Raw genomic sequence first — 54,481 nt, forward strand, 5'->3', positions numbered from 1 at the left:
ACAAGGAACCGCTGTTTCCCGGCATCCGCGAAATGATCGATGCACTGACTGGCCGAGAAGACCTGCTGATCGGCGCGGTGACGGGCAAATCCAGGCGCGGGCTCAAGCTGGTGATGGAGACGCATGGTTTCGACAAGCATTTCATCGTCGCGCGCACCGCCGACGATTGCCCCTCCAAGCCGCATCCGGCCATGGTGACCGAATGCTGCGATGAAACCGGCATGAATGCTGTCGACACCATTGTCATCGGCGATGCGGTTTACGATATGCAGATGGCCAAGGCTGCCGGCGCCAAGGCGATCGGCGTTGCCTGGGGCTATGCCAGCGTGGATGAGCTGATCGCCAACGGCGCTGATGCGATCGCCTACCATCCGAACGAGATATTGCGTCATTTTTCCTGAGGTGAGCCCATGCGCGATCTGCTGAACGACCTTTCCGAAGGCCTGAGCCATCCCGATCCCATCCGCCGCGCGCAGATCCAGATGAAGAAGCCGCTGCCGAAGCGTTTCTATACCGATGTCTCCATAGCCGAGCACGAGGGTGGTTTTGCGATCACGCTCGACGGCAAGATGGTGCGCACGCCGGCGCGCCAAGTTCTCGCCGTGCCGACTGAGGCGCTCGCGCGGCTTGTCGCCGCCGAATGGCAGGCGCAGGGCGAAGAGATCAATCCCGTGAGCATGCCGGTGACCCGGCTCGTCAACACCGCACTCGACGGCGTTGCCGCCAACGCGCAGGCGATCTTCGAGGATATATTGCGTTTTTCATCCAGCGACCTCATCTGCTACCGCGCCGAGGAGCCGGAACTGCTGGTCGAGCGCCAGGCTGAACGCTGGGATCCCGTGATCGACTGGGCGGCGACCGATCTCGGCGCCCGCTTCATCCTCGTCGAAGGAGTGATGCCGCATGAACAGCCGCGCGAGGCGATTGCCGCCTTCGCCGTCACGCTCGCGAGATATGATAGCCCGATGGCGCTTGCCGCCCTCCACACAGTCACCACGCTGACCGGCTCGGCGATCCTGGCGCTCGCCTTCGCCGAGGGCCGGGTGACGGTGGAGGAGGCCTGGTCGCTTGCCCATCTCGACGAGGATTGGACGATCGAGCATTGGGGCAGCGACGAGGAAGCCGAGGAGCGGCGGGCCAAGCGCTTTGCTGAGTTCAAAGCCGCAGCGGATGTTTTTTTCGCCCTAAGCGCCTGAAACATATTGCCTTCCAATGCATTATGACGAAGTCTGCGACTCCAACGGGGTGGTGCGGGATTTTGCAATGAATTGGCTGAGGTCGTGTTTTTGCCGGGCGACACTCGTCTGTGTCGCGCTCACGGCCTGCGGCAGCCTCTCGGCCACCAAGCCGGCGGCGCCGGTCTATGATGTGCGCAGCGCCGTCGTTCTCTCCGGCCCGAACATGCCGGCCGAGCTGCTTTCCGGCATCAACGATCGCGTCAACGCGGCAATCAACGCCACAGTGCGCGACACCGTGCTGCCGCGGGTGGTGCTGACGATCCGCGTGGTTTCCATCCAGAAGGGCCTCGGCTTCCAGAAAGACCGCAACGTCGCCAAGATCAGCATCGACGCAGCCTCGGTCGAGGACGGCTCGGTCATCGCCGTCAGCGCCCTCGACGTCACCAGCATCGCTGCCGATCCCAAGCTCGCCGATGAGATCCTGGCCGAGGACGTCGCGGCAAGGATACGCTCGGTTTTCTCACTGAGCGGGCGCGGCGCTAAATAATTGGAGCATGATGTTGTCCGAAAACCGCTCACACTTTTCGGCATCATGCTCTAACGCATAATCATCGCCGGATTGCCACCGGCAGCGGCGAGGGAGATCACATGAAGGAAATTCTCGAAGAACTGGAACGGCGCCGCGACGTCGCCCGCCTCGGCGGCGGCGAGGCGCGCATCGCCGCCCAGCACAAGCGCGGCAAGCTGACGGCGCGCGAGCGCATCGATCTCTTCCTTGACGAAGGCTCGTTCGAGGAGTTCGACATGTTCGTCGAACACCGCTCCACCGATTTCGGCATGGACAAGAGCCGGATTGCCGGCGACGGCGTCGTCACCGGCTGGGGCACGGTCAATGGCCGCACGGTGTTCGTCTTCGCCAAGGACTTCACCGTCTTCGGCGGCTCGCTGTCGGAAGCGCATGCCGAGAAGATCATGAAGGTGCAGGACATGGCGCTGAAGAACCGCGCGCCGATCGTCGGTATCTACGATGCGGGCGGCGCTCGTATCCAGGAGGGCGTGGCTGCTCTCGGCGGTTATGCCGAGGTATTCCAGCGCAATGTGCTCGCCTCCGGCGTCATTCCGCAGATCTCGGTGATCATGGGCCCCTGCGCCGGCGGCGACGTCTATTCGCCTGCTATGACCGATTTCATCTTCATGGTTCGTGATACTTCCTACATGTTCGTCACTGGGCCGGACGTGGTGAAAACCGTCACCAACGAGACGGTGACGGCAGAAGAACTCGGCGGCGCCGTGGTGCATACGGTGCGCTCGTCGATTGCCGACGGCGCCTACGAGAATGATGTCGAAACGCTGCTGCAGGTGCGCCGGCTGATCGATTTCCTGCCGCTTTCGAACACGGCGCCGTTACCGGAGATCGAATGTTACCAGTCGGTGACAGATGTCGATGCCTCGCTCGATACGCTGGTGCCGGCGAGTTCCAACAAACCTTACGACATCAAGGAACTGATCCGGAAGGTGGCGGACGAGGGGGATTTCTTCGAAATCCAGGCGAGCTTTGCCAAAAACATCGTCTGCGGCTTCGGCCGCGTCGAGGGCTCGACCGTCGGTTTTGTCGCCAACCAGCCGATGGTGCTGGCCGGCGTTCTCGACAGCGACGCCTCGCGCAAGGCGGCCCGCTTCGTGCGCTTCTGCGACTGCTTCAATATTCCCATCGTCACCTTCGTCGACGTGCCGGGTTTCCTGCCGGGTACGGCGCAGGAATATGGCGGCCTCATCAAGCACGGCGCCAAGCTGCTCTTCGCCTATGCCGAGGCGACGGTGCCGAAGCTTACCGTCATCACCCGCAAGGCCTTCGGCGGCGCCTATGACGTGATGGCGTCGAAGCATCTGCGCGGCGACCTCAACTATGCCTGGCCGACGGCGCAGATCGCCGTGATGGGCGCCAAGGGCGCCGTCGAGATCATCTTCCGCAAGGATATTGCCGATCCGGAGAAGATCGCCGCGCACACGAAAATGTACGAGGACCGGTTCCTCTCGCCCTTCGTCGCCGCCGAGCGCGGTTATGTCGACGAGGTGATCATGCCGCATTCGACCCGGCGGCGGCTGGCGCGCGGTTTGAAGATGCTGCGCAACAAGGATCTCGCCAATCCTTGGAAGAAGCATGACAACATTCCCCTCTGACCATTGGGCGGGCGAATAAGACCGTCCGTTCAGTAGGTTACCTCCTGTCGAAAAAGTGAACGGATGTCAGCAATCCGTGTGTTCAATCCTCGTCGAGGACAGGCTAACGCTCGGCTGTATCTTTTTAAAGAGGGGTTTAAATGTCGACTTTCGACCGTCTTTCCGCCTATCAGCCCTATGGACTGGCTGCTCTCAGGATCATCACCGCGCTGCTGTTCATCGAACACGGCACGATGAAGCTTTTCGCTTTCCCGGTTGCGCAGATGGAGGGCTCGCTGCCGCCGCTGATGCTGTTCGCCGCCCTGCTCGAGCTGATCGGCGGCATCCTCATTCTCGTCGGCCTGCTGACGCGCCCGGTTGCCTTCCTGCTGGCCGGTGAAATGGCAATCGCCTATTTCATGGCGCATGCCCCGAGCAGCTTCTTCCCGGCCGTCAATCAGGGCGACGCCGCGATCCTGTTCTGCTTCGTTTTCCTCTACCTGGTCTTCTCCGGTCCCGGCGCTTTTGCCGTCGATAACCGCAAGACAGTCTGAACGATAAACCGAGGGGCGTCGGCGGCGCCCCTCGATCTCATGTCAGGCGGTAAGCTTGAGGCCGGCGATGCCGGCGACGATCAGCGTGATGCAGGCAAGGCGGGAGACACTTGCCTCATCGCCAAGCAGCCAGATGCCGAGAAACACGGTGCCGACCGTGCCGATGCCGGTCCAGACCGCATAGGCAGTGCCGATCGGCAGATGCTTCACCGCCAGGCCGAGCAGCACGATGCTGATCACCATCGATATGACGGTGAGCGCCGTCGGCATCGGCCGTGTGAAACCCTCGGTATATTTAAGGCCGATCGCCCAGCCACATTCGAAAAGACCGGCGAGAAAAAGCAGAAACCAGGCCATGCGACTCTCCTTGTTCAAGAGCGAGGCCGTCCCCGCGACAGTTGCGTCCTGAGGAAGGACGCCGCAGTCGTCTGCGATAGGGCTTAAATGCGCGAGGGAACTGATATCTTCAAGGTAGGAATGGGCATGGCTGCCATGCCACCCGTTTCTTGCCGTTTTTGCAGGCGGAGCATCACGGCTGCCCACCGGCCTCGGCTGAAAGGCTTTTGGCGCGGCGGCAGAGGCGATCGAAGGTTTCGAGGAAGCGTGAGCGGTCCCTCGGGCTAAAGGCGGCGTTGTAGCCCTTGCTCTCGCCGGTTTCGCGCAAGTGCGCGCCGAGATCGCGCATGGCGCTCGCCATGCCGATATTGGTCTCGTCGAAGACGCGCCCTGTGGGGCCGCTGACGAAAGCGCCGGTCGCGACACAGCGCACGGCAAGCGGCACATCGGCGGTAACGACGACATCGCCCGCGCCGGCGCGTTCGGCGATCCAGTTGTCGGCGGCGTCGAAGGCGTTGGAGACGATGACGTTGTGGATCATCGGATCGCGCGAGGGGCGCAGGCCGGAATTGGCAACGAAGGTAACTTCGAGGCCGTGCCGTTCGGCCACCTTCAGGACTTCCGGCTTCACCGGGCAGGCATCGGCGTCGACATAGATCATGGCAATATCCTCATGCCGGTTGCGTGGCCTGCTGGCGGACCATATCGATATGGGGAATGCCGTCTTCCAGATATTCCTGTGACACCGCGATGAAACCGAAAGATTGGTAGAACCGGCGCAAATGGGCCTGTGCCGACAAGGCAATGGGATTTTCCGGATAAAGCCGTTCGCAAGCGGCAATCGCCTCGCTCATCAGTACATCGCCCAGCCGCTTGCCGCGATGATCAGGTGAGACGACGACGCGGCCGATCTTCGACGGATCCTGTGGCTCATACGGTTTCAGGATTCGGGCCGCGCCCAGGAGTTCGGCACCTTCCAGCAGCCGCAGATGCAAGGCATCGATATCCTTGCCGTCAAGTTCCGGGTAGGGGCAGTTCTGCTCGACGACGAAGACATCGACGCGCATTCTCAAGAGGTCGTAGAGCTCCCGCGTGGAAAGTTCATCGAGACTCCTGAGGTCTACCCTATAGGTGGCAGCAGCCCCCGTCGCCTTGACCTCCACCAGCACTTCGCCGGCCCCCGCCTCCTCCAGCTGCACGGTCGTCACTTCGAGCGGTTTTCCTGCCTGAACGGCAACGGCGTCGCGAACGTCCATTTGATATCTCCCTGCTGATTTTGTCGGTATCCGGCTGCTTGTCGGCCTGAGCTTGGCATGCTCGGCAAGCCGGGCTGACGTGAAGCCGGCCAGTTGGCTTGTCTCTCAGGCGAATTCCATGATCACGGCATCGACCGCCAGGCTTTCGCCGGCTGCGGCATTGATCTTCGAGACGACGAGATCGCGGTCGGCGCGCAGCACGTTTTCCATCTTCATCGCTTCAACGATCGCAAGCGTCTCACCGGCCTTGACCTCCTGGCCCTCGGCCACCGCGATGGCGACGACGAGGCCGGGCATCGGGCAGAGCAGGAGCTTGGAAGTATCGGGCGGCAGTTTCACCGGCATCAGCCTGTCGAGTTCGGCATGACGCGGCGAAAAGACCTTGGTCGTCACCGAAAGCCCCTGCCAGTCGATACGCAAGCCATTCAGAACGGGGCGAATCTGCGCGGTGATGTCGCGACCGCCGACCTTGCCGTTCCAGACAGGGTCGCCCGGTCTCCAATCGGTGACAACATTCTGGCTCCCGCCCTCGATCGCCCCATCGATCGCGATATCCATATCGAAGGGGATGGTGACGAGGCCGTCGAGCAATCTTGCTGCGACGTGGTTGTCGCCGATCTTGACCACCCAATCCTCGCGCAGCACGCCCGCTGCGGCGCGCAGGCGATCGGCGAAACGTTCGCGGCGGTTCGTCTCGATCAGCGAGGCGGAAAGCGCGATGCCGGCAAGCACGGCTTCTTGCGCCCGGTCCGGTTTCATCGGCGCGAAACCATCGGGATATTCCTCGGCGATGAAGCCTGTGGAAAGCCGGCCCTCGCGCCAGCGCGGATGTTTCATCAGCGCCGACAGAAAAGGAACATTGTGCTCGATGCCGTCGACGACGAAGCCGTCGAGCGCCTGACCCATGGCCTCGATCGCTTCCAGCCGCGTCGGCGCCCAGGTGCAGAGCTTGGCGATCATCGGATCGTAATACATCGAAATCTCCGCACCCTCGAAGACACCGGTATCGTTGCGGACGACGACATTGCCGGTCCGTCCTTCCGCCGGCGGCCGGTACCGCGTCAGGCGGCCGATCGAGGGCAGGAAGTTGCGATAGGGATCCTCGGCATAGAGCCGGCTCTCGACCGCCCAGCCGTCAAGCCTGATATCCTCTTGGGCAAAGGGAAGTGGCTCTCCGGCTGCGACACGGATCATCTGCTCGACGAGGTCGATACCGGTGATGAGTTCGGTCACGGGATGCTCGACCTGCAGGCGGGTGTTCATTTCGAGGAAATAGAATTTGCGGTCCCGGTCGACGATGAATTCGACGGTGCCGGCGCTCTGGTAATCGACGGCTCTCGCCAGCGCCACCGATTGTTCGCCCATCGCCTTGCGGGTCGCTTCATCGAGGAAGGGCGAGGGCGCCTCTTCCGCCACCTTCTGGTTCCGCCGCTGGATCGAGCATTCGCGCTCGCCGAGATAGACGACGTTGCCATGCGCATCTGCCAGGACCTGGATTTCGATATGGCGCGGCTCGACGACGAACTTTTCGATGAAGACGCGGTCGTCGCCGAACGAGCTTTTCGCCTCCGAGCGGGCGCGCTCGAAGCCGTCGCGCACTTCCGCCTCGTTCCAGGCAATGCGCATGCCCTTGCCGCCGCCGCCGGCCGAGGCCTTGATCATGACGGGATAACCGATCCCGCCCGATATCACTTCCGCATGGGCGGCATCCTCGATGATGCCGAGGTGGCCGGGCACGGTGGAGACACCGGCGGCATTGGCGAACTTCTTCGATTCGATCTTGTCGCCCATCGCCATGATGGCCTTCGGCTTCGGGCCGATGAAGACGATGCCCTGCTTTTCCAGCTCCGCGCAGAAAGAGGCGCGCTCGGACAGGAAGCCGTAACCGGGGTGCACCGCCTCGGCGCCGGTTGCCTTGCAGGCGGCAATGATCTTTTCGGCGACGAGATAACTCTCGGACGCCGCGGCCGGGCCGATATGCACGGCCTCGTCGGCCATCTCGACATGCAGCGCGTCCCGATCCGCATCCGAATAGACCGCGACGGTCAAAATGCCCATGCGGCGCGCAGTCTTGATCACGCGGCAGGCGATTTCGCCGCGATTCGCGATCAGGATTTTCTTGAACATCGAGACTCCACCCAGAAATGCATTCCGGAGTTTTACGCACAAAACACCGGAACGCACAATCAGGCTTGCGGAGCGTCAGGCGACGGCAGCTTCCGAAACGGTTTCCTCGTCGACGATGCGCAGCCAGCGGCTGCGCCGCGGCTCGGCATAGTCGCGCAGCTCGACGGCAGCCATAATCGCCGCCCAGTGAGGATGATTGGCGCCGCGCAGCGTTGCCTGCTCGATCTGCTGGAGAACGCCGTATTCGACCGACGAGACCGGGATGGTGCCGCCTTCGGCGACGCTTCTGAAGATGCGCATCGCATAGTCGATGTCCTGGCGGGTGATGCCCCGGCGATCGATGGCGCGCGACAGCTTGTAGCCACCGATATTGTCGGTGATTGCCAGGCGGAGCTGATCGAGGGCGAGCGCTCTCAACTCGACCGGGACATCGGCCGAAATCTCCATGACGTGGAGAATGAGCTCGAGCTCGAGCGCCGAGTTGACGACCCCATCGGTCGTGAACATGCGCATGATCCAGGCGACGTTGATTTCATCCAGCGAACCCTGCGGATAGGTGTAATGGACGATGAAACCGGCGAGCTGCTCCACGAAGAAAGCGTTCCAGTCGGCACATTTTTCAGGGCAGGAATTGTTAAGCGCCAACATCGCCACGACATCGTCGGATGTCCGGATACCCTCCGGAAAACTATGTTTGCGCAGCAGTACTATATCTTCGGCCGTCAGCCGATGCTTGCCGGCCACGACACAGGCCGGAAAAGCGAGACGAAATTCGCTCATGTTTTAACTCCAGGCTTCATCATGAAGCCGGAGACGATTTTACCGCCTGCGAATTGACGATCCCTCAAGAAGAGGAGTTAACCCGATATTCCCCGGGTCAGGAGGATTTTAACGATTGCGCCTGCAGCCGCTCACGCCAGATGATGAAGAGGCCTGACGCAACGATGATGAAGATGCCGATCCATTTGGAAAAGCTCGGGAAATCGTTGAAAAGCGCATAGCCGAGAACGGTCGCCGAGATGATCTCGAAGTACTGGAACGGCGCAAGCAGCGACAGCGGCGCGAGGCGGAAAGCCCGGACGACGAGCATATGCGCATATCCCGAGATCGAGCCAAGGGCGAGAAGCAGAACAAGGCCGAGGCTGGAGGAGGGCAGAGAGACGGCAAAATCGGCATTGCCGGAACTGTTGCCGAGGAAAAGGGCGGCCGCCATGAAGACCGTTCCGCCGATGCCGGCCATCGTCTGCATGGTCAGCGGCGAATCGGCCTCGCCGATGGCGCGGTTGAGGAAGAGATAGAGCGAGAACAGAAAGGCGCAGGCGACCGGCAGCAGCGCCTTCAGGCCGAAGATTTCGTAGCTCGGCTGAATGACGATCATCGCGCCGCCGAACCCGACGACGATTGCCAACCAGCGCCGCCAGCCGACCTTCTCTCCGAGAAACAGCGCCGACAGAGCGGCCAGCATGAAGGGCTCGACGAAATAGATAGCGAAGACATCGGCAAGCGGCATGTATTTGACGGCGACGAAGAAAAGCAGGCTGGCGGCACCGTGCAGCACACCGCGCAGCAGGTTCATCCATGGCCGCTTGGCCGAGAGCGCCTTCAGCCCGAAAAGGGCGAAAAGAATCGGCAGGGTGCAGGCGATCTGGAAGAAGAATCGGTAGAAGGTGACCTGACCCGGCGACATCGCCTCGAAGGTCGCCATATATTTGGCGATCGCATCCATGGTCGGCAGGATGAGCATGGCGCCGGACATGATGGCCATGCCCTGCAGGGAATTTTGATGGGACTCTGACATGGTTGCTGATTCTTGCGAGGATGACGCCATCAACCATGAGAAGGCCGGGCGTTCAAGCCGAGCAATCGCAAATGGCTTCGAGGTGAAAACGAAATCGTCGCTTAGAGAGCGTTTCCCTGAAGGGAAATGGTGCGGTCGAGAAGACTCGAACTTCCACGGGTTGCCCCACAGCGACCTCAACGCTGCGCGTCTACCAATTCCGCCACGACCGCATCGTGGTAGGTGCCGATTTGCGTCGGCGGGGCAGCATGTAGCAAAAGCATCTGGGGTGCACAAGGGCGATATGACAGTTTTTTTGAAAACCGCTCACAGCATTTGAATTGGCCCCGAAACGGGTCCATATAACTGTCCTGCCGCCCCTATTTCACAGGCATTTCGGGGAGAGCGGCAAGGAATGGCCATGCTTCGCACCGATCTCGAATTTTCCATGCTTCCCCAACTCGGCACCCGACCGGTCCGCTGGCGCTTTGCGGACGGCCTCGTTCCCTATGAGGAGGCGGTAGAGACGATGGAGCGCGAGGTGGCGGTAATCGCCGATGGCGGTGATGAGCTCGTCTGGCTCGTCGAACATCCGCCGCTCTATACCGCCGGCACCAGCGCCAATGCGAGGGACCTCGTCCAGCCGAACCGGTTTCCGGTCTTCGCGACCGGACGTGGCGGTGAATACACCTATCATGGACCCGGCCAGCGCGTCGCTTATGTCATGCTCGATCTGAAGAGGCGGCGCCAGGACGTGCGCGCCTTCGTCGCTGCCCTCGAAGATGTTGTTATCCGCACGCTCGACATGATGAATGTGCGCGGCGAGCGACGTGAAGATCGCGTCGGCGTCTGGGTGCGCCGGCCGGAAAAGCCATTGCTGGCCGATGGGACGATGGCCGAGGACAAGATCGCCGCCCTCGGCATAAGGCTGCGGAAATGGGTGACCTTTCACGGACTGTCGCTCAACGTCGACCCCGATCTCGATCATTTCGGCGGCATCGTGCCCTGCGGGATTTCGGCCTACGGCGTGACCAGCCTCGTCGATCTTGGCTTGCCCCTGATGATGGCTGATGTCGATATGCGGCTGCGCACCGCCTTCGAAGCGGTTTTCGGCGAAACGACGGGCGAAATCTGACGCTTTAGGGAACAATCGCCGGCGTAGAGATGGATTGAAAAAGAGAGGGCCGATTTCCGGCCCTTTCATTTATCGGATCCCAGCCTTTATCGGATCAATGCGTCGCGCGGCATGCTTCCGTACGGGAGGCGCCGCTGTCTGCACCCTTGGTGTGGGATCCCTTCGGGCCAATCATGCTGTGGCATGGGGGCAGGGGGTTGATACCGGCCGTTGCGGTCTTGTCGACGACAGGAGTCGCCATGGCGCTTGGGGCAAAGCCGTCGCTGTCGTTGGTATAGTCGCTGGAATAGGCCGGGGCCTTGTGGCTGCTGTAGCGGACCGGGGCCGGCTTTGACATCGGGCTCGGCGCGAAACCATCGCTGTCATTGGTGTAATCGCTCGAATAGGTCGGCTGGGCGAAGGCAGCGCCTGCAAGGCTGACGGCGAACAGGGACGCGGCAAGGGCAAATTTGATGCGCATGGGTTATCTCCTCAATCTGCTGTTGAATTCCGCAACACAAACTAACCCTCGGCACACAGGAGATCGCGCGCCAATTCAGGCAATTTCGTGATAATATGACGGCGCAGGCCGCGACCTTTTGTCCGAATGAAATCACAGTGTTGTCAACGGGATTGACGTTCTCGTGACAGAAGCCGCCTAACAGAAATTGGCAATTGGTCACGTCAATAAGACAGTTGTCGTTACAATCGTAAATTGTTAATTTTTGGTAATGTTGGGAACGATCATCAACGGAGGCGGCAGCCCTGCCGTTGATGATCTGCGCTGTGCGTAATGCGTTAGTCCTCGTTGGGGATATGCGCGTCGACACCGGTCAGCTGCAACTTGTTGCGGACATGATGGACGCCGTCGACCGAAAGCGCGCCGAGTTCGACCTTGCGGGCGATGCCGATCGTCTCCACCGATCCTTCCAGGGTAACGACATGACCGTCTGCATGAACCTCGACGCTGTCGATATCGACCTCGGGAATGTTTTCGAGATTGTCGTTCACCCGCGCTTCGAGATCGTCGCTTTCATCGCGGTCGATCGTATCGGCGCGCAGCGAATCTTTCAGGCGGTTCTCGTTGCCGTCTTCATCCGTGCCATCGATCCGGAAGCCCTTGTTGGGATCGCTGTCGAAATTGGCCGCGGTCTCGCCGTAATGACGATTATCCGGGCCGCCGGTGCCGCTGCCATCGGCATAGGGCCAGCCTTCGTCGAGATTGCGCTCTTCGAGGTCGCGATAATCTTCCTCCCGGGAAAGCTCAGGCTTCTCCCGGGAAAACTGGGTCTTGTCACCGATCCTTGCCATTGCACTCGCTCCTTGTTTCTTTGCTGGAAACGCCGGCAACGGCGAATGGTTCGGCATGGACGGCGATTTGTCAGCCGTGATTGTCAGCCCTGCATCTTCTCCCATTTCTTCACGAGACGGTCGCGCTTCAGCCGTGAGAGGCGCTGCAGCCAGAAAATGCCGTCGAGCTGGTCGACTTCGTGCTGGATGCAGATGGCGAGGAAATCTTCGGCACCGTCCTCGTGCACGGCGCCCTCGGCGTCCTGATAGCGGAATCGGATCGCCCGCGGGCGCGTCACCTCGTCGGTCGCGCCGGGCATCGAGACGCTGCCTTCGGTATGGTTCATCGTCTCCTTCGAAAACCAGGTGATATGAGGATTGACGTAAAGGCGCACGCCGTCGGCCTTGTCGAGTTCCAGCACAGTGACCCGGCTGAAGACGCCGATATGGGCGGCGGTGATGCCGACGCCGGGGGCTGCGCGCATCGTCGCCAGCAGGTCATCGGCAAGTGCTGTGAGCGAGGAATCGAAGACCGTCACCGGCGCGCAGACAGTCTTCAGGCCCGGATGCGGATAACGCAGAATCGGACGGATGGGCATGGGGCAGGCTTCCTCTGCTTGGACGGGTGAGGAAACTATCGCCGGCCGCGTGCATTGTCATCACGAAGCACGGTTTGCCGCTTTACGACACGGATGCTTTGGGCTAGCAGGGGCCAAGAATTCCGGCTGCGGGAGCCTCGCGCGGGATTCGCTTATCCGCTTGTTGACAATGTGTTTTCGGCCGACATTTGCGAATGCGGCGCGGCAGTCGTTGAAATTCGAACCAGATGCGAGGGCGGCATATGACGACGACCGATGGGGAAGACCGCATTCGCCGGCGTCCCGATGACGAGGAAGCCGATATCTACGACGAGGACGGCAATGTCCGCGGCGATTTCCTGGCGCTTGTCGGTGCTGCGATCGCCGACCGTGACACGCTGTTCCTGCGCCAGAACGTTGCCCGCCTGCATGAATCCGAAATAGGCGACCTGCTGGAATCGATCCAGCCGGATCAGCGCCTGGCGCTGGTGCGGCTGCTCGGCGACGATTTCGACATGACGGCGCTGACCGAGGTCGACGAGGCGATCCGCCGCGAAATCGTCGACCAGATGCCGAACGCGCAGATCGCTGCTGCGATCGGCGAGCTCGATTCGGACGATGCCGTCTACATTCTCGAGGACCTCGACAAGGAGGACCGGGAGGAGATCCTCGCGCAGCTGCCGTTCACCGAGCGGGTGCGGCTGCGTCGGGCGCTCGACTATCCCGAAAGCTCGGCCGGGCGCCGCATGCAGACGGAATTCGTCGCCGTGCCGCCATTCTGGACGGTCGGCCAGACGATCGACTACATGCGCGACGAAGAGGATCTGCCCTATTCCTTCTCGCAGATCTTCGTCATCGATCCGACCTTCAAGCTGCTCGGCGCCGTCGATCTGGACCAGATCCTGCGCACCAAGCGACAGACGAAGATCGAGCAGATCATGCGTGAGACCAACCATCCGGTTCCGGCCGAGATGGACCAGGAGGAGGCTGCCCAGCTCTTCGAGCAATACGACCTTCTCTCGGCCGCCGTCGTCGACGAAAACGGCCGGTTGGTCGGCGTACTGACCATCGACGATGTCGTCGACGTCATCCACGAAGAGGCGGACGAGGACATCAAGCGCCTCGGCGGCGTCGGCGACGAAGAGCTGTCGGACAATGTGCTCTCGACGGTGCGTTCGCGCTTCCTGTGGCTTTTGATCAACCTCGGCACGGCGATGCTGTCGGCAAGCGTCATCGGGCTGTTCGACGGCTCGATCGAGAAGATGATCGCGCTTGCCGTGCTGATGCCGATCGTCGCCTCGATGGGCGGCAATGCCGGCACGCAGACGATGACGGTGACGGTGCGCGCGCTCGCGACCCGCGATCTCGACATCTACAATGCCGGCCGCATCATCCGCAGGGAGGCGGGCGTCGGCATCCTCAACGGCATCGTCTTCGCGACGATCATGGGCGCGATCGCCGGCACGTGGTTCCATGACTACCAGCTTGGCGGAGTGATTGCGGCGGCGATGGTCATCAACCTGATGGCAGCCGCTCTTGCCGGCATCCTGCTGCCGCTGCTGCTCGACAAGATGGGGGCCGATCCGGCGATCGCCTCTTCCGTCTTCGTCACGACGGTGACGGACTGTACCGGCTTCTTCGCCTTTCTTGGTATCGCCACATGGTGGTTCGGCATCTGAACCCCCAAAAATTGACTATTACGTAAAAGTCAATATTATCGTCTGTCCGACGATGGGGAACACATGCCGGTGAACAAATATTATAGCATAACGGAACTGACGCGCGAATTCGGGGTCTCGACGCGCACGCTCCGCTTCTACGAGGACGAGGGACTGATCCATCCGGAGCGGCGCGGGCGCACCCGTCTGTTCCGGCAAGCCGACCGGCGGCTGATCGGGGAAATCCTGCGCGGCCGGCGCATCGGCTTCACCATCGCGGAGATCCGCGAGATCATCCAGGTCTACAAGGAGCCGCCGGGCGAACTCGGCCAGTTGAAACTCCTGATGAAGCGCGTCGACGAGAAGCGCGACGACCTGCGCCAGAAGCGCAAGGATATCGACGACACGCTGGCGGAACTCGACTCTATCGAAGAGACTTGCCTCGGCCGCCTCGCCGAAATCGGCGTCAACACCTGAAAAGCGCCGGCGTTTATTGCGCCTCGGCGCTGCATTCGGCAGCGATCATCTGAACCCGCTCGTCGTTCTGTATATCGATCGCGCCCGCCTGCAGCGGTGTGAACAGGGCTTGCGCCTGCAATTTCCCTAGCGTGCACTGACAGAAGCTGTGGCAGAGCGCTTCACCTTGTTGCATGACGCAAGAGGCGTTGCATTGCCTTAGGTAAGTTGCGACCGAATCCGGGGCTTGCGGCGGGAGGACGAGGGAAATCCCATAGGCGATGCCGATCAATACGGGCTGGTGGATGAGATAGAAGGCAAGGCTGTGGCGGCCGAGCCTTGCCGGCCACCAGGAGCCGGTGCCGACGGCGGCAAGCCGGTGCGGCAGCTTGGTTCTGATGGCGATCGAGGCGATACTCAATCCGGCGAAGAAGGGCGTTGCCCAGGGAAACAGCGGCACGTAGTCGTTGGACCGTTCCGGCGTCACCGCAAGGCCGATCCAGGCGAGATATCTGGGATCGAAGAAGGATGAGCGAAGCAGGCCGGGTGGCCCGAAATTATCGGTGATCCAGGCGGCAAAGAGCACGAGCGTAGCGATGAGCGTGACGGCGAGCGGCAGTCTCAAAAAAACGACGCCGACGAGCGTGAGCACCGCGATGCAGTGCAGGATGCCGAAGTAGATCCACTCGTTCGGCATCGCGATGCGTGTGGCAATCGAGATCACCGCGGCTGCCGCGGCAATCATGCCGAAACGCTTCCAAAAGGAGGGCCAGCGAATCTCAGGCATGCTTGAGAGCACCAGGCTGATGCCGACGATGAAGAGAAAGGTCGTGGCGATCGCCCGGGCATAGATCTTCAGCCAGCCGGTTTCGGCCGTGCCCGGCGCGAGATAGCCCATGAACTCCATGTCCCAGCTGAAATGGTAGCTCGCCATGGCGATCAGCGCGATGCCGCGCGCCGTATCCAATAGACCGATGCGCGGCGGTTTTGCCGTTGCATCGGTTTCGCTTGCCGGCAATGTCATCAAAGTCCCTCGGACAAATCATTTCCGTCGCTCGACGGCCTATCGCGGCGAATAGCAGAAAGGTGGAGATTTGATGGCGGGCCGGTATCCATGATCGCCAGTCGCGCCTGCGAGAAAAATTGCCGGCGTGTCAGCACGACGATGACGATTGCCGTCGTCAGCATGAAGACATAGGGGTTGATGAACCAGCCGAGATAGCCGATCGACAGGAAGATTGCCCTGAGGCCCTCGTTGAAATTGCTGCCGGCGATGACGTTCATGCGGATGACGCGTTCGGCGGCCCGCTCGGCGGCGATGACGTCGCGCTCGGTGTCGCGCATCATCGGGATCGAACCGAAGAGGATGGTGCAGTAGTTGAACAACCGGTAGGACCAGCCGAATTTGAAGAAGGCATAGCCGAAAAGTGCTGCGAGGCCGCCGACCTTCATCTCGAAGACGGCATGGCCGCCATGGAAGACGAAGGGCAGGTCGGCGAAGACGGCGTCGACCTTCTCCGTCGCGCCGAGCAAAGCAAAACAACTGCCGATCGCGAAGATCGACGTCGAAGCGAAGAAGGCGGTGCCGTTCTGTAGGCCGGCCATGATCTGCGTGTCGATCATCTTCAGGTCGCGGCGCAGCGAATTGTAAATCCACTCCCGGCGCCGTTCGGTCATCGCATGGGTCAGGCTGGTGCGCCCGAAGAAGGTGCGGCCATGCAGCAGCCAGGAATAGCCCATCCAGACAAAGGCAAAGAAAGCCAGAGCGATATAATCCGCCGTCGTCATCAGTGATTCGGTCTCCGCATCAACGCGGCCACTATGCCGCAAGTCGGATTATGCCGCATGGCCGAGTTCGGCGGCTTTACGCGTGCTTTCGGCCATGCGGCAGTTCGGCATAATCGAGCCGTCGGGAAACGACAAGGCTTGGTGGATCGCCGGCCGGCATCTTCTGGAACTAACGAAAGCAATGCGGTCATCCGTCAGCTTGGGGATTCGGGGCGGGCACTCGGAATTCTCACGCCCGAGCGAAAGCCGTATCATCAATCGGCTGCAACCGGCGGACGAGCGCGCCGCGTTAACCGCTTATAAAGTCGTCATGGCCAATTCTTGAGGACTGAACCTGAACTCCGAATTCAAAAGTGACCCATGAGTCGGCCGGATTACATCCCGAGTCTTGATGGCCTGCGCGGTGTCGCTGCGCTTCTGGTCGTCGGAGCCCATATTGGCCTTATCTTTCCGGTCACAGCTCCGCATCTCGTGACGATGGGCGACGAAGCTGTCGGTTTGTTTTTTGCTCTCAGCGGCTTCCTGATGGCTCATCTTTACGGCTTACGGCCGGTCACGAAAGAAAACGTGCTGGATTTTCTTGTGAGCCGTTTTGCCCGCATCTATCCGGTTTACCTGGTGGCCGTCGTTCTCGTAGCGATGCTGTCGAGCATGCAAAATCTGGATTTTGTTCAGCCGATCGCTGGCGGCACGGATTTTGTGCGCCATGTCTTTCTTCTCGGCTCGAGTGGTGTTTTCTGGTCGATACCGCCCGAGATTCAGTTCTATCTGCTCTTTCCCGTCCTGTGGCTTTGCTTGGCCCAGCCGCACCGCTATAGCGGCATGATCGTCGGCCTCACCGTGGCCGTCGTCGTGGATGGCCTGGTTGAATTGCCAGGCCCCGGAATAGTGCTCGTCTCCAAGCTTCCTTACTTTCTTTTCGGCGCACTTGCCGGGATCATGCATTCCTACTGGAACAGATGGATTCCATCTGCCTTCACCGGAATTTCAACGCTTTTCCTTCTGGCGGTGTTTTTCACTTACCGGCATATCTTGCCCGGTTTTTCCCCCGAATTTTGGAGCCTGCAAAGTGCGGTGGCCGCAGCCGTCATTGTCGGGCTCGTCGCTCGACAGCCGCCTATCGCAACCCGTGTCCTGGCAGCTGCACCAGTACGGTTTTTCGGAAAGATCAGCTTTTCACTTTACCTTTTCCATGTCCCCATCATGTTCCTGGCGCGTCTGACTTTTGATGCCTTGATGCCAGAACCGGCACTCATCCTGGCGACGCTTTGCATTGCGGTAGCCGGGGCATGGTTCATTCACGAGACGATAGAGGTTCCAGGCCGGCGGCTGCTGGTCCTGATATGGCGGTATAATCGCTGGCGTCTGGTTTCGCGCGAAACTCCGGCCGACCAAATGGACCGCGCAATTCTCGGCCTGCAGGAGATCGAAAAGCGCCTGCTGAGCGGCGCAACGTCAACTATCACCGATCAACGACAAATCTCGACGACGCCCGAACCCCGGGATGGAGCCGACGGCACGGTCATTCAAGACGAACGCGACGAGAAGCTTCGCGCATAGCTCAGCTAAGTTCTTGGGCGAGTCCGATGAGAAGCCCTCCAGGCCCGCGGATGTAGCAGAGCCGATAGGTGTCTTGATAGTCCACGACTTCGCCGACGAGCTGCGCGCCGCGCTTGCGGAGCCTCTCAAGCGTCTCGTCGATGTCATCAAGGGCGAACATGACGCGGAGGTAGCCTAGAGCGTTCACCGGGGCATTGCGGTGATCCGCGACAGCAGGCGGCCTGAGGAAGCGGGAGAGCTCGAGCCGGCTGTGGCCATCAGGCGTGCGCATCATGGCAATCTCGACGTGCTGATCGCCCAGTCCAGTGACACGTCCAGCCCATTCTCCTTCGATCGCAGCCCGCCCTTCGAGCTCGAGGCCGAGTTCGCCAAAGAAATCAATTGCCTCTCCGAGGTCTTCAACGACGATTCCTATGTTGTCCATCCGTTTGAGCGCCATGTGTCCCATCTCCCAAGCTACAAAGGTGTCGTCTAGCATCGACGTCAGCAGGACATTGGGAGTCGGTGCAGACTGTCAAGATAGGGCTACCAGTTCTTCCTCCGCATAGGCTTCATTGGCGGACTACTTGGTTTAGCGCATGACCCCGAAAATCGGATTCGATTTTCGGGAAGGATTATGCGCACACTCAAAGTGCCTGCGCGTCCTATTGGACACGCGGTGCTCCAGTGTGCAGCCGGAATGTCGCACCGGCTCCATGCGATGTCGGTGTGCTGCACGGATTCGAAACCGACCTCGCTTAAGCTTGCATCCTCGTATTCAGAAGGCGCACCCATGTTTCTCTCGGTATTCGATGTCTTCAAGATCGGTGTCGGGCCGTCGAGCTCACACACGATGGGTCCGATGTCGGCCGCCAACCGATTTCTCGAGCTGATCCTCTCGAACGAATGGCCACGCCCGTCATCGGGCGCGCAGGTCACAGCCATCAAGGTCAGCCTGCATGGCTCGCTCGCCCATACCGGGATCGGCCACGGCACGGGCAGGGCTGTCATTCTCGGGCTTATGGGCGAGGCGCCCGACAGCGTCGATCCCGACCGGATGGACGGCATCGTCGACGCCGTGGAGCGCACCGGCCGCATCACGCCGGAGGGCCATCCCGCCTATCAGTTCCAGCCGAAGACCGACCTGATCTTCGACAAAAAACAGCCGCTGCCCGGCCATGCCAACGGCATGGTCTTTTCCGCCTATGACAAAGACGGCCGGCTTCTGGTCAAGCGCATCTATTATTCGGTCGGCGGCGGCTTCGTCGTCACCGACACTGAGCTCGAGCAGATGCGGGCGAAGAAGAACGCGCCCGGCGGCACGCGTGTGCCCTATCCCTTCTCCACCGCCAAGCAGATGCTTGAGATGGCCGAACGCTCAGGGCTGTCGATCGCCCAGATGAAGCGGGCGAACGAGGAGAGTCAGCGCAGCCAAGAGGAACTCGACCAGGGGCTTGACCGTATCTGGGAGGCGATGCGCTCCTGCATCGAGCGCGGCCTCAAGGTCGAGGGCATCATGCCCGGCGGTCTCAACGTCAAACGTCGCGCCCGCAGGATTCACGACAAGCTGGAGGAGGAGTGGCGCAGCAACCGCGTCAACCCGCTGCTCGCCAATGACTGGCTGAGCGTCTATGCGATGGCCGTCAACGAGGAGAATGCAGCCGGCGGGCGCGTCGTGACGGCGCCGACCAACGGGGCGGCCGGTGTCATTCCGGCGACGATCCGCTATTACGAGCATTTCCACGAGGATTGGGACCAGAACGGCATCCGCGATTACCTGCTGACGGCCGCCGCCATCGGCGGCATCATCAAGCACAATGCCTCGATCTCGGGCGCCGAGGTCGGCTGTCAGGGCGAAGTCGGCTCGGCGGCGGCGATGGCTGCCGCGGGGCTTGCGGCCGTCATGGGCGGCACGCCGGCGCAGATCGAAAACGCCGCCGAGATCGCGCTCGAACATCATCTCGGCATGACCTGCGATCCGATCGCCGGCCTCGTGCAGGTTCCCTGCATCGAGCGCAACGCGCTCGGCGCGGTCAAGGCCGTCACGGCGGCCTCGCTCGCCATCAAGGGCGACGGTCAGCATTTCGTGCCGCTCGATGCCTGTATCGAGACGATGCGCCAGACCGGCCACGACATGAGCGAGAAATACAAGGAAACCTCGACCGGCGGTCTTGCCGTCAACGTCGTCGAATGCTGAGTTTGTGGACATCAGGTGCTTGACGCTTGACGCTCGCTGCCAAAAGGATTTCAACGGCAGCATGGCATTGCATCTCATCAAACTCTGCGTCGGCGCCGACTCGATAGACGATCTGCGCGAATGGGTGGCGGAACGCTCGCTACGTGCCATCGCCGCCGGGCTCGAGCCGCATTCGGTGCATACGACGCGCATGGCGCCGAAGCGTATGGAGGAGCTGCTTGACGGCGGCTCGCTCTACTGGGTGATCAAGGGGCAGGTGCAGGCGAGGCAGAAGCTGCTCGACATCGAGACCTTCACCGACGGCGAGGGGATTTCACGCTGCCGCCTGATGCTCGGCCCTGAGGTCATCGAGACGGCCGTGCAGCCGAAGCGTCCCTTCCAGGGCTGGCGTTATTACACTGAGGACGACGTGCCGCGCGACCTGACAAGCCTCGGCGCCGGCATTGTCGAAATGCCCGCGGATCTTCGCCGCGAGCTTACGGACCTTGGTCTGCTCTAGCCCTTAGGGTTCAGCGCAGGCGCAACTGCACCGGCGCTCTGCCATCCGGCGAGGTCACATGGAGATGGATACGGGCTTCGGGCTGAGAATAGCGCCAGGCGCGTGCACCGTGGCACAGCAGCAGATTGATGAGATCCCGGGTCTTCGGAGACTTCGCCTTCGGACGCTGCAGGCCGATCTCGGCGAGGCGCAAAGCCGCCTCGTGTAGCGGATGCAGAGATGAGCGCCCCTTGGCCGCCATGCGGCGGTCTGAAGACATTCCCGGAACATTCTCGTTGATCGCCATTGTTTTCCTCGTACGCAATACTGATCGAGTTCAAGAACGGTGGCCGGAAACGCTAACACCGATTCCGGCCGTCACCGATGCCGCCGGCCATCTTGCAGGCAGCATCGAATAGCTCATTGGGCAGCCGCCCAGCACTTGATGCCGGCCTTCTTCAAGGCCTTGCAGGCGTTGACGGCGTGGCGCTGATCGTCAAAGCCGCCGAAGCGAGCGCGGTAGAGCTGGTCACCACCAGCGGCATAGGCGACCGCGAAGGGCTTTGCCGAGGCCAGCGCCTTGCCGCCCTTGCTCCTGGCGCTTTCCAGAAGGTCCATGGCCATCTGCCGGCTCGGCGAGACGCCGACCTGCACGACCCAGCCGGTCGGTCCATTGCTGGTTGAAGCAGCACGAGTCGGGGAGGGAGTGGTCGACGCAGTGGTGACGTTATCGACCGACGTATCGCCCTGTTCCGACGGCATAGACGCGGGCGTCGGCTTTGGTGCGGCGACCGCTGCCTGCTGCTTGAAGGTCATGGTCTTGACCTTGGTCGGCGCCGGCATCGGCTGTGCTACCAGTGGATTGTCGGATTTCGGCGCAGCGGTCTCGGCATAGGCGACCTCGGTCTCGGCGACCTGATAGCGCGCATCCGGCAGCGGGCCTTTGTGCGGCAGGCTGAGATCGGCAGCGGCTGCCGAAACCGGCTGCGCTGCGGTGATGGTCTTCGCCATTTGCTGAGCCTTCTTGGGCTGGACCGGAGCGGGTGTCTCGATCATCGTCGGGGCAGGGGCCGCCTGGGCGATCAGCGCCGACGATCCGCCACGGTTCGATGCCTTCGGCAGATAGGTGGCGATCAGATTGCGCATCTGGGCATCGCGGGCGGGCGTCGAGGCGCCACCCATCACGACGCCGACAATCGATTTGCCATCGACCTGCACCGAGCTTACCAGGTTGAAACCGGCAGCGCGGGTGTAACCGGTCTTGATGCCGTCGACGCCGCGCACTGAACCGACGAGGCGGTTGTGGCTGCGGATCGTGCGGCTGCCGAACTTGAAGGCGCGCGTGGAGAAATAGCCGTAATATTGCGGGAAATGCTGGCGAAGGGCGATACCGAGGCGGGCCTGGTCGCGCGCCGTCGTCATCTGCGCCGTATTCGGCAGGCCGTTGGCGTTGCGATAGGTGGTGCGCGTCATGCCGAGCGCATGCGCCTTGGCGGTCATCAACTGGGCGAAGCGATCCTCGCTGCCGCCGCCCAGCATTTCGCCGAGCGCGGTTGCGGCATCATTGGCCGACAGGGTAACGAGACCGAGAATGCCCTGCTCGACGGTGATCGTGCCGCCGGCGCGCACGCCGAGCTTGGTCGGCGCCTGGGCTGACGCATAGGCGGAGAAGGGAACCGGCGTATCGAGGCGGATGCGACCCTGCTCCAATGCCTCGAAGGTCATGTAGAGGGTCATCATCTTGGTCAGGGAGGCGGGGTATTGCAGCCGGTCGGCGTTCTCACTGTAGAGAACGTTGCCGGTCTTGGCGTCGACGACGATGCCTGCATATTTCGGATTTGCCGCTTCCGCTTCGGCATTCACCGAATCGACCATGACGATCGTGACGGCCACCGAAAGGATCGCCAGCAGCCTTGCGAAAAAACTGCCGAATCGGGACGATGATACGGAGGAGACTGACCTTGACACTATTCCACTCTTCGCTTGCATTTCAGATATTTGGCACTTCAGATTTCGGCAGGAACCGCACACCTCCCGCCGCACAGCTCGTCTTCTAAAATTACCGGTTGGGCGTTACCAATCCGTTTATGATGAATCGTTTATTTCGCTGTCCGGAGAGCATTTTAGGGACTTGTCGCAGAACGGTTCACAAGACGCGCGTCTACAAAGGTGCGGATAGCGGCATCAATATGTTCCCAGTCGTCGAGATGGCTGCTTGAGAAGCGGTAGAGAACGCTGAGATCCCGACCGACTTTGATATCGCGCTGACAATCTCCGCCCGCTGCCTTATCCGGGGCTGACGGCAAGATGCAGCGCACGACGTAATCCGGCCCGCCCTTGACGGGCGCCGTCAGCAGCACCTCGTCGCCGTAACCCGCATCGGCGCGAAGACGGTGCAGCGTCAGCCCGTCGCGGAAGGGCTCGGCCGGTCCTTCGAGCAGATGCGAATAGATCGGCTCCAGCCGCCCGGACATGTCGCGCGACATGGTGCTCTGGGTGATCTGCAGAAAGATCAACCCGGAGAATTGGGCGATATCGTCGAATCGAAGGTGGTTTTCCTTGCCGTAACCCTGCATTTCCGGCCAGGCGAGGTAAAGATCGATGCGCTCGGCGGCGCCTTCATGCCTTTGACTCGGGAAACGGATGGTATTCTCGGGGAATTTTACGGTGTCGCGGCCGATGGCCAACTGGATTTCAACCGTGCTGTCGGTGTTGCCGGCAAGCGAGATATGCCGGCCGAACCAGCGGCCGCCGATGCTGATGGCTATGGTCAGGACCGCCAGGACAGCAATCACCGCCATCGTGCGGAGGAGAAACCCCATGGAAAGAAGCGGCTGCTCGTCGGGTGCGCTGTGCGCGGCGTGGCTCATGGCGGTTCTTCGCGTTTCGGTCCGCCGCAGGAAGAACATGAGCCGCCGGTGCCGATGATGATTCTCACCGTCATGATCGGACCGGCTAGGTTAACAATTCACTAACGCACTGGTGGGGAATCTTCAAAGGGGCGAGCCGTTCCCGGGACAGCGGGAACGGCTCTTGGGCACCGGTCGGGGGACGGGATGCGGGGACTGACCGGGCCGCAGGCAGCAACCGGCAATGACCGGCAGGCTGTTTACTTGACGCTACCGACCGCGACGGCGCGGCCATCCTGAAGCTTGGACCAGCGAGCCGGATCGTCGGCGGACTGGCGCTTCAGATAGGTGTATTCGGTGTCCGACCACAGCAGCACCTTGTTGCGCATGTTGTCGAGGATGAAGTCGCCATGATCGGTACGAACAGTCAGCACGGCATGGCCTTCGCCATTCGGCTGCAGCACGACGGTGATCAGCGTGTCGGAGGGCGAGAAGCCGTCATCGATCAGCATCTTGCGCTTCAGCAGGGCGTAATCCTCGCAGTCGCCGACGGTGCGCGGATAGGCCCAGCGCTCCTCGACACCGTAGATCTGCTCATCCGTCATCGGCTGGATCGACGAATTGACGGCGTAATTGACCTTGAGAATTTCCTTCCAGCGATCCTCGGTGAGGATGGTCGGTCCGGCATCGCCGCCGACCTCGACACATTCGGTCGGGTTGGCCTTGCAGAATTCGTAGTGTCCGATAGGCGGGCTGGCATTGCCTGCCAGGGCCATGCTGGCGGGCATCGCCTGTCCCGAACCCGCCATTGCCATCATGATCGCACCGGCCAGAAGGCCGCCTTTCAGGATATTCGCAGTTGTCATTGCCGTCTCCCCGTAAGTTGAGGTGACAATGGCACAGACGTTTTTATCCCACGCAAAATTACGTAATAGAATTAAAGGCTTAGTTGATTCAAATGCCGATAAAACTTGACTAAAAACAGATTCGAATGCGCATAAAATTCGATGCGGATTTGTCGCGAATTCGTTTAAAATTTTAATGCATGCGACAAGGCTTTCGCCCGAGAAAACGCTGCGTTGCCGTCCTGATGTTAAGGATTTTCGTTGAGCCGGGTAAATTCCGCCGGCCGATAAGCGGTCTGCGGTGGCGCGCCGCCGGCCGACGATGCCGCCGGAAACGACCGATTCGGCCGACCCAAAAGCAGAATATCGTTCAAATCGCCGGTGTGGGCAGGAAAATTATTTTTGAGGAAAATCGCGAAATCGATCCGTGGCAGTCACAATCGCCGCGCTCATATCCGGATTTGCGGTGGAATGGGCAGCATGCGGAAGGATGCTGAGTTCGCTTTGCGGCCAGGCGCGGGCGAGTTCCCAGGCCGTGACAAGCGGCGCCTCGACGTCGAACCTTCCCTGCAGCAGGATACCGGGAATGCCGCTGAGCCGCGCGGTGTTCTTCAGAAGCTGGCCGTCCTCCAGCCAGGCACTGTGGGTGAAGTAGTGGGTGATGATGCGGCCGCGCGTCAGCAAATAGGCCGGATCGGCCCAACGGCGCGGCCGGCCTTGAGGATCGGCGAGCAGGATCGAGGCCGCCTCCCAATCATGCCAGTCGCGCGCCGCCTTGAGGCGCGTTTCCGGGTCCGGATCGTTGAGGAGACGATGATAGGCGGCGACCATGTCCTCGTCTCGTCCCTGGCTGCCTGGAGGAATCGCCTGGCGGAATCGATGCCACTCTTCCGGAAAGAGCGGTGCCATGCCGCGATAGAGCCAGTCGATTTCGGAACGCCGGGTGGTGGTCACGCCTGACAGGACGATCGCCGCGACGCGCTCCGGATGGGTTTCGGCATAGGCGAGCGCCAGTGTCGAACCCCAGGAATTGCCGAAAAGCAGCCAGGTATCGATGCCGAGACAGGCCCGCAGCCGCTCGATATCGGCAACGAGATGCCAAGTGGTGTTGAGGGAGAGATCGGTTTCGGGATCGGCAGCGCTCGGCAGGCTGCGGCCGCAATTGCGCTGATCGAACAGAATGATTCGGTAGGCGTCGGGATCGAAATAGCGCCGCGCCGCGGTCGAACAGCCGGAGCCAGGCCCGCCATGCAGCACCAGTGCCGGCCGGCCTGCGGGATTGCCGCAGGCCTCCCAATAGATAAGATTGCCGTCGCCCGTATCGAGCAGGCCGTGATCATAAGGTTCGATTTCGGGATAAAGAGCTGACATCGGCGCACCTGCGGACGAAGCGGACCTTATCCATCATATCGCTGACGAAGGGAAGACGGGTGCCGATCAGTGTCGCAGCTTGTTCCACTCATAATATATCTGCCGACTGGGTGGAACGACTTGCGACAGGATTTCGCGCTGGCTTTCCAAAGCCAGATTCGTTGCCGCTTGCGAAGTTCGTGCCAAGACGTGCAGGCTTTTCAACACGACCTGACCGGGCGCGCGCCGGACCTGGCAATCGCGATCTATGGAAGTCGCTCGAGAATTGCACCCAGGGAACCCTGGAAAGCAGTACAATTTTCAGCAGCTGTTAAAGGAATTCCCGCAGCGTTTCGCGGGACTGGATCGACAGGAATTCGATTGCCACACCCTCGACGAAGTGGCGCACGACGCGGCCGCGCATGTTGCCGAGGCGCACGGCCGTTCCAATCGAAGGGCGCATCTCGACGTCGACGGCAGCGCCCGACAGCGAAAGGTCCATGATGCGGCAGAAATAACGCGTGCCGTCCTCGAGCGTCAGCTCGGTCTTCGTGTCACGTGGTGTCAAACGGTCATGGCGGCGATCCTCGGGCAGGCCGAGTTCGTGCTTGTTGGCAAGCCAGGTGAGCTGGGCCGCGAGCTTCTCGCGCTTCCGGTCGGTGGCGTTGATCGACATTGTGAAGCCGCGGCCATCGATCGTCTGGACATAACCTTCGACGCGGCCGAGATGGTCGATATAGGCGACGACGCGTTCGTTGGCGCGCGGCCGGCCGAGGCAGGTCACGTACATATCGCCAGGCGACATGTCGATCACCATGCATTCGAATTCCTCGTAGTTCGCAAGCATCAGCCGGCCCTGCATATTGATGGGCACGCGCTGAAAAACGCCCTGTTCAGGGCGCGGCGCAGTTCGTTGCGTCTGAGCTGGCTGGAACGAGTGCATCAAAGGGCTTCTTCATGAAAATCGCAGAGACCGATCTTTACCCACAATCCATTAACAGAAGGTTGTTTTGCCGTGTCCCCATGTAGCGGAAAACGAGTATGCCGGATGTGCCGAAATGGGATCGTCAGCGCGCCTCCGCACTCAGCAGCTGCGACACCATGCGGCGCATGACCTGCCCGAAATGGATGCTTTTGCCAGCGACGATCCTGTTGATCGGGCGCGGTTCGGCCGGTGCTGCCTTGTCGAATTTTCCGGGCAGCAGGCGGCTGCGGTCGAGCGCCAGGAATTCGAGCGGTACGATCTCCAGCCAGCTCGCGGCCGCTGCCGGCGCGATCGCGCCAAGCAGCCGGTCGCAGGCGCCGTCCGGCGAACGCAGCGGCATCATGATAATCTCGAAGGAGGCCTGATGACCGACGGTGCTGTAGCCGGTGGCGTTGAACAGGGCCGGCATGGCATGGTCCATGACGCCCATCGCCGTGCGTTCGATGTCCGCGACCTGACCATTTGCCCAGAGAGAGGAAAAACGTTCGCCGCGCAGGTCACGCCCAAAGAGATCACAGATGCGGGTGCCGGCGAGCCGGAAACCGATTTCTCCGCCCTCGCGCCTCTCCAGAATGAACAGACTCTGGAGAAGATGGGGGACGGCGGAGGGTTCGACCTGTGATTTCAGCGGCGCATCGGCAGCGCCGCGGATACGGTTCCAGTAGTCAAAAATCTCGATGGTCGTTTGCACACGCATTTCACACCAACCTGTCCCATTCCGGAGCATTTTCGGGCAGTCATTGCCCTTACAGGCTCTACCTTGCGGATTTCATGCCAGATCGCGGCCGTTAAGGTTAAGAGATGGTTTCGGTTGAGATGCGGTGCCCGTCGTGACACTGTCCTGCCATCGCTTCGACTTTCGAAGTTCAGCACAACCTGCCCGGGCCGAGGTCTTTTCCTGGAGCTCCCGGTACGCCGTCCGGCACTTCGGACGGCTTTTTTTTTGACAGTCGCTCCTGTATGGCTGTGGCCTCAACGAGGCAAAACACAGATGAATGAGCAGACGGCCGAGCCGCACAAGGCGCCCGAACCTCCCGAGGTCCAGCCGCCGGCACGACCGCGTGAACCGGTCTTCAACCTTCCGCCAGCGTTGTTCTTCAGCCTTTGCCTGATTGGTATCATCTATGCGGTGCAGGAGCTCCTGCTGTCCGACGATGCGCTGAACTGGCTGTTCTTCACCTTCGGCTTCGTTCCCGCCCGCTACGTGATTCCGCTGTCGCAGCAGGGGCTGGAGCTGTTCTGGACGCCCGTTACCTATTCGCTGCTGCACGGCAGCTTCCAGCATATCGTCTTCAACGCGTTCTGGCTGATGGCCTTCGGCGCGCCGGTCGTGCGCCGCATCGGGACGCTGCGTTTCGTGCTCTTCTGGTTTTTTTCCGCTGTCGCGTCCGCCATACTGCACGCGGTCCTGAACTGGGGAGACGTGTCGCTGCTGATCGGCGCATCGGGTGTCATCTCCGGGCTGATGGGCGCCGCCTGCCGATTCGCCTTTCCAGCCGAACGGCGGCCGATGCTGCCTGCACATCTCAATCCTCGGCTTTCCATCTTCGAGGCGCTGAAGAGCCGTACCGTCATCATCTTCATGCTGCTCTGGCTGGTCGGCAATGCGTTGATCGCCGTCGGCATCCCGCTGGTCGGCGACAGCGACCAGGCGATTGCCTGGGACGCGCATATCGGCGGCTTCGTCTTCGGCTTCCTGTTGTTTTCGCTGTTCGACCAGGCGCCACGCCCGCCGGTGATCGAGCCTGACGGAACCGAGAAGGATGTGTTGCAATCCTGAGCCGGGCAGTGCACGATCGACCCATATCCGTGCCGGGGGGAGAAACCGCCGCGGATGCCTGTGACAAGTGTTTCACGGACATAGGAGGTTCGAATGACCAGTTCAGTCAAAGCAATCCTCGACCTGAAGGGCAGGGACGTCGTCACCGCCAGGCCGAACGCCACCGTCGCCGAGGCGGCCGCCATCCTCAGCAAGAAGAAGATCGGCGCCATCGTCGTCGTCGGCATGGAGAACCGGATTTCGGGCATGTTCACCGAGCGCGATCTCGTGCATGCGATCGCCAAGCACGGCAAGGAAGGCCTCGACCAACCGCTGTCCCAGGTCATGACCGCGAAGGTCTATCGCTGCCATGAGGAGACGACCGTCAACGAGTTGATGGAGCTGATGACCAGCCGACGTTTCCGTCACGTGCCGGTGGAAAGCAACGGCAAGCTTGCCGGCATCATCTCGATCGGCGATGTGGTGAAATCGCGCATCGCCGAAGTCGAGCGTGAGGCCGAGGAAATCAAGGCCTATATCGCCGGCTGAGGTTTTCGCGTACCTCTCTTGACTAATATCGTCGTCCCAAACCGTCACGCGTTTTTGGACGAAGTGCATCAGGGGTTGCTTGCGTAGACTTCCTGCATGCGCTGGATCTCGGGGAGCCGGGCTCTGGCTTCCTCGTAGCCGCGTTCGATCGCCTCGCCGGCCCGGTGGAATTCGGAAAGGCCGATATAGCTGAGGCGCGGCTGCAGCGAAATATCCGGCGGATCGCCGGCAAGGCGGGCGCGGGCGATCCTGTCCTGGATGATGTTGAAGGCCTGCACCATGACGCCGGTCATGCCGAGGCGCGCATAGGGCGCCTCTTCCTGTTTCTGTACTTCCTGGGCCGACAGGCTGGCATTGTGCCGGACGACGGCCGAGCGGCCGTAGAGATCGTAATTGAGATTGACGGCGACGACGAGCGGCTGCTCGTAGGCCCGGCAGACGGAGACGGGGACGGGATTGACCAGCGCCCCATCGACCAGCGTGCGGTGATTGCTGCGCACCGGCTCGAAAATGCCGGGCAGGGCATAGGAGGCGCGCAGCGCCGTAATCAGCGAACCATTGGCAATCCAGACCTCATGGCCGGTATTGACCTCGGCCGCGACCGCGACGAACGGCCGGTCGAGATCCTCGACGTTCAGGCCTTCGAGATGTTCCTGCATGCGCTTGGTCAGCCGCATGCCGCCGAACAGGCCGCTGCCGCCGATGGTGAGATCGAGGAGACTTGCGATGCGGCGCATTGTCAGCGAGCGCGCGAAACTTTCGAGTTCATCGAGCTTGCCGGCGAGATAGCAGCCGCCGACCAGCGCGCCGATCGAGGTGCCGGCAATCATGCCGATCTCGACCTTTGCTTCGTCGAGTGCGCGCAGCACGCCGATATGGGCCCAGCCGCGGGCAGCGCCGCCGCCGAGTGCGAGCGCAATCTTGATTTTCTTTTGAGGCGCAGGAGGCGGGAGCATCTCGAGCGTGGTCGATATGCCGGAACCGGAACCCTCGCCTTCAGAGCTTTGACGATGCAGACTCCAGCTCAGCATGGCGCTCTCCCCTCCCAGCAGAACACTTGATTTTCGATAGTGTGCCCGATCAGTTTCCAAATGGTATATAGATGCGGTTTCTGGCGCAATAAGGAGCAAATGCCGGGGAATTTCAGGCTATTTTCCGTAGACATCCTGCGGATCGAAATGAAGCTCGTCGTCAACGATATCAAGCATCGGCTTTCCGTCTCGAAGCGTGATCGTCCGGTAGAAGCAGGAGCGGCGGCCGGTGTGACAGGTGGCGTCGTGGCCGGCGACCTCGACCTTCAGCCAGATGGCGTCCTGATCGCAATCGGTGCGGATTTCCTTCACCGTCTGGAGATTACCCGAGGTCCCGCCCTTCTTCCAGAGCTTGCCGCGCGAACGGCTGAAATAGTGCGCGGTGCCGGTCTGGATGGTCAGCGCCAATGCCTGGGCATTCATGTGCGCCACCATCAGCAACTCGCCGTCGCCGGCGTCGGTGACGATCGCGGTGATCAGGCCGCGGTCGTCGAAACGCGGCGTGAAATCGCCGGCGTCTTCCAACGCCGACTTGTCCTCGGATGGTTGATTGAAGATCAGTTGACTCATCGCGGCCCTCCTGAGGGAGCCGGTATCAGCGGCTCCGCACCATGGTCATGAAGCGGGCCTGATCGGCCGGCTCAGTCTTGAACGTTCCCGTGAATGTCGTCGTCAACGTGGTCGAGCCCTGCTTCTGAACGCCGCGCATCGCCATGCACATATGTTCGGCCTCGATCAACACGGCGACGCCGCGCGGATTCAGCGTATCGTCGATGGCCCGGGCGATCTGCGCAGTCATCGTTTCCTGCGTCTGCAGGCGGCGGCCATAGATCTCGACGACACGCGCAATCTTCGACAGGCCGAGCACACGCCCGTCCGGCATATAGGCAACGTGGGCCTTGCCGATGATCGGCACCATGTGGTGTTCGCAATGCGAGTAGAACGGAATATCCTTGACGAGGACCATGTCGTCGTAACCGGCGACCTCCTCGAAGGTGCGGCCGAGCACGTCTTCCGCCGCCATGTCGTAACCGGAAAAAAGCTCGCGGTACGATTTGACGACGCGGGCCGGCGTTTCGAGCAGGCCTTCACGTGTCGGGTCGTCACCTGCCCAGCGCAGCAGAACGCGAACGGCTTCCTCCGCCTCCTGCTGGGAGGGGCGATCCGAGTCGCGGTTCGTCTGCGGAAAATTCTTTACGATGGCGTCCATGAACAATGGTCTCCTGGTCCGCACCGCGGACCCATCTGTCGGAATCGCCACTGGTCAATCCCATGCGGGAATTCATGCACCTTTGGCAGGCTCCGGGGCTTTCAGGGCAATTTCAACGCCCGTCCGGCACGGTTTCCCAATCAAACTTACACCAGGCCATTGCATTTTCATGGCCTTCGAACGACATACATATAGGAAGACGGCCATCGTATGTAAGTATCCTCACACGACACGGTGTGTTTTTTGTTTTGACGACAATAACGCCCTCAGAGAGGCAGATCCGCAGCGATTTTGGAGCGGAAATATGGACGATATCTACAACAGCAAAATCCTCGAATTCGCCGGCAATATTCCGCTGACCGGCACGCTTGATGATGCCGATGCGAGCGCCCAGGCCCATTCCAAGCTCTGCGGCTCGAAGGTGCGGATCTGGCTGAAGATGGATGGCGACACCGTGACCGGTTTTGCTCATGACGTGAAGGCCTGCGCGCTCGGCCAGGCCTCGTCCTCTATCATGGCCCGCCATGTGGTCGGCGCCACGTCGGACGAACTGCGCCAGGCCCGCCAGGACATGCTCGCCATGTTGAAAGCGGACGGGGCGGGGCCCCGTGGACGATTCGAAGACATGCGCTATCTGCTGCCGGTGCGGGACTACAAGGCCCGCCATGCCTCGACGATGCTGACCTTCGATGCCGTCGTCGATGCGATCGGGCAGATCGAGGCAAAACGGGCGGAAGTTGTCGAGGCGTAACTGACATGTGCGAGTTCTGCGTTCGGCAGGCCGATGATGAGGACGACGGTGGTGCCGCCGGATCAGCAAAGCCGCGCGAAAAGGCCGCACGCACCTCCCGCAACTATGCCGGCCCGTTCCGCAAGACACCCGACCGCCTGCTCGGCATGGGGCTGATTCGCCTCTATCAGCTGACGCTTTCCGGCTTTGTCGGCAATTCCTGCCGCCATATCCCGACCTGCTCAGAATATGGCTACGAGTCGATCGCCCGCCATGGCTTGTGGGCCGGCGGCTGGATGACGCTGTTTCGCGTCGGCCGCTGCGGCCCGGGCGGTACCAGCGGCCTCGACCTGGTGCCGGAGATGCTCGGCGACAGCTTCCGCTGGTGGACGCCGTGGCGCTATCTCGCCCTCGGGCGGAAGAAAGGGTGAGCGCCATGACGATGCCCGACGAATACAGGCGTGCATCGGAAGACTTCGACCATTATCTCGATGATGTGAGAGCCGATACGCTGATCGACAGCCGAAATGTGGTCTACACGATGACCCAAGGGGTCTTTCAGACGTTCCGCCGCCGCCTCGATGTTGCAGATGCGCTCCGATTTGCCGATGTGCTGCCGCCGGTGCTGCGTGCGATCTTCGTCGCCGACTGGAATCCCCACGAGGTCAAACGGTTCTTCGAGGATCGTTCGGCGATGACGCGGGAGGTACAGTCACTGCGCGGTGACCATAATTTTGCTCCCGACACCGCCATCCGAGACGTGGCGATGGCCGTTCGAAAACATGTCCACGCCGCCGCATTCGACAGAGTGCTGAAGACCTTGCCCGACGGCGCAGAGGAGTTCTGGCAGCCATGAGCACCTTCATCGCCCTTCTGCACAGCATTGTCCTGACGCCCGACCGCCGCGTCGTCATGCAGGATTTGCGCGCCCTTGCCGAAGAGCTCGGCTATCGCGAGCCGCGCACGCTGGTTTCTACAGGCAATCTTGTCTTCGAGGCCGACGAGATGCGACCGCACGAACTCGAGACCCAGCTGGAAGAGGCCTTTGAAGAAAAGTTCGGCAAACATGTCGATATCATCGTGCGCAGCGACTGCACCTGGATGGCGCTTTGCAGCACCAATCCCTTCAAGGATGGCAATGGCGACCAGGTCATCGTCCGGGTGATGCGTCTGCCGGTCGACCCGGAGAAGGTGGAGGCGCTGAAACCGCTGATGACGGAGGGACAGCGCATCGCCGTCGTCGGCGGCGATCTCTGGATCGATTTCGCCGGCAAGCCGAGCCAATCCAAGCTGCTTTCGGCGCTGACGACCAAGCGGCTCGGCGTCGGTACGATGCGCAACTGGAACACCGTGCGCGGGCTGACTGAAATGATTATATAGCCCCCGCTTTTTCTTTACTCAGACAGGAAATCTGGCTATCAGGCGGCAGCGCATTCAGCTCCGCGGAGGCGCTTTCATGTCAACCACCCGCATTCGTTGGCGGGACTGGACAAGGAGAATTTCGATGTCCCAAGCTATTTCCCTGACATTTCCCGATGGTTCCGTGCGCGGCTATGATGCCGGCGCAACCGGCCGGGATGTCGCCGAATCCATTTCCAAGTCACTCGCCAAGAAGGCGGTCGCCGTTGCAATCGACGGCGCCGTGCGCGACCTTTCCGATCCCGTGACGACCGGCAGGATCGAGATCATCACCCGCAATGACGACCGCGCGCTCGAACTCATCCGCCATGACGCGGCGCATGTCATGGCTGAAGCAGTGCAGGAGCTCTGGCCCGGCACCCAGGTGACGATCGGCCCGGTCATCGAAAACGGCTTCTATTACGACTTCGCCAAGAACGAGCCCTTTACACTCGACGATCTGCCGAAGATCGAAAAAAAGATGAAGGAGATCATCGCCCGCAACGCCGCCTTCACCAAGCAGGTCTGGTCGCGCGAGAAGGCGAAACAGGTCTTCGCCGACAAGGGCGAGCAGTACAAGGTCGAACTCGTCGACGCGATTCCGGAAGGGCAGGATCTCAAGATCTATTATCAGGGCGACTGGTTCGATCTCTGCCGTGGCCCGCACATGGCCTCGACCGGTCAGATCGGCAGCGCCTTCAAGCTCTTGAAGGTGGCCGGCGCCTATTGGCGCGGCGACAGCAACAACCCGATGCTGAGCCGTATCTACGGCACGGCCTTTGCCGAGCAGTCGGAACTCGACAACTACCTGCATATGCTTGCCGAAGCCGAAAAGCGCGATCACCGCCGCCTCGGCCGCGAGATGGATCTCTTCCATTTCCAGGAAGAGGGTCCCGGCGTCGTCTTCTGGCACGGCAAGGGCTGGCGCGTATTCCAGACGCTGGTCGCCTATATGCGCCGCCGGCTTGCTGGCGACTATCAGGAGGTCAATGCGCCGCAGGTGCTCGACAAGTCGCTGTGGGAAACCTCCGGTCACTGGGGCTGGTACCGCGACAACATGTTCAAGGTAACGGTTGCCGGCGACGACACCGATGACGACCGCGTCTTCGCGCTGAAGCCGATGAACTGCCCGGGCCATATCCAGATCTTCAAGCACGGGCTGAAATCCTATCGCGAGCTGCCGATCCGGCTGGCCGAATTCGGCAATGTCCACCGCTACGAGCCGTCAGGCGCGCTGCATGGGCTGATGCGCGTGCGCGGCTTCACGCAGGACGATGCGCACATCTTCTGCACCGACGAGCAGATGGCCGCCGAGTGCCTGAAGATCAACGACCTGATCCTTTCGGTCTATCAGGATTTCGGCTTCGATGAAGTGACGATCAAGCTCTCCACCCGGCCGGAAAAGCGCGTCGGTTCGGACGAGCTCTGGGACCGCGCCGAAAGCGTGATGATGGGCGTGCTGGAGACGATCCAGCAGCAGTCCAACAATATCAAGACCGGCATCGTGCCGGGCGAGGGCGCCTTCTACGGTCCGAAGTTCGAATATACGCTCAAGGATGCGATCGGCCGCGAATGGCAGTGCGGGACGACGCAGGTCGACTTCAACCTGCCGGAGCGGTTCGGCGCCTTCTACATCGACAGCAACTCGGAAAAGACGCAGCCGGTGATGATCCATCGCGCCATCTGCGGCTCGATGGAGCGTTTCCTCGGCATCCTGATCGAGAACTTCGCCGGCCACATGCCGCTCTGGGTATCGCCGCTGCAGGTGGTGGTCGCAACGATCACCTCGGAAGCCGACGGCTACGGGCTTGAAGTGGCCGAGGCGCTGCGCGAGGCCGGTCTCAACGTCGAGACCGACTTCCGCAACGAGAAGATCAACTACAAGATCCGCGAGCATTCGGTCACCAAGGTTCCTGTCATCATCGTCTGCGGCAGGAAGGAGGCGGAGGAGCGCACGGTCAATATCCGCCGCCTCGGCAGCCAGGACCAGGTTTCGATGGGGCTCGACGCCGCCGTCGAGAGCCTTGCCCTCGAAGCGACACCGCCTGACATTCGTCGCAAGGCCGAAGCAAAAAAAGCCAAGGCGGCCTGAAAGCGGCCGGGAACCGACAGCGCTGGGCTTCGGCGCTGTCGGAAGCTGATCTATCACCATAATATTATCGGAACGAGTCATCCCGAGACCGGGGTACGATTCAGAAAAATACTCTATGGCAATGATGGAATCCGCGCCTGAGCACCGCAGAGCTGCACGGTCGGGGCTTCTGGCCGCGATCCGTCTTCTCAGTGGCGCCGACGTCGGCTCGAGCCGAAACCGCTCACGGAAAAATCAATCGAGGCTGGTGTCGTCGCCGCCCTGCGGCACGAGCTGTTCGTAGGAGGGCAGCGGCTCCACCGGAGCCGGCTGGACGCCTGGCGGCGGTGGCGTGCCGACTGGTACCTGCTGCACCGTGCGGGCCGCGCTGACCGGCGGCTGCGGCTGCTGGTCCTTCATCAGAACCTCGACATCGGTGTTCCTGCCGGCGACGACGGTGAAATCGCGCTGGTAGATCTTGTCCTTGTTGCGGGCGACGGCGGAATATCCGCCTTCGGCGAGAACCATGGTCGGGAAGGCGCTGACACTTTCGCCGACACTGTCGCCGGCTGCCGTCAGGATCGACCACGCCGTATCGGCGATCGCCTCGCCGCCGGCATCGGAGACCAGCTTGAAGGTGATCTGCGCGGCACGATGCTGGATCGTCGCCTCGGTCAGTTTGCCGGCCTCGACCTGGATGTCGGCGCGGATCACGGCGTTGACGCTGCCATATTCGGAAACGATGTGATAGGTGCCGGCATTGAGACGGACGACGGTATTCGGCGAGACATCGGCCACGACGAGGCCGCGCTCGCCATCGTCGCGCACTTCCGAGGAATAGAGCGAGAAGCTCAACTGGTCGGGGCGAATGCGGGCATCGGCGCCGGAGACGGCATTGAGCAGCAGGCCGCCGGCATCGAGCACCATCACCTGCTTGTCGACCTCGCCTTCAGCGGGCACGGTCAGTTTCTTGGTGACCCCGGCGCGGCCGAAGGAGACATTGACGAAATAATCGCCGGGGGCGAGCTGGAAGGCGGCGGGCCCGCCCTTGGCGCTGGCGATCAGCGGCAGCTTGCCATCGGTTCCGGCGATCGGGCTGAAGACGTACCAGGAAAGGCCCTCCTCAACCGGCGTGCCGTCCGCCGTCAGCTTGGCCTCCATCGGGACGTCGCGCAGCTTGACCCCTTGGGGCACCGTGCCGGGCGCGATGAAGGCATCGAGCTTCGGCATCTTCGGCGTCGATTCAAGCTGTTTGAATTCCTTGAAGGCATCCTGAGCGCCGGCGCCGAGGGGCATCAATACCATCAGGGCAATGGCAAGGCCGATGCGTGCAAAAGGCAAAATGCCAAACATCTGTTTCGTGAACCGATTGACTTCTGAAATCGCAAAGGTCACTTCAAGACCAACGCGATGGCAAATTCAAGACCCACCCTTTGCAGCAGCATAAAAATGAGAGCTTCTCCCGTATGAAATCCGATATCAAGCTGATCGACTACCTCGCCGTGCGCCGCTCCATCCCCGCTTTTCAGATGTGCGAACCAGGCCCCGAAAAGGCCGAGATCGAGGAGATCCTGCGTCTTGCCTCGCGTGTTCCCGATCACGGCAAGATCGCGCCCTGGCGTTTCATCGTCTATCGCGGAGAGCAGCGCGTGCGTCTCGGCGAGGAACTTCTGACGCTGGCACTTCAGACAAAGCCCGATCTCTCCGAAGAGATGATCCAGGTCGAGCGCAGCCGTTTCACCCGTGCGCCCGTGGTCGTCGCCGTCGTCAGCAAGGCGGGGCCGCATATCAAGATCCCGGAATGGGAGCAGATGATGTCGGCAGGCGCGCTTTGCTTCAACGTCATCCTCGCCGCCAACGCCAACGGTTATGTCGCCAACTGGCTGACGGAGTGGTTCGCCTATGATGAGCGCGCCTATCCGCTGCTCGGCGTTGGGCCAGATGAAAAGGTGGCGGGCTTCATCCATATCGGCTCGACGACATTTCCGGCGATCGAGCGGCCGCGGCCGGAGCTTGCCGATACCGTGACCTGGGTCGGCGGAGAAGACTGATGTTCTACACCACCGACAGCAATCGGCACGGGCTCGCGCATGATCCGTTCAAGGCGATCGTATCGCCGCGTCCGATCGGCTGGATCGGCAGCAAGGGCAGGGATGGTTCGATCAATCTGGCGCCCTATTCCTTCTTCAATGCCGTTGCCGACCGGCCGAAGCTGGTGATGTTTTCTTCGGCCGGGCGCAAGCACAGCCAGCGCAACGCGGCCGAGACCGGCGCCTTCACCTGCAATTTCGTCAGCCGCGATCTCGCCGAGAAGATGAACCTCTCCTCGGCGGCGCTGCCCTACGGCGACAGCGAATTCGACTTCGCCGGTCTGACGGCGAAGCCGGCCGAACTGATCGACGCGCCCTATGTCGGCGAGGCTTTCGCGGTGCTCGAATGCAGGGTGACCGAGATCATCGAGCCGAAGACGCTGTCGGGCGAACCGTCCGAAAACGTCCTCGTCTTCGGCGAAGTGGTCGGCATCCATATCGATGAAGCGATCGTCAGGGACGGCCGCCTCGACATGTCGATCGCCCGACCTTTGGCCCGCATGGGCTACATGGATTACAGCGAAGGCAGCGATGTTTTCGAGATGATCCGGCCGAAGACGCAGCAAGGCTGAGCCGAACGGCAAGGCGTCCAAAGGCTTAAGAAACATGGTGAACCAATCTTAAACCTTTTGCCACTACGGTCGCAGCATTGAATGGAGCGCGAGGGAATCGCGTTCAAATGCTGGGGCGTCGCGTGATCGTAGAAGCTTTCCTTCGTTGGATCGAAACGGCCAAGACCGGTGACCGGGCCCGGGCTGCAAACGCCCTCGGGCGCGCCTATCTGCAGTCCGAAATGTCCGCGGATGAGCGGGCGGCTGCCGAAATGGCGATGACTTTTCTTCTCGACGATCCGTCGCCGCGCGTGCGGCTTGCGCTTGCCGAGGCGATCGCCTGGTCGCCCGATGCGCCGCGCAACCTTATCCTTTCTCTTGCCGAAGACCAGCCCGAGGTCGCCTGCCACGCGGTGACCTGCTCGCCGCTTTTGAGCGACGCCGATCTCGTCGACCTTGCCGCGCGCGGCAACGGCGCCACCCGCATGCTGATCGCCGCCAGAGCGCATGTGACACGCCCGGTTTCCGCCGCTCTTGCGGAGGTCGGTGACGAGGAAGAACTGCTCTGCCTGCTGGAGAATGACGGCGCGGTGATCTCCAGCCTATCTTTGAAACGCATCGCCGAACGGCTCGGCGACTGCTGCGATATTCGCAACCTGCTTCTCGACCGCAGCGATCTTCCCGCCGATGCCCGCCAATTGCTGACCCAGCATGTCAGCAATGCGTTGGTCGGCCTGCCGCTGGCGCAGGCGGCCATCGGCCTGCAGCGGCTTCAGCGCATCAGCCGCGAGGCGACCGAGGCTGCCATCGTCTCGATCGCCGGCGATATCGCAGCGCGCGAAATACCCGATCTCGTCCAGCATCTGCGCCTCAACGGCCGGCTGACGCCGTCCTTCCTCATGCATGCGCTCTGTGCCGGCAAGGTGGATTTTTTCGCCGGCGCGATCGTCGATCTGACCGCGTGCAGCGAGCGCCGCGTGCGCTCGATCCTGGCAACCGGGCGCATGCATGCCGTGCGCGCGCTCTATGAATCCGCCGGCCTGCCGAGGGACATCAGCGTGATCTTTGTCGAAGCGACGATGCTGTGGCGCGACGCCGCCAGAAAAGCGCCGGCCAGCGTGCTCGGCAATGTCTGCGGCCGTCTTCTCGAAAAATTCCGCCATCACGACGCGCATGGCGCGATCGGCGAGTTGCTCGACATGGTGGAAAAGCTGCACGTCAACGAGCAGCGACAATCGGCCCGCGTCTACGCGGCGCTTGCGGCCGCCTAATCAGCTAGCCGCGTCACCACCCAGGAATAGCTGGCGGAGACGAAGTGCACCGGTTTGGTCAGCGTGTCCTTGACGCTCCTGCCCGAGGGCAGATGGGCGCGGACCTGCCCGGCGATGCCTTCAGCAAAACCGGCGATCCTTCCTGTGGGTTCGTCGGGCGCGGCCACAACGACCTCGGGCGCAGCGGCAGGCACTGGCGCCGCTTTCGGTGGCTCGGCGGCTGCGATCGTTTTCGGCGCCTCGCACACCGCGATCACCGAGGGATAGTTGACGTTCACATAAGTCTTCAGCCTTCGTTCGGCTTCGGCATCGCAGGCGGCAACAGTTCCCCAGCGTTTATCGACGGTCGCGACATAATTGCACTGGCTGATGGAATCGTCGCAGCCGAGAATGGTCATCGCGATCAGCACCGCTTGCATATTCTGCTTCCTTGATTATTGAGCACTTCATCGTCTTAGAGGGCGCAATTCCAACCGAATGAAGGCAACGGCATTAAGTCTTCGTCATATCGGGGGAAAATTGTGCCCCGCGCCAGCAGAGGGAGCAGCATGTCCATCACCATTGCCCTGGAGCCGCCGCGTCAGGAGGGCGTCATCCGGCTTCTCGATCTTTCCGATGCCTATGCGCAATCGCTCTATCCTGCGGAGAGCAACCATCTGGTCGACCTTTCCATGCTGGAGAAACCTTCGGTGAGCTTCCTGGTCGCGCGCAATGGCGATGCGATCGTGGGCTGCTGCGCGCTGGTAGAGGCCGGGGACGGCACGGCGGAGATCAAGCGCATGTTCGTCGATCCCGAGGCGAGGGGCCTGAGGATCGCCAGCAGTCTGATGAATGCGCTCGAAGCGATCGCCGGAGAAAAGGGTCTGACGGCGATCCGGCTCGAAACCGGCATCTACCAGCCCGAGGCGATCGCTCTCTACCGCAAATATGGATATCGGGACATCGAGCCTTTCGGCAGCTATCTGGCGGACCCGCTCAGCCTGTTCATGGAAAAGCGGCTGGGGTAGCCGGTCTCTTCAGGGCATGTTCAGCCTTCGGCGACGCGCGGCATGGTTTTCGGCGAGCCGGGGACCGGCGGCGGGGCCTGTTCGTCGATGATGATCTGCGGTCCGGTTTCGCTCTTGTCGGCGTTGCGGGCCTCGTGGATCCATTCGCGCCAAATGGCAACGATCAGCGCCATCAGCACCGGGCCGATGAAGAGGCCGAGGAAACCCATCGTCTTGACGCCGCCGACGAGGCCGAAGAAGGTCGGCAGGAAGGGCAGCTTGATCGGACCGCCAACGAGTTTCGGCCGTAGCGTCTTGTCGACGATGAAGAGCTCGACAGTCCCCCAGACGAAGAGACTGATGCCGGCGACATGCGAGCCGCTCGCCAGCAGATAGATGGAGACCAGCGTGAAGGAGAGCGGCGCACCGCCCGGTATCAGCGCCATCACGCCGGTCAGCACACCGAGCGTCACCGGCGAGGGTACGCCGGCAATCCAGTAGGCAAGGCCGAGCACGATGCCTTCGCCGATCGCGATCAGCGTCATGCCCATGACGGTGGAGCTGATCGTCGCCGGCACGACGCGGGAAATGCGCTCCCAGCGGTTCGGCAGGATGCGCTCGCCCAGCATGTCGATCTGCTTGGAGAAGGAGAAACCGTCGCGATAGACGAAGAACAGCGCGATCAGCATGAAGAGCAGCGTCAGCAGCAGGTGGAAGGCGCCGCCGCCTGCCGCCAGCACGGCGCGGTATATGTTGCCGATATTGGCGCCGCTGACCGCCTGGATAACGTCGCCGAGTGCGCCGGGACTGCCGATATATTTTGTCCAGACTTCATCGAGATAGGCGCCGGCCCAAGGCAGCGCGACGATCCAGTCGGGTGTCGGGGCGCCGGCGCGGTTGGCGTGGATTGCCCAAGCGACCCAGGTGCGCACTTCGCCCGTCGTATAGGTGACCGCAAGCCCAATCGGGATGACCAGGAAGGTGACGATCAGGATGATGGCGATGGTCGCGGCGATCGTCGTATTGCCGCCGACGCGGGCAAGAAGCTTGCGGTAGAGCGGCCAGCTGGCAAAGCCGATGACGAGGGCTGCGAGCACCGGCACGAGGAAGCCGTAGAAGAAATAGACGCCGGCAGCGACGACCAGGACCAGCAGCCAGCGCGCCGCCGAAATGGAGGGAATCAGCGGCGTACGCGTCTGTGCCGACGATCCGAGCCATCGCGGTTCATGATTGCTTTTCTGACGGTCGAACACACCCACGCGCGCCTCTTCTTTTTCTTGTACTCTGGTTATGGGCCATGATCCCGACGGTTTCAAGGTGGGCACCGTGAAAGCGTATACAAAGCGTGCCTATTCGACCCTCAGATCCGGACGTCTTACTGCTGTGGGCGGCTGAGGATATTGAAGGCATAGAATTGTGTCTTCTGGCTGGTCGAGAAATTATTGTCGGAGCCGAGAATGAGGACCTCGGCGCCATCCTTGGCCCTGCCGAGCGACATCGCCTCTATATTGTCGGGAACGAGGCCGATCGCTCTCAAATCGAGGACCTGGCTTTTGCGGACGGGGACGACGCGCTGGTCGTTTTGGGCGAGGGACGCGATGGTGGATACATCGGTGGCGTCGGCGAGATCGATCATCATAATCTTGATGTTGTTGCCGAAGCCCTGGGCATAACTGCGTTCGACGGCGAGCAGGCGGTGATCGTCGAGGGCGAGAATCTCGGACATGCCGTTGTCATTGCCGCCGTCGGGCTTGGTGGCGGCCTGCGGAATCGGCGAGACAGGGTAGACGTACTCAGCCTTCGGCTTTCCGGTGGCGCCGTCGTAGCGGACGATGCGCGACAGGCTGCCCGACGTCAGCGAGGATTTCGGACCATCCTGATAGAGGGCGGCTTCGACACCGACGAAAACATCGCCGGAGGGTGCGACCGCGAGATCCTCGAAGGCGAGGTTGTCGCGGATGCCGGTCGACTTGTCCGCGGTCGGCGCAAAACCCTCCGGCAGCTTGAATTCGCGGACGAAGGAACCGTCCGGCGACGCGACGCGGACGAAGGGTGCCAGCAGCGCCTTGCCGTCGCCTTCGCTGCCCCAATAGATGCCGTCCTTGCCGAGGCGGATCGATTCCGGATCGACGGTCCGGGCAGCAAAGGGCTCGCCGTTCTTGTCCTTCAGGGTCACCTGCTTGACGATCGAAACGCCCTTGAGGCCCGACGCGTCGAGATCGACGTCGAGTTCATAGAAACGGGCAGGGCCTCTTTCCGAGCGGTCGTCGCTGATGGCGAGATAGTGGCCGGTGGCGGCATCGAAATCGAGGCCGGAAATGCCGCCGAATTCGATGCCGTTTTCCATGTGGCCGGTGGGGATGACGAATTCACCGAGATAAGAGAGCGAGATGCCGGCGGCGCAATCGCCGAAGGGGCAGGCGGTCTCGAAGATGGCGCCGATATCGGTGGCTCCAATAACTGTGGTGCTGGCGGTGACTGTGCTGGACAGGAGAACGAAAGCGGCAGCCGCGAGAAAACGCTTGGTCATGACAAATATCCGGCAAGGGTTGAAAACGGTTCGACCGGCGCAAATGCTGCTCCCTTGGGAGGCACGCCGACCGCTTCATGCGCCGGTTGTTTGACGGAGTTGTTACGGTTCTTCGTCAGTTCCGTGAAATCGATCGTGAATGCTAAAATGCGGCGCGCCGAACCCGTGTCTATCCGACCGATCGGCGCGCTCGATGGTATATTCTAGATATCGAGGTTTTCGGCGAAGGCTGCGCGATCCTGGATGAAGCGGAAGCGGGCTTCCGGTTTGGTGCCCATCAGGTCGTCGACGGCGGCGCGGGTGCCTTCGAAATCCACCTCGTCGATCAGCACCTTGAGCAGGGTGCGCTTGGACGGATCCATCGTGGTTTCCTTGAGCTGGGCGGGCATCATTTCGCCGAGACCTTTGAAGCGGCTGATCTCGACCTTGGCCTTACCCTTGAACTCCGTCTGCATCAGCTCGGCGCGATGATTGTCGTCGCGGGCATAGGCGGATTTCGACCCTTGGGTGATTTTGTAAAGCGGCGGCACGGCGAGGAAGAGGTGGCCGCCGCGCACCAGCTCCGGCATTTCCTGATAGAAGAAGGTGATGAGCAGCGAGGCGATGTGGGCGCCGTCGACGTCGGCATCGGTCATGACGATGATGCGCTCGTAGCGCAGGTCTTCGTCGCGGTATTTCGAGCGCGTGCCGCAGCCGAGCGCCTGGACGAGATCGGCGAGCTGCTGGTTGGCGCCGAGTTTTTCGCGCCCGGCGCTGGCAACGTTGAGGATCTTGCCGCGCAACGGCAGAATTGCCTGGTTGGCGCGGTTGCGCGCCTGCTTGGCCGAGCCGCCTGCCGAATCGCCCTCGACGATGAAGAGTTCGGCGCCCTCGGCAGTGTTCTGCGAGCAATCGGCGAGCTTGCCGGGCAGGCGCAATTTGCGCACCGCGCTCTTGCGGTTGACTTCCTTTTCCTTGCGGCGGCGCAAACGCTCCTCGGCGCGCTCGATCACCCAGTCGAGCAGCTTGGCCGACTCGTTCGGATTGTCCGCAAGGTAATGGTCGAAGGGATCGCGGAGCGCGTTCTCGACGATGCGCTGCGCCTCGACTGTCGCAAGCCTGTCCTTGGTCTGGCCGACGAATTCCGGCTCGCGGATGAAGACCGACAGCATGCCGACAGCCGAAATCATCACGTCGTCGGTGGTGATCTGCGCGGCGCGCTTGTTCTGCGTCAGCTCGGCATAGGCCTTCAGGCCCTTGGTCAGCGCGATGCGAAGGCCGGCCTCATGCGTACCGCCTTCGGGCGTGGGGATGGTGTTGCAATAGGAATGCACCTGCGGATCGCCGCCATACCAGGTGATCGCCCATTCCATCGAGCCGTGGCCGCTGGTCTTCTCGGTCTTGCCGGCAAAGATCTCGCGGGTGACGGTGAACTCCTTGCCCATCGTCGCCTGGAGATAGTCTTTCAGGCCGCCGGGGAAGTGGAAGACGGCCTTGTCAGGGACCTCGGAGCCTTCGGGCAGCACGCCCGCCTCACAGCTCCAGCGGATTTCGACGCCGCCGAACAGATAGGCCTTGGATCGCGCCATGCGAAAGACGCGGGCGGCATCGAACTTCATGTGATCCCCAAATATCTGGGGGTCCGGATGGAAGCGCACGCGGGTGCCGCGGCGATTGTGAACGTCGCCCAACTCTTCGAGCCCGCCCTGCGGCAGGCCGCGGGAGAAGCGCTGGCGGTAGAGCTTGCGGTTTCGCGCCACCTCGACCTCGAGGTCGTCGGAGAGCGCGTTGACGACCGAAACGCCGACGCCGTGCAGGCCGCCCGAGGTCTCATAGGCCTTGCCGTCGAATTTGCCGCCGGCATGCAGCTTGGTCATGATGACTTCGAGCGTCGACTTGCCCGGCACTTGCGGATGGTTCTCGACCGGGATGCCGCGGCCGTTGTCGGAGACGGTGAGATAACCCTCGAGGTCGAGATAGACCTCGATGAAATTGGCGTGCCCGGCGACCGCCTCGTCCATCGCATTGTCGATGACTTCGGCAAACAGGTGGTGCAGCGCCTTTTCATCGGTGCCGCCGATATACATGCCCGGGCGCATGCGCACCGGCTCAAGGCCTTCGAGGACGCGGATCGACGAGGCGCCGTAATCATCGGAGTTCGAGGCGGCGGGCGCCGGGCGTGCGGAGGCTCCGGCAGCAGAGGGTGCTGCCGCTGCGGCGGGCGCAGCCGTCACCGGCGGCCGTTCGGCGGGCGCCGCAGGCTTCTTCGCCTCCTCGCGTTTTTCAGAGAGGGGCATTCCGGAAAAAAGGTCGTTGCTATCGTCCATGGAGCCGTTCAGATCTTCATCCTGTCTTAGGTCTGGCTTGGGCGGGCATCCGCCGCCGACCCAAAATCACCGCATTTCATGCCACGTTTGCGAATCAGGCAGATTTTGCCAGAAAGCACACCTATACGCGACACCGCCGGACTTGGCGGCCTTTTCCTAAATGATTTGCGTTGCCGGGCGCGGAATGGCAAGCGGCGGCCGGCTTCAGGAACCATCCGAATGCGAATGTCCACAAGTCATTGCACCATCATCACCGCAATTGCGGCGTTTTTCTTGTCCGCGGCCATCCTGTCCGCTGTTGGTCCGGCAGAGGCGGCCAACGCTTTGCCGCCTTTCAAGGACGATCTGTTTTCCAAGCAGAGCGTGCTGCAGACAGGCGACGGCGGCGCCTTCGAGGTCATCGACTATGACGAGATGCGTGACATCAACGGCCGCGACCAGATCCCGCAAAAGCGGGTGCAGCAGAAATATGTGGCACTCGGCATCCGCAAGGCGCAAGCGGACGAGACGCTGTCTCTCGACGGCATCAAGCTCGATGTCACCAGGGTGGGACCGGCCGGAAATGCCGCTTTCACGGTGATTTTCATCCATGGGCGCGATGGCGACCGGCGGCTCGGGGCCAACGACTACAGCTTCGGCGGCAATTTCAATCGCCTCAAGAACCTCGTCGCCGGCAATGGCGGCGTTTATTATTCGCCGACGGTCAGGAACTTCGACAGCAGCGGCGTTGCGGCGATCAGCGGCCTCATCCGCTATGCCAGCGCGCAATCGCCCGGCCGGCCGGTCATCCTTTCCTGCGCCTCGATGGGCAGCCAAGTTTGCTGGGGCGTTGCGCGCGACAGCGACAGCGTCAAGCGTCTGAAGGGCATGCTTGTTATGAGCGGGGTCAGCGATCCCGATTTCACCAGAAGCGCCTTCTACAAGGCGAAGCTGCCGCTGTGGTTCGCCCATGGCAGCCGCGACCCGGTCTATGCCGCCGCTAACCAGCAGGCGCTGTTCGAAAGCCTGCACAATGCAAAGTATCCGGCGCGTTTCACGCTGTTTCAGACCGGCAATCACGGGACGCCGATCCGGATGATCGACTGGCGTAAGGTGTTGAACTGGATTCTGGCTGCTTAGCGGACGATTTTCGGCAGAAATATGCGCGAGATCGCAGAGATTCCCCTTACGTCAAGGGCATGATGCTTTTCTTTGCTGCAAGCTTTTGATATTGCCCAAGGCATAAGCAGATTGTGGAAGGCCGGCATGACCCCTGACGTGCGCCCGCTTGTGGCGGGAAATTGGAAAATGAATGGCATGCGTGCCTCCCTGGATCAGATCAAGACGATCGCCGAGGGTGTTCGCCCGCCGCTGGCAGACAAGGTCGAAGCGCTGATTTGCCCGCCGGCGACGCTGCTCTATGTGGCGACGGCGCTGTGCACCGACAGCCCGCTGGCGATCGGCGCTCAGGACTGCCATCAGAACCCCTCCGGTGCGCATACCGGCGACATCTCGGCCGAGATGATTGCCGATTGTTTCGGCACCTACGTCATCGTCGGCCATTCCGAGCGACGCACCGACCATGCCGAAACGGATCATCTGGTGCGCGCCAAGGCGGAGGCCGCCTTCGCCGCAGGGCTGACTGCGATCATCTGTATCGGCGAGACCGCGGATGAACGCCGGACAGGCCAGGCGCTCGACGTCATCAAGCGCCAGCTTTCCGCCTCGGTTCCGGACGGCGCCACCGCCGAGAGCACCGTCATCGCCTATGAGCCGATCTGGGCGATCGGCACCGGCGTGACGCCGACATCAGGTGATGTCGAAAAGGCGCATGCCTTCATGCGGGCAGAGCTTGCGGCCCGCTTCGGCGACGAAGGCCGGAAGATGCGTCTTCTCTATGGCGGCTCGGTCAAGCCGGCCAATGCCCATGAGCTGATGGGCATTGCCAATGTCGACGGCGCGCTGATCGGCGGAGCGAGCTTGAAAGCGGCCGACTTCCTCGCCATCTACCGGGCCTATGAGGCGCTGCTCGCCTGAGGCATTTTTTATTCCTGGGTTTATTCCCGAGTTTATTCCTGGCTGAAGGGCTTGGAATAGATGAAAGCCTCATGTAAAGAGCCGCCAGAATTCTTAACTTTGTCCGTCTCCAGGCGGGCAGGACTGGACCCATGCAGACCGTATTGATTGTCATCCATCTCATGATCGTGCTCGCCCTTGTCGGCGTCGTGCTCATCCAGCGCTCGGAAGGCGGCGGCCTCGGCATCGGCGGCGGTTCCGGCTTCATGTCGGCCCGCGGCACGGCCAATGCGCTGACGCGCACGACCGCGATCCTTGCGACCCTGTTTTTCCTGACCTCGCTCGGCCTCGGCATCCTGACGCGTTACGAGGGCCGTCCGAGCGATATTCTTGATCGCATTCCGGCAACAGGCGGCCAGGGCAACGGCATTCTCGATTCGCTCGGCGGCGCACAGGCTCCGGCAACCCCGCCGGCCGGCAACGGCGTTCCGAGCAGCGGCGCGGCAGCACCCGCACCGCAGGCTCCCGCCGCTCAGGCGCCAGCAACTGGGGCGCCGGCAACTGGCACTCAGGCCCCGGCGGCCACCGCGCCTTCAACGACCGCTCCGGCAACGCCCGCAGCTCCGGCCGCGCCGGCACCGGCTCAGCCCTCCGGCGTCCCGACGGGACAGTAAACAGGTCTTCGACATAAACCGCCGGCAGGCCCTCGGGTCTGCCGGTTTTCTTTTGTTCAGATTCCTGCGCCACGCATCGAAAGTTCTGGAAAAGAATTTTTGGGCTGGTGGAATCGTTTTTGAAAAGGTATCCGGTGAATCCCATGGCGCGATACGTATTCATCACTGGCGGCGTGGTTTCCTCTCTCGGAAAAGGAATTGCGGCCGCGGCTCTCGGAGCGTTGCTGCAGGCCCGTGGATATCGGGTTCGGCTTCGCAAGCTCGACCCTTATCTGAACGTGGATCCGGGCACGATGAGCCCGACCCAGCATGGCGAGGTGTTCGTCACCGACGACGGCGCGGAAACCGATCTCGATCTCGGTCACTACGAACGCTTCACGGGGCGTTCGGCGACCAAGACCGACAACATCACCACCGGCCGCATCTACAAGAACATCATCGACAAAGAACGGCGCGGCGACTATCTCGGCGCGACGGTGCAGGTCATCCCGCACGTCACCAACGAGATCAAGGATTTCGTCATCGAGGGCAATGACGACTACGACTTCGTCATCTGCGAGATCGGCGGCACGGTTGGCGACATCGAAGCGATGCCGTTCATGGAGGCGATCCGCCAACTCGGCAACGACCTGCCGCGCGGCACCGCCGTCTACGTTCACCTGACGCTGATGCCCTATATCCCGGCGGCCGGCGAGCTCAAGACCAAGCCGACGCAGCATTCGGTGAAGGAACTGCAGGCGCTCGGCATTCATCCCGATATCCTGCTGGTGCGGGCTGACCGCGAAATTCCGGAAGCCGAACGCCGCAAGCTCTCGTTGTTCTGCAACGTTCGCCCGTCTGCCGTCATCCAGGCGCTCGACGTCGCCAACATCTACGATGTACCGATAGCCTACCACAAGGAAGGCCTCGACGACGAAGTGCTCGCGGCCTTCGGTATCGAGCCGGCGCCGAAGCCGCGGCTCGACCCGTGGGAAGAGGTCTGCAACCGCATCCGCACGCCGGAGGGCGAGGTGACGATCGCGATCGTCGGCAAATATACCGGCCTCAAGGATGCGTATAAGTCGCTGATCGAGGCGCTGCATCACGGCGGCATCGCCAATCGCGTCAAGGTCAACCTTGAATGGATCGAGTCCGAGGTCTTCGAAAAAGAAGATCCGGCGCCCTATCTCGAAAAGGTGCACGGTATCCTCGTGCCGGGCGGCTTCGGCGAGCGCGGTTCTGAAGGCAAGATCCACGCTGCCCGCTTTGCCCGCGAGCGCAAGGTGCCGTATTTCGGCATCTGCTTCGGCATGCAGATGGCGGTCATCGAGGCGGCGCGCAATCTCGCCGACGTGTCCGGTGCCTCCTCGACCGAATTCGGCCCGACGAAAGAGCCGGTGGTCGGCCTGATGACCGAATGGGTCAAGGGCAACGAGTTGCAGAAGCGCACGGCAGCCGGGGATCTCGGCGGCACGATGCGCCTCGGCGCCTACAAGGCGGCGCTGAAGAAGGGCACGAAGATCTCGGATATCTACGGTTCCACCGATATTTCCGAGCGTCACCGCCACCGCTACGAGGTCAATATCGACTACAAGGACCGGCTCGAAAACTGCGGCCTCGTCTTCTCCGGCATGTCGCCTGATGGTGTGCTGCCGGAGACGATCGAATATCCCGATCATCCCTGGTTCATCGGCGTACAGTACCACCCGGAACTGAAGAGCCGGCCGCTCGACCCGCATCCGCTGTTTGCCAGCTTCATAGAAGCGGCGACGGAACAGAGCCGCCTCGTCTGATGCATGCAAACCAGATCGCGTTGTTTGAGGCGCGATCTGGATAACATCCATGCCTGCGCTAACTTGCCGGCATGACCCCTTCACGCAGCACGACCGTCTCACGCTTCATCGCAGCGCCGCGCGAGCGCATCTACGGCGCCTTCCTCGATGCAGATGCGGTCGCCACCTGGCTTCCGCCCGATACGATGAAGGGCATCGTCCATGCCTTCGAGGGTAGGGAAGGCGGCGCCTTCAGCATGTCGCTCGTCTATCCCGACGACGAGACATCGCAGCCGGGCAAGACCTCCGACAAGACAGACAGGTTCGAAGGCCGCTTTGCCAAGCTCGTGCCGGATGAACGAATCGTCTGGGCAACGGTCTTCGATTCCGAGGACGAGGTTTTTTCCGGCGAGATGACCGTCAGCACGATGTTGTCGCCTGTGGATGGAGGCACCGATGTGACGATGGTCTGCGACAATATTCCGCCCGGGATCCGCCTCGAAGACAATGAGGAAGGGTGCCGCTCGACGCTCGGCAAGCTGGCCGCTTTCGTCGGCGGTTGAGAATCGGCGGCAGGACATGCTGCCGCCGAATTCAACCTTCACGCAGCGGCCGGCAGCGGCCCGATATAGACCGAGCGTGGCCGGATCAGCCGGCCGTCGAGCGCCTGTTCGCGCGCATGCGCCAGCCATCCGACGGTGCGGCCGACCGCGAACACGCCGGTGAAGGCCTCGCGGGGAAAGCCGAGGGTTTCGAGCAACAGCGCGGTATAAAATTCGACATTGACTTCGAGCGGCCGGTTCGGCTTGCGTGCCTTCAGGATTGCCAATGCAGCAGTCTCCACGGCTTCCGCCAGAGCGCCGCGGGCGCTGTTTACCTGTCCGGTTGATATCAGCGGCTTCAGCGCTCCCTTCAGCGCATCGGCGCGCGGATCGCGGACGCGATAGATACGGTGGCCGAAACCCATCAGCCTTTCGCCGCGGTCGAGTGCTTCCTCGAGCCACGGGTGAGCATTCTCCGCCGTTCCGATCGCATCCAGCATGTCGAGCACGGGACCGGGCGCGCCGCCATGCAGCGGCCCTTTCAGCGCGCTCAGTGCGGCAAGCACGGACGACGTGAGGCCGGCCTGCGTCGAGGCGATGACGCGCGATGCGAAGGTCGAGGCATTGAGGCCATGGTCTGATATCGTCACGAGATAGGTGTCGAGTGCCGCTGTCTGCTCCCTGGTCGGCAATTTTCCGGTCAGCATGCGCAGGATATCGGCCGCCTGCGGCAGCGAGGCGTCCGGCGCGATCGGTCTTTTGCCGCGTTGCTTGCGAAGGATCGCCGGCAGGAAGACGGCGGGCGCCGCTAGAAGGTTGAGAGCGGTATCGAAATCCTCGCCGTCGGGCAGGCGGGCGATCAACGCCCGCATCGCATCAACAGGAGGCAAAGCGAGCAGGGCGGCATCGGCGGCCTTGATATGGCCGAAAATCCTTGTTCGCGCCTGCGCCAACCAGTCGCGCAATTCCGCTTCGTCGAAGCTTTTTTCCATCAGCCCATCGAGCAATAGGGCGGCGACGCCTTCATAGGTGCCGTTTGCAACCAGGTGATCCAACGATACGCCGCGGATGATCAGTCGCCCCGCTTCGCCATCGACATCCGAAAGCTGCGTTTCGGCAGCAATGACATCTTCCAAGCCGTTTTTCATGTTGTTTCTCCTTTACGGCCCGGATGATCCGACCTAGTCTCATTGACGTCAATCTTGATGCAATTGATCAACATGAGGTTCCGATGTCGTGGCTGACTGCCGAGGAGGCGCTGCAGGCACTGAAGACCAAGCCGCAGACGCTTTACGCCAATGTCAGCCGCGGGCGCATCCGCGCCAAGGCGGATCCCGCCGACCCGCGCCGCAGCCTCTACCAGGCCGCCGACGTACAGCGGCTTGCCGAACGCCATGCCGGCCGCCGCAAGACCGAAGCTGTCGCCGCCGAGGCGATCCGCTGGGGCGATCCTGTTCTGTCCTCGGCAATTTCCACCATCATCGGCGGACGGCTTTTCTATCGCGGAAAAGGTACGGCCGGTTTCGCTGAAGTCGGGACGCTGGAGCAGACGGCGGCGCTGCTCTGGAACGGTGCGGAGCCACTCTCCCCCGGCAGCGAGACCAGACATGCCTCTCCGTCGCTTCAGGCGGCGTTCCTGGCGCTGGCAGGGCGAGTGCCATCGGATCTGCCGTCGCTCGGCCGCTCGCAGGCAGCACTTCGGCGTGAAGCAAGCCGGGTTCTCTACACGGTCGCCGATGCGCTGGCGCCTGGGCCTTCCGACCGGCCGCTGCATCTCAGGCTTGCGGCAAGCTGGCAGCGGCCGGAGGCTGCCGATTGCCTGCGCCGCGCGCTGGTGCTGCTTGCCGATCACGAACTCAACGCATCCGCCTTCGCGGCGCGGGTCACGGCATCGGCGGGTGCAGCACTTTCAGCCACCGTGCTGTCTGGTCTGGCGACGCTGACAGGGCCGCTGCACGGCGGCGCCTGGCAGGGCGTCGACGCTTTGATCGAGAACGCCTCCACTCTTGGGGCGGCACAGGCGATTCGCCGCACGCTTGCCCAGGGCAATCGCCTGTCAGCCTTCGGTCATCCGCTCTATCCCGATGGCGATATCAGGGCCATAGCGCTGCTTTCGCACTTCCCCCTTCCGCCGCAGTTTGACGAGGTTCGGCGAGTGGGCGAGGAGATGGTCGGCGAGAAGGTCAACGTCGATTTCGTGCTTGCGGCGATGGCCGCCGCTTTCGACCTCCCGAGGGAGGCGCCGATCATCCTGTTCTCGCTTGCCCGTTCTGCCGGTTGGCTTGCGCATGCGATGGAACAGATCGACAGCGGCGAATTGATCCGGCCGCGGGCGCGTTATACCGGACCGACGCCTGAAACGGATAGTAGAGCGTAAGAATTCCTCCGGCGATTGCGCCGATCTGCTTTTTTTGCCTAGGGAAATATTTGAATTCGGCTATCATGCCTCAGATCGAAGAAGACAGTTGGGAAGAAGACGGTTGGCGGGCGCTTTCGAAAAGACCTGTCTGCACGGTCAAGGGGACTTTCCATGAATACGATGCTTCGCAACCTTTTTGCCGCCGCACTCGCTGCCGGCCTTATTCCGCATGGGGCGGCCTTTGCGCAGTCTGCCGGCTGCACGGTATCGCGTGATGCCGACGTCCGCCAGGTGCTCAGTTGTCCCGGCGGCGTGACGGTGACGGCAGAGGCCGGCGCTGCCTACAGCCTCGTCGACCGCAACCGTGACGGCAGCCCCGATTCGGCATCGCTGCGCCGCAAAGCCATTCTGATCGATGTCGACGACACCCAGCACGCCGGTGGTTTCCAGGTCGTTACGCCGCAGGCGATTGCGGCCGTGCGCGGCACCCAATGGGCTGTCGATGTCGCAGGCGGCCAAACCTCGGTGCTGGTCGTCCGAGGCAGCGTTGCGGTTCGCCGGCCGGCCGGCGAACCGGTGGTGCTCTCGCCGGGCGAGGGCGTGGACGTTACCGCCGGAACCGAACCCCTCGTCGTGCGTCGCTGGCCGGCGCCGCGCGCCGCTGCCCTTCTTGCCCGTCTCGGCCAATAAGTCCCATGAACCATCGCCTGCTGACTGTGATCGCGCTGCTGCTCGCCGGTCTTTGGGGAGCTGCGCTCGGCTATACCAATCTCCATGCGGGAAGTGGCCTTCTCGACCGGATGGAGGCCTCACTTGCTGATATCCGCAGCGCCATCGTCGGGGCGAAGACACCGCCTCCCGTCGTCTCGATCGTCGCGATCGACGACCGTACCGCGGCAGCCCATGGCTATCCGCTCGATCGGGCGACACTTGCGCGCCTCGCCAACGCGATCACCGCGTTGAAGCCGAAGGCCCTGGCGATCGACATTCTGCTGGTCGATCCGGGGCCGGAGGCAGGTGATGCGGCGCTGACATCAGCCCTTCGCCAGAGGCCAAGCGTGATTGCGGCCGCGGCCACCTTTGCGCAAAGCAGCCAACGGGTCACCGATGCGGCCGAGGATCCGCTTGCCGCCATCCCGGAGGCAAACCAGCTGCTGTTGCCGCTTCCCCGCTTTGCCGAGGCCGCCGCGGTCGGCATCGTCAACGTCGCAACCGACCAGACCGGCACGCCGCGCTTCATTCCGCTGATCTCGCGTGCCGCAGACCGGCTGGATCCGGCTTTTCCGCTGCGTGCCGCGTCGGTGGCGCTCGGCGTCGATCCCACCATCGAACGCGACGCCATCATGCTCGGAAAGCTGCGTATTCCCACTGATATCGGCCAGCGCCTGCCGGTGACCTTCTATGGCGGGCACGGCAGCATCGCCACCTTCAGCGCCGCCGATGCGCTGGATGGCAAGCTTTCGGCGGATGCGGTCGCAGGCCGTATCGTCGTCATCGGTTCGACCGTCACCGGCGGCGGCGACGTCTTCCCGACTCCGTTCGATCCCGTCATGCCCGGCGTCGAGGTGATGTCGACGGCGATCACCCATCTTGTTACCGGTGACGGCATGGTGCGCGACCGCAGGATGCGGCTGATCGATGCCGCCACCGCCGTCGGACTGCCGATCGCGCTCGTGTCGCTGGTCGCCTGGCGCCGGAGCGCGGCAGGTTATGTCATCATCGTGCTGACGCTGATCGTCTGGGCGATGCTCAATCTGTCGGCCTATGCGCATGGCTACTGGCTGAGTGCGGCGCTGCCGATCGCCGCAGCGCTGCCGCCGGCGCTGGCGTTCGGCGCGGCCGAACTCTTGCTCGACCGTGGCCGCGCCCGTCATTTCGCCGAGCAGAGCGCGCTCCTGCAGCGCATCGAGGCGCCCGGCCTCGGCGAGTGGCTCGCGCGCGATCCGAATTTCCTCGCCGCGCCGGTGCGCCAGAACGCCGCCGTCATCTTCATCGATCTCTCGGGCTTCACGGGCCTCAGCGAAAATGTCGGGCCGGTGGCGGTGAGCGAGATGCTGAGCGGCTTCTTCGAACTGGTCGACGAGGAGGCGCGCGCCCATGGCGGCGCCATCACCAGCTTCATGGGCGACGGGGCGATGATCCTGTTTGGCCTGCCACAGCCTG

General features: G+C 61.9%; 58 protein-coding genes and 1 tRNA gene (2 of these 59 only partly in view). 30 read left to right on the top strand and 29 right to left on the bottom strand.

Translation table 11 applies throughout. From position 1 onward, the window contains the following. The 5 genes from RWJ89_RS11995 to RWJ89_RS12015 all read left to right on the top strand — a co-directional run. Nucleotides 1–401 carry the 3' portion of an HAD-IA family hydrolase gene (locus RWJ89_RS11995; protein ID WP_316030945.1) on the top strand. It extends 253 nt beyond the left edge of the window, so the window shows 401 of its 654 coding nt (coding positions 254–654); its start codon lies off the left edge, out of view; it ends in the stop codon at nucleotides 399–401. 9 nt (nucleotides 402–410) lie between these two features. After that, nucleotides 411–1,196: an ATP12 family chaperone protein gene (locus RWJ89_RS12000; protein ID WP_316030946.1), complete on the top strand. Its 786-nt coding sequence runs from the start codon at nucleotides 411–413 to the stop codon at nucleotides 1,194–1,196. A 67-nt stretch (nucleotides 1,197–1,263) separates the two neighbouring features. Beyond that, entirely contained in the window at nucleotides 1,264–1,725 is a 462-nt protein-coding gene (locus tag RWJ89_RS12005; protein WP_316030947.1) for a hypothetical protein, read from the top strand. Nucleotides 1,726–1,826: 101 nt separating this feature from the next. Next, nucleotides 1,827–3,359, top strand: coding sequence for an acyl-CoA carboxylase subunit beta (locus RWJ89_RS12010; protein ID WP_062944333.1), 1,533 nt, complete (start codon nucleotides 1,827–1,829; stop codon nucleotides 3,357–3,359). Between the two features lie 140 nt (nucleotides 3,360–3,499). After that, a complete protein-coding gene (locus RWJ89_RS12015; protein ID WP_131665290.1) occupies nucleotides 3,500–3,892 on the top strand; it encodes a DoxX family protein in 393 nt (130 codons plus the stop codon). A gap of 42 nt (nucleotides 3,893–3,934) precedes the next feature. Here RWJ89_RS12015 and sugE read toward each other — a convergent pair whose 3' ends face one another. The 7 genes from sugE to RWJ89_RS12050 form a co-directional block, all read right to left on the bottom strand. After that, on the bottom strand, nucleotides 3,935–4,249 hold the full coding sequence (gene sugE / locus RWJ89_RS12020; RefSeq protein ID WP_027667501.1) for a quaternary ammonium compound efflux SMR transporter SugE: 315 nt from the start codon (nucleotides 4,247–4,249) through the stop codon (nucleotides 3,935–3,937). A 172-nt stretch (nucleotides 4,250–4,421) separates the two neighbouring features. Next, nucleotides 4,422–4,889, bottom strand: a complete 468-nt coding sequence (locus tag RWJ89_RS12025; protein ID WP_316030948.1) for a YaiI/YqxD family protein — start codon at nucleotides 4,887–4,889, stop codon at nucleotides 4,422–4,424. 10 nt (nucleotides 4,890–4,899) lie between these two features. Next, a complete protein-coding gene (locus RWJ89_RS12030) occupies nucleotides 4,900–5,484 on the bottom strand; it encodes a GNAT family N-acetyltransferase (RefSeq protein ID WP_206116803.1) in 585 nt (194 codons plus the stop codon). A gap of 105 nt (nucleotides 5,485–5,589) precedes the next feature. After that, nucleotides 5,590–7,611, bottom strand: coding sequence for an acetyl-CoA carboxylase biotin carboxylase subunit (locus RWJ89_RS12035; protein WP_221943463.1), 2,022 nt, complete (start codon nucleotides 7,609–7,611; stop codon nucleotides 5,590–5,592). A gap of 75 nt (nucleotides 7,612–7,686) precedes the next feature. After that, complete coding sequence (locus RWJ89_RS12040) at nucleotides 7,687–8,391, bottom strand: hypothetical protein (protein ID WP_077978237.1); 705 nt, start codon at nucleotides 8,389–8,391, stop codon at nucleotides 7,687–7,689. A gap of 97 nt (nucleotides 8,392–8,488) precedes the next feature. Continuing rightward, entirely contained in the window at nucleotides 8,489–9,439 is a 951-nt protein-coding gene (locus RWJ89_RS12045; RefSeq protein WP_206116805.1) for a DMT family transporter, read from the bottom strand. A 97-nt stretch (nucleotides 9,440–9,536) separates the two neighbouring features. Further along, nucleotides 9,537–9,621: transfer RNA gene (locus RWJ89_RS12050), tRNA-Leu, on the bottom strand. 182 nt (nucleotides 9,622–9,803) lie between these two features. Here RWJ89_RS12050 and lipB point away from each other — a divergent pair. Beyond that, nucleotides 9,804–10,523, top strand: coding sequence for a lipoyl(octanoyl) transferase LipB (gene lipB, locus RWJ89_RS12055; RefSeq protein ID WP_131665294.1), 720 nt, complete (start codon nucleotides 9,804–9,806; stop codon nucleotides 10,521–10,523). A gap of 94 nt (nucleotides 10,524–10,617) precedes the next feature. On the opposite strand, the gene RWJ89_RS12060 is transcribed toward lipB, so the two are convergent. The 3 genes from RWJ89_RS12060 to RWJ89_RS12070 form a co-directional block, all read right to left on the bottom strand. Further along, a complete protein-coding gene (locus RWJ89_RS12060) occupies nucleotides 10,618–10,983 on the bottom strand; it encodes a hypothetical protein (RefSeq protein ID WP_316030949.1) in 366 nt (121 codons plus the stop codon). A gap of 317 nt (nucleotides 10,984–11,300) precedes the next feature. After that, the gene (locus tag RWJ89_RS12065) at nucleotides 11,301–11,813 is read right to left on the bottom strand and encodes a BON domain-containing protein (protein ID WP_316030950.1); all 513 of its coding nucleotides are present in this window, start codon (nucleotides 11,811–11,813) and stop codon (nucleotides 11,301–11,303) included. Nucleotides 11,814–11,896: 83 nt separating this feature from the next. Further along, nucleotides 11,897–12,391 carry a peptide deformylase gene (locus RWJ89_RS12070; protein ID WP_168283590.1) on the bottom strand — a complete coding sequence of 165 codons (495 nt, stop codon included), beginning with the start codon at nucleotides 12,389–12,391 and terminating at the stop codon, nucleotides 11,897–11,899. Between the two features lie 242 nt (nucleotides 12,392–12,633). Here RWJ89_RS12070 and mgtE point away from each other — a divergent pair, with 242 nt between their 5' ends. Beyond that, the gene (gene mgtE, locus RWJ89_RS12075; protein WP_012757567.1) at nucleotides 12,634–14,049 is read left to right on the top strand and encodes a magnesium transporter; all 1,416 of its coding nucleotides are present in this window, start codon (nucleotides 12,634–12,636) and stop codon (nucleotides 14,047–14,049) included. 63 nt (nucleotides 14,050–14,112) lie between these two features. After that, nucleotides 14,113–14,505 carry a MerR family transcriptional regulator gene (locus tag RWJ89_RS12080; RefSeq protein WP_129422434.1) on the top strand — a complete coding sequence of 131 codons (393 nt, stop codon included), beginning with the start codon at nucleotides 14,113–14,115 and terminating at the stop codon, nucleotides 14,503–14,505. Nucleotides 14,506–14,518: 13 nt separating this feature from the next. Here the strand turns inward: RWJ89_RS12080 and RWJ89_RS12085 are convergent, their stop codons facing one another. Both RWJ89_RS12085 and RWJ89_RS12090 read right to left on the bottom strand, forming a co-directional pair. Further along, entirely contained in the window at nucleotides 14,519–15,508 is a 990-nt protein-coding gene (locus RWJ89_RS12085; protein WP_316029517.1) for a heparan-alpha-glucosaminide N-acetyltransferase, read from the bottom strand. Next, entirely contained in the window at nucleotides 15,508–16,272 is a 765-nt protein-coding gene (locus tag RWJ89_RS12090) for a DUF599 domain-containing protein (RefSeq protein ID WP_168283592.1), read from the bottom strand. Before RWJ89_RS12090 ends, RWJ89_RS12085 begins: the two co-directional genes overlap by 1 nt. A gap of 360 nt (nucleotides 16,273–16,632) precedes the next feature. Between RWJ89_RS12090 and RWJ89_RS12095 the strand changes: the two genes are divergently transcribed. Beyond that, complete coding sequence (locus RWJ89_RS12095; protein WP_168283593.1) at nucleotides 16,633–17,832, top strand: acyltransferase family protein; 1,200 nt, start codon at nucleotides 16,633–16,635, stop codon at nucleotides 17,830–17,832. Nucleotide 17,833: 1 nt separating this feature from the next. Here RWJ89_RS12095 and RWJ89_RS12100 read toward each other — a convergent pair whose 3' ends face one another. After that, nucleotides 17,834–18,271 carry a VOC family protein gene (locus RWJ89_RS12100; RefSeq protein ID WP_077978228.1) on the bottom strand — a complete coding sequence of 146 codons (438 nt, stop codon included), beginning with the start codon at nucleotides 18,269–18,271 and terminating at the stop codon, nucleotides 17,834–17,836. 333 nt (nucleotides 18,272–18,604) lie between these two features. On the opposite strand from RWJ89_RS12100, the gene RWJ89_RS12105 reads away from it, so the two are divergent. Next, complete coding sequence (locus RWJ89_RS12105; RefSeq protein ID WP_077978227.1) at nucleotides 18,605–20,008, top strand: L-serine ammonia-lyase; 1,404 nt, start codon at nucleotides 18,605–18,607, stop codon at nucleotides 20,006–20,008. Nucleotides 20,009–20,069: 61 nt separating this feature from the next. Beyond that, a complete protein-coding gene (locus RWJ89_RS12110; RefSeq protein WP_064648306.1) occupies nucleotides 20,070–20,507 on the top strand; it encodes a DUF1489 family protein in 438 nt (145 codons plus the stop codon). A 10-nt stretch (nucleotides 20,508–20,517) separates the two neighbouring features. Here the strand turns inward: RWJ89_RS12110 and RWJ89_RS12115 are convergent, their stop codons facing one another. The 7 genes from RWJ89_RS12115 to RWJ89_RS12145 all read right to left on the bottom strand — a co-directional run bounded on the left by RWJ89_RS12115 (nucleotide 20,518) and on the right by RWJ89_RS12145 (nucleotide 27,242). After that, entirely contained in the window at nucleotides 20,518–20,793 is a 276-nt protein-coding gene (locus RWJ89_RS12115) for a hypothetical protein (RefSeq protein WP_077978226.1), read from the bottom strand. Between the two features lie 113 nt (nucleotides 20,794–20,906). Beyond that, the gene (locus RWJ89_RS12120; RefSeq protein ID WP_077978225.1) at nucleotides 20,907–22,475 is read right to left on the bottom strand and encodes a serine hydrolase; all 1,569 of its coding nucleotides are present in this window, start codon (nucleotides 22,473–22,475) and stop codon (nucleotides 20,907–20,909) included. A 134-nt stretch (nucleotides 22,476–22,609) separates the two neighbouring features. Then, the gene (locus RWJ89_RS12125) at nucleotides 22,610–23,395 is read right to left on the bottom strand and encodes a hypothetical protein (RefSeq protein WP_131665302.1); all 786 of its coding nucleotides are present in this window, start codon (nucleotides 23,393–23,395) and stop codon (nucleotides 22,610–22,612) included. 200 nt (nucleotides 23,396–23,595) lie between these two features. Next, nucleotides 23,596–24,201 carry a transglutaminase-like cysteine peptidase gene (locus RWJ89_RS12130; protein ID WP_131665303.1) on the bottom strand — a complete coding sequence of 202 codons (606 nt, stop codon included), beginning with the start codon at nucleotides 24,199–24,201 and terminating at the stop codon, nucleotides 23,596–23,598. Nucleotides 24,202–24,576: 375 nt separating this feature from the next. Beyond that, the gene (pip, locus tag RWJ89_RS12135; protein WP_316030951.1) at nucleotides 24,577–25,551 is read right to left on the bottom strand and encodes a prolyl aminopeptidase; all 975 of its coding nucleotides are present in this window, start codon (nucleotides 25,549–25,551) and stop codon (nucleotides 24,577–24,579) included. A 310-nt stretch (nucleotides 25,552–25,861) separates the two neighbouring features. Next, nucleotides 25,862–26,473 (bottom strand): PilZ domain-containing protein, encoded by a 612-nt coding sequence (locus tag RWJ89_RS12140; protein ID WP_131665305.1) that lies wholly within the window; start codon nucleotides 26,471–26,473, stop codon nucleotides 25,862–25,864. A 124-nt stretch (nucleotides 26,474–26,597) separates the two neighbouring features. Next, a complete protein-coding gene (locus tag RWJ89_RS12145) occupies nucleotides 26,598–27,242 on the bottom strand; it encodes a PAS domain-containing protein (protein ID WP_131665306.1) in 645 nt (214 codons plus the stop codon). A 264-nt stretch (nucleotides 27,243–27,506) separates the two neighbouring features. On the opposite strand from RWJ89_RS12145, the gene RWJ89_RS12150 reads away from it, so the two are divergent. Continuing rightward, nucleotides 27,507–28,295 carry a rhomboid family intramembrane serine protease gene (locus RWJ89_RS12150; RefSeq protein ID WP_316030952.1) on the top strand — a complete coding sequence of 263 codons (789 nt, stop codon included), beginning with the start codon at nucleotides 27,507–27,509 and terminating at the stop codon, nucleotides 28,293–28,295. A 93-nt stretch (nucleotides 28,296–28,388) separates the two neighbouring features. Then, nucleotides 28,389–28,823: a CBS domain-containing protein gene (locus RWJ89_RS12155; RefSeq protein ID WP_131665308.1), complete on the top strand. Its 435-nt coding sequence runs from the start codon at nucleotides 28,389–28,391 to the stop codon at nucleotides 28,821–28,823. A 68-nt stretch (nucleotides 28,824–28,891) separates the two neighbouring features. Here the strand turns inward: RWJ89_RS12155 and RWJ89_RS12160 are convergent, their stop codons facing one another. The 3 genes from RWJ89_RS12160 to folE all read right to left on the bottom strand — a co-directional run bounded on the left by RWJ89_RS12160 (nucleotide 28,892) and on the right by folE (nucleotide 31,064). Continuing rightward, nucleotides 28,892–29,854 carry a patatin-like phospholipase family protein gene (locus RWJ89_RS12160; RefSeq protein WP_077978218.1) on the bottom strand — a complete coding sequence of 321 codons (963 nt, stop codon included), beginning with the start codon at nucleotides 29,852–29,854 and terminating at the stop codon, nucleotides 28,892–28,894. A 117-nt stretch (nucleotides 29,855–29,971) separates the two neighbouring features. Continuing rightward, on the bottom strand, nucleotides 29,972–30,424 hold the full coding sequence (gene hisI, locus RWJ89_RS12165; RefSeq protein WP_131665309.1) for a phosphoribosyl-AMP cyclohydrolase: 453 nt from the start codon (nucleotides 30,422–30,424) through the stop codon (nucleotides 29,972–29,974). 25 nt (nucleotides 30,425–30,449) lie between these two features. After that, complete coding sequence (gene folE / locus RWJ89_RS12170; protein ID WP_017960561.1) at nucleotides 30,450–31,064, bottom strand: GTP cyclohydrolase I FolE; 615 nt, start codon at nucleotides 31,062–31,064, stop codon at nucleotides 30,450–30,452. Between the two features lie 304 nt (nucleotides 31,065–31,368). Between folE and RWJ89_RS12175 the strand changes: the two genes are divergently transcribed. From RWJ89_RS12175 to thrS, 5 genes are all read left to right on the top strand, one after another. Then, nucleotides 31,369–31,815 carry an iron-sulfur cluster assembly scaffold protein gene (locus RWJ89_RS12175; protein WP_065280044.1) on the top strand — a complete coding sequence of 149 codons (447 nt, stop codon included), beginning with the start codon at nucleotides 31,369–31,371 and terminating at the stop codon, nucleotides 31,813–31,815. Nucleotides 31,816–31,820: 5 nt separating this feature from the next. Continuing rightward, the gene (gene yidD, locus RWJ89_RS12180; RefSeq protein WP_131665310.1) at nucleotides 31,821–32,225 is read left to right on the top strand and encodes a membrane protein insertion efficiency factor YidD; all 405 of its coding nucleotides are present in this window, start codon (nucleotides 31,821–31,823) and stop codon (nucleotides 32,223–32,225) included. A 5-nt stretch (nucleotides 32,226–32,230) separates the two neighbouring features. Continuing rightward, complete coding sequence (locus RWJ89_RS12185) at nucleotides 32,231–32,650, top strand: DUF2267 domain-containing protein (RefSeq protein WP_131665311.1); 420 nt, start codon at nucleotides 32,231–32,233, stop codon at nucleotides 32,648–32,650. After that, nucleotides 32,647–33,174, top strand: a complete 528-nt coding sequence (locus RWJ89_RS12190; RefSeq protein ID WP_131665312.1) for a DUF1697 domain-containing protein — start codon at nucleotides 32,647–32,649, stop codon at nucleotides 33,172–33,174. The genes RWJ89_RS12185 and RWJ89_RS12190 overlap by 4 nt, the downstream gene beginning before the upstream one ends. Before the next feature lie 124 nt (nucleotides 33,175–33,298). Beyond that, complete coding sequence (gene thrS, locus RWJ89_RS12195; protein ID WP_131642176.1) at nucleotides 33,299–35,284, top strand: threonine--tRNA ligase; 1,986 nt, start codon at nucleotides 33,299–33,301, stop codon at nucleotides 35,282–35,284. A gap of 234 nt (nucleotides 35,285–35,518) precedes the next feature. Here the strand turns inward: thrS and RWJ89_RS12200 are convergent, their stop codons facing one another. Beyond that, nucleotides 35,519–36,616 carry a hypothetical protein gene (locus RWJ89_RS12200; protein WP_131665313.1) on the bottom strand — a complete coding sequence of 366 codons (1,098 nt, stop codon included), beginning with the start codon at nucleotides 36,614–36,616 and terminating at the stop codon, nucleotides 35,519–35,521. A 113-nt stretch (nucleotides 36,617–36,729) separates the two neighbouring features. Here RWJ89_RS12200 and RWJ89_RS12205 point away from each other — a divergent pair, with 113 nt between their 5' ends. The 3 genes from RWJ89_RS12205 to RWJ89_RS12215 all read left to right on the top strand — a co-directional run bounded on the left by RWJ89_RS12205 (nucleotide 36,730) and on the right by RWJ89_RS12215 (nucleotide 39,175). Then, complete coding sequence (locus tag RWJ89_RS12205) at nucleotides 36,730–37,314, top strand: nitroreductase family protein (protein ID WP_131665314.1); 585 nt, start codon at nucleotides 36,730–36,732, stop codon at nucleotides 37,312–37,314. After that, a complete protein-coding gene (locus tag RWJ89_RS12210) occupies nucleotides 37,314–37,925 on the top strand; it encodes a flavin reductase family protein (protein ID WP_131665315.1) in 612 nt (203 codons plus the stop codon). The genes RWJ89_RS12205 and RWJ89_RS12210 overlap by 1 nt, the downstream gene beginning before the upstream one ends. Before the next feature lie 107 nt (nucleotides 37,926–38,032). Next, nucleotides 38,033–39,175: a DUF2336 domain-containing protein gene (locus RWJ89_RS12215; protein WP_029874170.1), complete on the top strand. Its 1,143-nt coding sequence runs from the start codon at nucleotides 38,033–38,035 to the stop codon at nucleotides 39,173–39,175. Here the strand turns inward: RWJ89_RS12215 and RWJ89_RS12220 are convergent. Continuing rightward, nucleotides 39,172–39,594: a hypothetical protein gene (locus RWJ89_RS12220; RefSeq protein ID WP_077978210.1), complete on the bottom strand. Its 423-nt coding sequence runs from the start codon at nucleotides 39,592–39,594 to the stop codon at nucleotides 39,172–39,174. The two genes, RWJ89_RS12215 and RWJ89_RS12220, sit on opposite strands and share 4 nt — an antisense overlap. 129 nt (nucleotides 39,595–39,723) lie before the next feature. Here RWJ89_RS12220 and RWJ89_RS12225 point away from each other — a divergent pair, with 129 nt between their 5' ends. Next, nucleotides 39,724–40,182, top strand: coding sequence for a GNAT family N-acetyltransferase (locus RWJ89_RS12225; RefSeq protein ID WP_221960376.1), 459 nt, complete (start codon nucleotides 39,724–39,726; stop codon nucleotides 40,180–40,182). Nucleotides 40,183–40,202: 20 nt separating this feature from the next. Here the strand turns inward: RWJ89_RS12225 and RWJ89_RS12230 are convergent, their stop codons facing one another. The 3 genes from RWJ89_RS12230 to parE form a co-directional block, all read right to left on the bottom strand. Next, nucleotides 40,203–41,420 carry an AI-2E family transporter gene (locus tag RWJ89_RS12230; protein ID WP_316030953.1) on the bottom strand — a complete coding sequence of 406 codons (1,218 nt, stop codon included), beginning with the start codon at nucleotides 41,418–41,420 and terminating at the stop codon, nucleotides 40,203–40,205. 116 nt (nucleotides 41,421–41,536) lie between these two features. Continuing rightward, nucleotides 41,537–42,691, bottom strand: a complete 1,155-nt coding sequence (locus RWJ89_RS12235; RefSeq protein ID WP_221960374.1) for an esterase-like activity of phytase family protein — start codon at nucleotides 42,689–42,691, stop codon at nucleotides 41,537–41,539. A 203-nt stretch (nucleotides 42,692–42,894) separates the two neighbouring features. Then, entirely contained in the window at nucleotides 42,895–44,997 is a 2,103-nt protein-coding gene (parE, locus tag RWJ89_RS12240; protein ID WP_316030954.1) for a DNA topoisomerase IV subunit B, read from the bottom strand. A gap of 219 nt (nucleotides 44,998–45,216) precedes the next feature. On the opposite strand from parE, the gene RWJ89_RS12245 reads away from it, so the two are divergent. The 5 genes from RWJ89_RS12245 to RWJ89_RS12265 all read left to right on the top strand — a co-directional run bounded on the left by RWJ89_RS12245 (nucleotide 45,217) and on the right by RWJ89_RS12265 (nucleotide 49,980). Further along, on the top strand, nucleotides 45,217–46,116 hold the full coding sequence (locus RWJ89_RS12245; protein ID WP_077978205.1) for a phospholipase: 900 nt from the start codon (nucleotides 45,217–45,219) through the stop codon (nucleotides 46,114–46,116). A gap of 126 nt (nucleotides 46,117–46,242) precedes the next feature. Then, on the top strand, nucleotides 46,243–47,013 hold the full coding sequence (gene tpiA / locus RWJ89_RS12250; RefSeq protein ID WP_132609359.1) for a triose-phosphate isomerase: 771 nt from the start codon (nucleotides 46,243–46,245) through the stop codon (nucleotides 47,011–47,013). A 131-nt stretch (nucleotides 47,014–47,144) separates the two neighbouring features. Beyond that, the gene (gene secG / locus RWJ89_RS12255) at nucleotides 47,145–47,666 is read left to right on the top strand and encodes a preprotein translocase subunit SecG (RefSeq protein ID WP_062944292.1); all 522 of its coding nucleotides are present in this window, start codon (nucleotides 47,145–47,147) and stop codon (nucleotides 47,664–47,666) included. 143 nt (nucleotides 47,667–47,809) lie between these two features. Then, nucleotides 47,810–49,438, top strand: coding sequence for a CTP synthase (locus tag RWJ89_RS12260; RefSeq protein ID WP_012757532.1), 1,629 nt, complete (start codon nucleotides 47,810–47,812; stop codon nucleotides 49,436–49,438). 71 nt (nucleotides 49,439–49,509) lie between these two features. Further along, a complete protein-coding gene (locus tag RWJ89_RS12265; protein ID WP_131665323.1) occupies nucleotides 49,510–49,980 on the top strand; it encodes an SRPBCC family protein in 471 nt (156 codons plus the stop codon). A gap of 38 nt (nucleotides 49,981–50,018) precedes the next feature. On the opposite strand, the gene RWJ89_RS12270 is transcribed toward RWJ89_RS12265, so the two are convergent. After that, nucleotides 50,019–51,107: a citrate synthase/methylcitrate synthase gene (locus RWJ89_RS12270; RefSeq protein WP_168256219.1), complete on the bottom strand. Its 1,089-nt coding sequence runs from the start codon at nucleotides 51,105–51,107 to the stop codon at nucleotides 50,019–50,021. An 83-nt stretch (nucleotides 51,108–51,190) separates the two neighbouring features. On the opposite strand from RWJ89_RS12270, the gene RWJ89_RS12275 reads away from it, so the two are divergent. From RWJ89_RS12275 to RWJ89_RS12285, 3 genes are all read left to right on the top strand, one after another. Then, on the top strand, nucleotides 51,191–52,336 hold the full coding sequence (locus RWJ89_RS12275; RefSeq protein ID WP_316030955.1) for a citrate synthase: 1,146 nt from the start codon (nucleotides 51,191–51,193) through the stop codon (nucleotides 52,334–52,336). Between the two features lie 153 nt (nucleotides 52,337–52,489). Next, nucleotides 52,490–53,008, top strand: a complete 519-nt coding sequence (locus RWJ89_RS12280; protein WP_168283607.1) for a FecR domain-containing protein — start codon at nucleotides 52,490–52,492, stop codon at nucleotides 53,006–53,008. A gap of 5 nt (nucleotides 53,009–53,013) precedes the next feature. Further along, nucleotides 53,014–54,481: the 5' portion of a CHASE2 domain-containing protein gene (locus RWJ89_RS12285; protein ID WP_316030956.1), read on the top strand. 389 nt of this gene lie beyond the right edge of the window; only the first 1,468 of its 1,857 coding nucleotides appear in the window; it begins with the start codon at nucleotides 53,014–53,016; its stop codon lies beyond the right edge, outside the window.

Source organism: Rhizobium sp. 10PS4, assembly GCF_032464805.1.
In the GTDB taxonomy this organism is placed as follows: domain Bacteria; phylum Pseudomonadota; class Alphaproteobacteria; order Rhizobiales; family Rhizobiaceae; genus Rhizobium; species Rhizobium laguerreae.

Coding starts and splice junctions, on each gene's coding strand:
- RWJ89_RS12000 (WP_316030946.1), top strand. CDS start 411: ATGCGCGATCTGCTGAACGACCTTTCCGAAGGCCTGAGCCATCCCGAT.
- RWJ89_RS12005 (WP_316030947.1), top strand. CDS start 1,264: ATGAATTGGCTGAGGTCGTGTTTTTGCCGGGCGACACTCGTCTGTGTC.
- RWJ89_RS12010 (WP_062944333.1), top strand. CDS start 1,827: ATGAAGGAAATTCTCGAAGAACTGGAACGGCGCCGCGACGTCGCCCGC.
- RWJ89_RS12015 (WP_131665290.1), top strand. CDS start 3,500: ATGTCGACTTTCGACCGTCTTTCCGCCTATCAGCCCTATGGACTGGCT.
- sugE (WP_027667501.1), bottom strand. CDS start 4,249: ATGGCCTGGTTTCTGCTTTTTCTCGCCGGTCTTTTCGAATGTGGCTGG.
- RWJ89_RS12025 (WP_316030948.1), bottom strand. CDS start 4,889: ATGATCTATGTCGACGCCGATGCCTGCCCGGTGAAGCCGGAAGTCCTG.
- RWJ89_RS12030 (WP_206116803.1), bottom strand. CDS start 5,484: ATGGACGTTCGCGACGCCGTTGCCGTTCAGGCAGGAAAACCGCTCGAA.
- RWJ89_RS12035 (WP_221943463.1), bottom strand. CDS start 7,611: ATGTTCAAGAAAATCCTGATCGCGAATCGCGGCGAAATCGCCTGCCGC.
- RWJ89_RS12040 (WP_077978237.1), bottom strand. CDS start 8,391: ATGAGCGAATTTCGTCTCGCTTTTCCGGCCTGTGTCGTGGCCGGCAAG.
- RWJ89_RS12045 (WP_206116805.1), bottom strand. CDS start 9,439: ATGGCGTCATCCTCGCAAGAATCAGCAACCATGTCAGAGTCCCATCAA.
- lipB (WP_131665294.1), top strand. CDS start 9,804: ATGGCCATGCTTCGCACCGATCTCGAATTTTCCATGCTTCCCCAACTC.
- RWJ89_RS12060 (WP_316030949.1), bottom strand. CDS start 10,983: ATGCGCATCAAATTTGCCCTTGCCGCGTCCCTGTTCGCCGTCAGCCTT.
- RWJ89_RS12065 (WP_316030950.1), bottom strand. CDS start 11,813: ATGGCAAGGATCGGTGACAAGACCCAGTTTTCCCGGGAGAAGCCTGAG.
- RWJ89_RS12070 (WP_168283590.1), bottom strand. CDS start 12,391: ATGCCCATCCGTCCGATTCTGCGTTATCCGCATCCGGGCCTGAAGACT.
- mgtE (WP_012757567.1), top strand. CDS start 12,634: ATGACGACGACCGATGGGGAAGACCGCATTCGCCGGCGTCCCGATGAC.
- RWJ89_RS12080 (WP_129422434.1), top strand. CDS start 14,113: ATGCCGGTGAACAAATATTATAGCATAACGGAACTGACGCGCGAATTC.
- RWJ89_RS12085 (WP_316029517.1), bottom strand. CDS start 15,508: ATGACATTGCCGGCAAGCGAAACCGATGCAACGGCAAAACCGCCGCGC.
- RWJ89_RS12090 (WP_168283592.1), bottom strand. CDS start 16,272: ATGACGACGGCGGATTATATCGCTCTGGCTTTCTTTGCCTTTGTCTGG.
- RWJ89_RS12095 (WP_168283593.1), top strand. CDS start 16,633: ATGAGTCGGCCGGATTACATCCCGAGTCTTGATGGCCTGCGCGGTGTC.
- RWJ89_RS12100 (WP_077978228.1), bottom strand. CDS start 18,271: ATGGCGCTCAAACGGATGGACAACATAGGAATCGTCGTTGAAGACCTC.
- RWJ89_RS12105 (WP_077978227.1), top strand. CDS start 18,605: ATGTTTCTCTCGGTATTCGATGTCTTCAAGATCGGTGTCGGGCCGTCG.
- RWJ89_RS12110 (WP_064648306.1), top strand. CDS start 20,070: ATGGCATTGCATCTCATCAAACTCTGCGTCGGCGCCGACTCGATAGAC.
- RWJ89_RS12115 (WP_077978226.1), bottom strand. CDS start 20,793: ATGGCGATCAACGAGAATGTTCCGGGAATGTCTTCAGACCGCCGCATG.
- RWJ89_RS12120 (WP_077978225.1), bottom strand. CDS start 22,475: ATGCAAGCGAAGAGTGGAATAGTGTCAAGGTCAGTCTCCTCCGTATCA.
- RWJ89_RS12125 (WP_131665302.1), bottom strand. CDS start 23,395: ATGTTCTTCCTGCGGCGGACCGAAACGCGAAGAACCGCCATGAGCCAC.
- RWJ89_RS12130 (WP_131665303.1), bottom strand. CDS start 24,201: ATGACAACTGCGAATATCCTGAAAGGCGGCCTTCTGGCCGGTGCGATC.
- pip (WP_316030951.1), bottom strand. CDS start 25,551: ATGTCAGCTCTTTATCCCGAAATCGAACCTTATGATCACGGCCTGCTC.
- RWJ89_RS12140 (WP_131665305.1), bottom strand. CDS start 26,473: ATGCACTCGTTCCAGCCAGCTCAGACGCAACGAACTGCGCCGCGCCCT.
- RWJ89_RS12145 (WP_131665306.1), bottom strand. CDS start 27,242: ATGCTCCGGAATGGGACAGGTTGGTGTGAAATGCGTGTGCAAACGACC.
- RWJ89_RS12150 (WP_316030952.1), top strand. CDS start 27,507: ATGAATGAGCAGACGGCCGAGCCGCACAAGGCGCCCGAACCTCCCGAG.
- RWJ89_RS12155 (WP_131665308.1), top strand. CDS start 28,389: ATGACCAGTTCAGTCAAAGCAATCCTCGACCTGAAGGGCAGGGACGTC.
- RWJ89_RS12160 (WP_077978218.1), bottom strand. CDS start 29,854: ATGCTGAGCTGGAGTCTGCATCGTCAAAGCTCTGAAGGCGAGGGTTCC.
- hisI (WP_131665309.1), bottom strand. CDS start 30,424: ATGAGTCAACTGATCTTCAATCAACCATCCGAGGACAAGTCGGCGTTG.
- folE (WP_017960561.1), bottom strand. CDS start 31,064: ATGGACGCCATCGTAAAGAATTTTCCGCAGACGAACCGCGACTCGGAT.
- RWJ89_RS12175 (WP_065280044.1), top strand. CDS start 31,369: ATGGACGATATCTACAACAGCAAAATCCTCGAATTCGCCGGCAATATT.
- yidD (WP_131665310.1), top strand. CDS start 31,821: ATGTGCGAGTTCTGCGTTCGGCAGGCCGATGATGAGGACGACGGTGGT.
- RWJ89_RS12185 (WP_131665311.1), top strand. CDS start 32,231: ATGACGATGCCCGACGAATACAGGCGTGCATCGGAAGACTTCGACCAT.
- RWJ89_RS12190 (WP_131665312.1), top strand. CDS start 32,647: ATGAGCACCTTCATCGCCCTTCTGCACAGCATTGTCCTGACGCCCGAC.
- thrS (WP_131642176.1), top strand. CDS start 33,299: ATGTCCCAAGCTATTTCCCTGACATTTCCCGATGGTTCCGTGCGCGGC.
- RWJ89_RS12200 (WP_131665313.1), bottom strand. CDS start 36,616: ATGTTTGGCATTTTGCCTTTTGCACGCATCGGCCTTGCCATTGCCCTG.
- RWJ89_RS12205 (WP_131665314.1), top strand. CDS start 36,730: ATGAAATCCGATATCAAGCTGATCGACTACCTCGCCGTGCGCCGCTCC.
- RWJ89_RS12210 (WP_131665315.1), top strand. CDS start 37,314: ATGTTCTACACCACCGACAGCAATCGGCACGGGCTCGCGCATGATCCG.
- RWJ89_RS12215 (WP_029874170.1), top strand. CDS start 38,033: ATGCTGGGGCGTCGCGTGATCGTAGAAGCTTTCCTTCGTTGGATCGAA.
- RWJ89_RS12220 (WP_077978210.1), bottom strand. CDS start 39,594: ATGCAAGCGGTGCTGATCGCGATGACCATTCTCGGCTGCGACGATTCC.
- RWJ89_RS12225 (WP_221960376.1), top strand. CDS start 39,724: ATGTCCATCACCATTGCCCTGGAGCCGCCGCGTCAGGAGGGCGTCATC.
- RWJ89_RS12235 (WP_221960374.1), bottom strand. CDS start 42,691: ATGACCAAGCGTTTTCTCGCGGCTGCCGCTTTCGTTCTCCTGTCCAGC.
- parE (WP_316030954.1), bottom strand. CDS start 44,997: ATGGACGATAGCAACGACCTTTTTTCCGGAATGCCCCTCTCTGAAAAA.
- RWJ89_RS12245 (WP_077978205.1), top strand. CDS start 45,217: ATGCGAATGTCCACAAGTCATTGCACCATCATCACCGCAATTGCGGCG.
- tpiA (WP_132609359.1), top strand. CDS start 46,243: ATGACCCCTGACGTGCGCCCGCTTGTGGCGGGAAATTGGAAAATGAAT.
- secG (WP_062944292.1), top strand. CDS start 47,145: ATGCAGACCGTATTGATTGTCATCCATCTCATGATCGTGCTCGCCCTT.
- RWJ89_RS12260 (WP_012757532.1), top strand. CDS start 47,810: ATGGCGCGATACGTATTCATCACTGGCGGCGTGGTTTCCTCTCTCGGA.
- RWJ89_RS12265 (WP_131665323.1), top strand. CDS start 49,510: ATGACCCCTTCACGCAGCACGACCGTCTCACGCTTCATCGCAGCGCCG.
- RWJ89_RS12270 (WP_168256219.1), bottom strand. CDS start 51,107: ATGAAAAACGGCTTGGAAGATGTCATTGCTGCCGAAACGCAGCTTTCG.
- RWJ89_RS12275 (WP_316030955.1), top strand. CDS start 51,191: ATGTCGTGGCTGACTGCCGAGGAGGCGCTGCAGGCACTGAAGACCAAG.
- RWJ89_RS12280 (WP_168283607.1), top strand. CDS start 52,490: ATGAATACGATGCTTCGCAACCTTTTTGCCGCCGCACTCGCTGCCGGC.